The following is a 42,303-nucleotide window of genomic DNA, read 5'->3' as shown; positions in this document are numbered from 1 at the left end:
GGCGTCGCCGCGCCGGCCTGGCGCGAGCCGCTCACGCTCCAGTTCAGTTGCGGCAGGGCGCTCGCGCGCGTGGCGCGCGCCAGGTGGGCCTGGGCCTGCGCCTGCGCGCTGAGCTGGGCGATGGGGCTGGCGGCGGCGGCCCCGGACAGCAGCGGCTCCAGCGCCGGCGGGCCGGGCAGCAGCGCCTCCAGCGGCGCCGGCGGCGGCATCGAATCGCCCACGAAGCGGCGCAGCCGCGATTCCACCTGGCGCTGCTGCGACTGCGACTGCGCCAGCGCCAGCTCTGCCTGGCGCAGCGTGTTGCGCACCTGCAGCAGTTCGCTGGCGCGGCCGCGGTCGGCCGCCACGATGCGCTCCAGCGCTTCCACCAGGCAGCCCATGCGCGAGGCGTAGCGGGCGTAGACCTCGGCCTGGCGCCGGTAGCGCTGCTGCTCCAGCGCCAGCGACACGGTCTGCAGCGCCACCTGCTCGCGCGCCTCGATCTCGCCCAGGCGCGCGGCTTCCAGCAGCCGCTCGCGCCAGTTGACCAGCGCCGCGCTGCGCCCGGCGTCGAACAGCGGGGCGCTCACGTTGACGTTGAGCTGGCCCTGCAGCCCCTCCTGGCGCAACGTGGAGTAATGCTGCGACAGGCCGCTGGCGGTGGCACCCAGCGTCACGCGCGGCAGCGGCGCGGCCTGCGCCTCCTGCAGGTCGCCCTGCGCCGCCTCGGCCAGCAAGCGGGCCGCGCCCACGGACTGGCTGCGCGCCAGGGACTGTTCCAGCAGCGCCTGCAGCGCGCGGCGCGCTTCGGCGGCGGCCTGGGGGTCCACGGTGGCCGCCACGGGGACGGCCTGCGCGTCGCTGCAGATGCCGGCCGCGGCGTGCGCCGGCACGGCGGGCAGCGCCAGCGCGGCGGCCAGCAGCGCGGCCAGGGCAGGGCGCGGCGCGCGCGCCACGGCGCGTCCAGGGTTCGCCAGCCTCATTTCAGCGCTCCCGGAACGCTTCGGTGGTGCGCAGCAGCGGCCGCATCAGGAAGCTCAGCACCGAGCGATCGCCGGTGCGGATGTCCACGGCGCCGGTCATGCCCGGGATCACGGGCAGCAATTCGCCGCGCGGGGTGCGCAGCGCCGCCTCGTCCGTGCGCACCAGCACGCGATAGTAGGTGTTGTCGCCGGCGAGGCGGTCGGGGTCGCCCAGGGCATCGGGGCTGATGTGCTCCACGCGGCCCATGAGCCGGCCGTAGATGGAGGGCTCGTAGGTGTTGAGCGTGAGCTGCGCGCTCTGGCCCACCTGCAGGAAGCCGATTTCCGAGGGCTTCACGCGCGCCTCCACCAGCAGCCGCGTGCCGGTGGGCACGATGTCCATCACCGCCGCGCCCGGCGCGACCACGCCGCCCAACGTGACGGTGCGGATGTTCTTGACCACGCCGTCCACCGGCGAGGTCAGCACCGTGCGGCGCAGCACGTCGGCGCGGCCTTCCTGCTGCTCCAGCAGCTGTGCCAGGTCGGCGCGCACGCGCAGCAGATCGGTGCGTGCGTCCTGGCGGAAGCGGTTGATGCGCTCCTCGCCCTGCATCTCCTGGTCGTTGAGCTGGCGCTGCAGCCGCATGACCTCCACTTCCGACAGCAGGCCCTGGGCCGACATGTCCTGCGCCACCTGCAGCTCGCGTCTGAACAGCGCGGCGCTGCGGCGTATGGCGGCCAGCGCGCCGTCCAGCGCGCGGTGCCGGGCCTGGAACGCCTCGGTCTCCGAGCGCACCAGCGCGGCGTTGCGCGCCACCTCGGCCGGGAACTGCGGCGTGCCGCCCGAGGCCTCGGCTTCTAGCCGGGCGATGGTGGCCTGCAGCGCCAGTTGCTTGGCCAAGCCCTCGTTCTGCTGGGCCTGGAAGCGCGTGGGGTCCAGCCGCGCCAGGGGTTGCCCCGCGCGCACCGGCTGGCCCTCGCGCACCAGCAGCTCGGCCAGCAGGCCGCCTTCCAGGCTCGCGATGGACTGCTCGCGGCCATCGGGAATGACGCGTGCGTCCACGCGCGCCATGCGGTCCACGCGCGCCAGCGACGCCCAGGCCACCAGGGTCGCCAGCAGCGCCGCCATCAGCCACAAGGCCCAGCGGCCGCGCGGCGGGTCGTCCAGATGCTGCGCCGCGCGCAGCTCCGAGAGGTATTGCGCCTCGACGGAGCTCAAAGCGTTCTTGCCGGCCATGAGGGGTACGTCTCAAGAAGGAAAGTCACGGTGCGGCGCGGCGCTCAAGCCTGTGCCGCCGCCTGCAGCGGCACCGTGGCGGCCGAGGCGGGCTGCCCCGCGGCCACCTGCCGCAGCGGCTGGGGTTGCTGTGGCTGTTGGGAGGGCTGCGGCTGTGGCTGCGGCGCCAGCGACGCCATCACGGCGGCCTTCGGGCCGTCGCGCACCACCTGGCCGTTGTCGATCACGAGCACACGCTGCGCCAGCTCCAGCACGGCCGGGCGGTGCGTGACCATCACCAGCGTGCGGTCGCCCACGGCGGCGGCGAGCTGGCGCAGGAACAGGAACTCGCTTTGCGCGTCCATGGAGCTGGTGGGCTCGTCCATGAGCAGGATGCGCGGGCGCGTGACCAGGCAGCGCGCCAGGGCCACGAGCTGGCGCTGGCCGCCCGAGAGCAGCGCGCCCATCTCGCCCACTTCCATCTCCCAGCCCTGGGGATGCGCGTCCACCACGCGGTCCAGCCCGGTGAGGCGGGCCACCTCGGCCAGGGCCGCGGCATCCACGCCGGGGCGGCCCATCGCCACGTTCTCGCGCAGCGTGCCGGTGAACAGCCGCGGCTCCTGCGACACGAAGCCCACCTGGGCGCGGAAATCGGCGCGGTTGAGTTGGCGCAGGTCCAGCCCGTCCACCTCCACGCGGCCCTGCGTGGGCTCGTACAGGCCCGCCAGCACGCGCAGGATGGTGGACTTGCCGCTGCCTATGCGCCCGAGCATCACCACGCGCTCGCCCGGCTCCACGCGCAGGTTCACGCCCCTGAGCACCTGCGGCGCCGGTGCGGCGCCGGTGGGCGGGTAGGCGAACTGCACGTCGCGCAGCGCGATGCGCCCGCTCAGCGCCATGGGCGGCAGCACCGCCGCGCCGGGGGGCTGTTCGGTGGGCAGCGACATGAGCTGCTCCAGTGCCCGCAGCGCCGCGCGCGCGCCCTGGTAGCGCGTGGCCAGGCTCACCACGCTGGACAGCGGCGCGATGGCGCGGCCGGCGAACATCACCGCGCCGATGAGGCTGCCGGCGCTGATCTGCTTGTCGGCGATGAGGTACACGCCCCACACCAGCATGGCCAGCGTGATCGCCTGCTGCGAGCCCGCGGTGAGGTTGCTGCTCCAGCTTGCGACGCGGCGCGAGCGCAGCGCCGTTTCGGCGGCGGCGGCGGTGGCCTGCTCGAAACGCTGCGCGAAGCGGCCCTGCGCGCCCACGGCCTTGACGTCCTCCAGCCCCTCCAGCGCCTCCACCAGCGCGGCCTGCTGCTCGGCCTGGTGCTTGAGGTTGGAGCGCATGGCGCGGCGCAGCGCCCCCTGCATCAGCGCCGTGGCGCCCAGGATCAGCGGGACCGCCACCACCATGACCCAGCCCAGCGGCCCGGCCACGGCGAAGATGGCCACGATGAACACCAGCACGAAGGGCAGGTCCGTGACGGCGGACATGGTGGCGGAGGTGGTGAAGTCGCGCACCAGCTCGATCTGCGCCAGCTGATGGGCGCAGGCGCCCGATGAGGCGGGGCGGTGCTCCATGCGCAGATCCAGCGTGTGGCGGAACAGCGCGGTGCCCACCAGCAGGTCCACCTTCTTGCCGGCCGCGTCGATGAGGTGCGCGCGCAACTGCCGCGCCACGGAGTCGAAGGCCAGCGCCACCAGCGCCACGCCCGTGAGCGCCCACAGCGTGACGAAGGCCTGGTGCGGGATGACCTTGTCGAAGGTCACCGCGGTCACCAGCCCCATGGCCAGCGTGAGCACGTTGCTCAGCAGCGCCGCCAGCATCGCCGAGCGGTAGTGCGGCGCGAAGCGGCGCAGCACGCCCCAGAGCCAGTGCGGCCTGTCCTGTGCGGCCGGGGCCGCCGGGTTCACGGGTTGCGGCGTGGCCAGCAGCGCGAAGCCGCTGTGGCGCGCGTCCAGCGCGCTCGCTTCCTGCACCGCGGCCTGGCCGGTGCAGGGGTCCAGCACCTCGTAGCGCGCGCCTTCATCCAGGCGGCGCAGCACGACGCAGGCCCCGCGCTCGTGCAGCAGCAGCACGGCCGGGAACACCAGTGCGTTGAGCTGGGCCAGCGGGCGCTGCACCACGCCGGCCTTGAAGCCCGAGGCCTGCAGGGCGCGCAGGGCCTGCACGGTGCCGAGCCGGCCCTCAAGGGCTTCGCCGGCCAGCAGCGACGCGGCGCTGTGCTCGCGCCCGTGGTGGCGCGTGAGCCACAGCAGCGCGGCCAGCAGCGGGTCGGCCGCCGCGGCGGCATCGGGGTCCGGGGCGGTGCTCATCGGCTCTTGCGGTGCTCGAGCGCCAGGCGCTCGAACTCGGCTTCCAGCCCGCGCACGAAGCGCGGCGTGTCGAACAGCGCCGACTGCCGGCCCTGCTCGGTGAGGTAGCGCCGGTACGAGGCCACGCGCGCGGGCGTATTGCCCAGCAGCACGGCCATGCGCTCGTACTCGGCCAGCGAGCCCGTCGCCAGCTCGGGCAAGCCCAGGTGCGTGAGCAGGCTGCCGGCCATGCGCGAGATGTAGCTGCGGCCCGAGCAGGTCAGCAGCGGCAGCCCCATCCACAGCACGTCGCTGGCGGTGGTGCCGCCGTTGTAGGGGAAGGTGTCGAGGAACAGGTCCGCCAGCGGCAGCCGCGCCAGATAGTCCGGCGGCGCCACGCGCGGGGCGAAGACCAGCCGCTCGCGCGCCACGCCCTGGGCATCGGCGGCGCGCCGCATGTTCTCCTGTGCCCACTCGTTGTCGGCCAGCAGCCACAGCACGCTGCCCGGCACCGCGTGCAGCACGCGCATCCACAGCCTGAACACCTCTTCGGTGAACTTGAAGTTGTTGTTGAAGGCGCAGAAGACGAAAGCATCCTCGGGCAGGCCGTACTGCGCGCGCGTGGGCTTGGCGCCGATCTCGCGCTGGCGGTCGCTGACCTGGTAGCAGCCGGGCAGGTAGATCGGACGCTCGCTGCTGTAGGGCAGCAGCTCCGGAGGCATGACGTAGCGGTCGGCGATCACCCAGTCCACGCCAGGGATGCCGCAGGTGCCGGGGAAGCCCAGGTAGCTCACCTGCACCGGCGCCGGGCGTTGCGTCAGGATGGCCGGGCGCGCGCCGCTGGTCAGGCCTTGCAAGTCCACCAGCACGTCGATGCCTTGCTGCGCGATGAGCTGCGCGGCGGCCTCGTCGGAGAGGGACCCGATGGGCCAGACCTTGTCGAAGCCCGCCCTCAAGCGTGCGCGCAGCGGCGAGCCGTCCTCGCGGCTCCAGCAGAAGGCATGCACCTCGAAGCGCTCGCGGTCGTGCGTCTCGTACAGCTCGGCGGTGAGCAGCCCCACGGCGTGCATGTGCAGGTCGCCCGAGAGGTAGCCGATGCGGAGCTTGCCGGTGCGCGGCGGCTGCTTGGCGTGCAGCGGCGTCGGCGGCGACTTGTACCCCCGCTCCAGCACGAAGCGCTGCGCGGCGAGCATGTGCAGCGCCGGGTCGTCGGTGGCGCTGAGCATGGCCAGCGCCGAGGTGCCGGCCAGCAGGTGGTAGTGCGTGAGCGCGCCCACGGGCTGGTACACCGGCCAGGCGCACTGCTTCTGGCGCAGGTGCACGTAATGCTGGATCGGGCCGGGCTGCGCGGGGTCGAGCTCCAGGCTCAGGCGCAGCCAGGCCTCGGCCTCGTCGAAGCGGCGCAGTTGCTCGCACAACCGCGCGCTGTTGTTGAGGGCGTGCAGGCGCAGCTGCAGCGCGGCGTCATCGGCCGCGGGCTGCAGGGCGATGGAGCGCCACTGGGCCAAGGCCTCGTCGTGGCGGCCGAGCTGTTCGAGCTGGTGGCCCAGGTTGAGCCGGGCCTGCGCGAAGTCCGGCGCCGTTTCCAGCGCGCGCCGGTAGGCCTGCTTCGCGTCGGCCGCGCGGCCAAGCGTGCCCAGCACCACGCCCCAGTTGAAACAGGCCAGGTGGCGCAGCGGCGAGGCGGTGTGCGCGAGCCAATCCTCGTAGAGCCGTGCGGAGGCTTCCGACAGTCCTTGCTGCGTCAGCCGGCCGGCGCTGTCGAACAGCTCGGGCAGCGGCATCCGGCCCGAGCGGGCCTGGGCCAGCAGCTGTTCGAGCGCGGCCTCGCGGGCGGCAGGGGGCGAAACGGTCTGAGAGGGCATGGCGGGGCCGGCAGGCGGAAGACGAAAGACTTCGGCCAGGATTGTGGGGACCGAGTCCGGTGCCTGATCGGTGCATCAAGCGGGGGAAGGGGGGCTATCTCGTGCGACGTTGGGGACGGTTACGGGAGGGCCGATCGCCGAAACAGCTTCCGTACCGGTGCGGTGTTCCGCGTTTGGACGCCGCTTTGGCTGTCTAGCATGGATGGTCCGCAACTCCTGGGCCACGCTCCTTCTATGGCTTCCAGAATCCATGGCATTCCCAAAAAGAAGCCGGTTCAAATTCAGTCATCCCAGCACGTGCAGCTCAAGCTCCAACAGGCGGTCGGCCTGCACCAGTCGGGCCGGTTGACTGAGGCGCTGGCCGCTTACCAGGAAATCCTCAAGATTCAGCCCAAGCACTTCGACAGTCTTCATCTGAGCGGCGTGGTGGCGATGCAGACAGGGCAGCATGCGTTGGGCGTGAAGTTGATTGACGAAGCAATCAAGATAAATCCTGGTGTCGCGTTTGCTTATAACAACCGCGGCAAGGCGCTCAAGGATCTTGGACGACTGGAGGAAGCGCTGGCCAGTTACGACAAGGCTCTAGCGCTCAAACCCGACTATGCGGAGGCCCACGGCAACCGCGGCAATGTGTTGCAAGAACTTCGGCGACTCGATGAGGCACTGGCCAGCCATGATCAGGCGCTGGCGATCAAATCCGATTACGCCGAGGCGCATAACAACCGTGGCAATGCGCTCCTGAGCTTGCGGCGCTGGGACGAGGCCATCACCAGCTACGACCGTGCCGTGCTGCTCAAGCCCGGCTATGCCGATGCCTATTACAACCGCGGCAACGCGCTCAAAGAGCTTCGCCGGCCCGAGGAGGCGCTGGCCAGTTACGACAAGGCTCTAGCGCTCAAACCTGACTTTGCGGAGGCCCACGGCAACCGCGGCAACGCGCTGGTGGACTTGCAGCGCTTGGACGCAGCTGTGGACAGCTACCGCCGCGCACTAACGCTCAGGCCCGCGAGCGAATTTATGTTCGGAAGCTATTTGCATACCAAGATGCGGGTGTGCGAATGGAATTCTCTGGTAGACGAGTTGCACCGGTATGGTGGCGGAATTGTCGAAGGTCAAAAAATAACCGCACCTTTCCCCTTGCTGGGCTTATTGGATGTGCCGGAGTTGCAGCAGAAGGCGGCGAAGATTTTCACGGAAGCCCGGTATCCCAGAAGTCATGCTTTGGGTCCGTTCAAGGGGCGTGCGCCGGATGGGAAGATACGCGTTGCTTACTATTCGGCCGACTTTCACGACCATGCCACGGCTTATTTGATGGCAGAGCTCTTGGAGAGGCATGATCCGAGAAGTTTCGAGATTTATGGGTTCTCTTTCGGGCCGGAGCGCCAGGACGGCATGCGGCAGCGTCTGTCTTCAGCATTTTATAAGTTCATAGATGTCCGCAACAAAACTGACACGGAAGTGGCTCGGTTGTCCAGGGAGCTGGGTATGGACATCGCGGTGGACCTGAAAGGCTATACGCAGGACGCCAGGCCCGGCATGTTCGCGCTGGGATGTGCCCCGGTACAGGTCAATTATCTTGGCTATCCCGGCACCATGGGTGCTGATTATATGGATTATGTGATCGCTGATAAATTCGTGCTGCCAGTGGAGTGTCAGGGATTTTTTGAGGAAAAAGCGGTCTACCTGCCCCATAGCTACCAAGTAAATGATTCGAGGCGGCGTGTTTCGGAAAGAATCTTTACGCGACAGGAGCTTGGCTTACAGGAGGGAGGTTTTGTTTTTTGCTGCTTCAATAACAACTACAAGATTCTTCCGCAGACATTCGATAGCTGGATGAGGATCCTCAAGGCGGTCGAAGGCAGCGTGCTGTGGCTCCTGGAAGATAATGCCACGGCGGCGAAGAATCTACGCCGGGAAGCGCAAGCGAGAGGTGTTGACGGCCAGCGCCTGGTTTTTGCGCAGCGCATGCCGCTGGATGAACACTTGGCGCGCCACAGGTTGGCAGACCTGTTTCTGGACACGCTGCCCTGCAATGCCCACACGACGGCCAGTGATGCTTTGTGGGCGGGATTGCCGTTATTGACGTGCAAAGGCAATACGTTTGCTGGTCGGGTAGCGGGCAGCCTGCTCAACGCCATGGATCTGCCGGAACTGGTGACCTCTACCCCGCAGGACTACGAGTCCGTGGCCATTGAACTGGCCACAAACCCTGGCGCGCTGTGTGAACTCAGGAATCGACTCGAGAAAAACAGAGCGACCAGTCCGCTGTTTGATGCCGGTTTGTATGCCCGACATCTCGAAGCGGCGTATAGGGCTATGCATGACCGATACCAAGCAGGCTTGCCAGCTGCCGTCATCGATTTGGCATCATGAGCCGGTGATTGGGGATGTGGCTGCGCACTTTCTTGAAATCACCTTGACATGCCGACCGGCAGGCAGAGCTTGAGAATTACCCAGTACCTTCTTGTGAAGCTCGTCGCAGTTCCCATCAGGGAACAGTCAGACTGCATTCAGTCGGCGCGCTGCCGCAGTTGCCGGGCCAGGTTGCGGTAATGCAGCGCCTGGGCCTGCTCGTCGAGGCCTTCGTGGACCACGGCAAGGTTGTGCGCAGCCAGGAAGCTGCCGCGGCCGGGTACGCCGTCGAACTCGGGGCGCTCGCCGATCTCCAGGCAACGCTGCCAGGCGGCCTGCGCCATCGGCAGCCATTCGGCCAGGGCCTGCTGCGGTTGCTGGACGGCCGCGTCGAGCATCAGGTTGCCCAGTACGAAGAAGTAGTCGGGATAGCCGTCGCACTCGTCCATCATGTCCGCGGACAGGCCGATGGCCTCCTCCAGCCGGCCGGCTTTCGACAAGCAGTAGAGCAGGCGCACCGAGGCATCCCGGCGGTATGCGGCGTGGGGGTCCATCAGGGGCCTGGCGCGCAGGTAGAACTCGCAGGCTGGCGCGAATTCGCCGGCTACCTCGTGGTCCTTGCCCAACTGGTACAGCAGATAGGGGTCGTCGGGGTGGAGCTGAATCTCCTGCTGCAGCAGCTCACGGTTGCGGCCCGCCTTGCGCGCCAGCTGCGAGGCGAGGTAGCCGTCATGGCCCAGCACCAGCGGCAGGCGACGCCGGGGCACCGCGGCCACCGGCGCCTCGTGAATGCGCCCCTCGTAGCGCACGCCGCGCGGTAGCAGCCGCGGCAGCCAGGTATTGCCCTGTTCGCGCTGGCCGCCAATGTCGAAGTCGCTCCTCACCTGCACCATGCCCAGGAAAGGTGTCTCGCTGTTGCCCAGGCGCAGGCACTGCGCCCCGCGCGCGATCCACTCGTCCGCGTCCAGGATCAGGTTCCAGTCGGCATCGGCCTGCTGCAGCGCGGCGTTGCGGGCTGCGGAGAAGTTGCCGGTCCACTGCGTCTGGTGGACCTGTGCACCACAGCCCCGGGCGATGGCCACCGTGTCGTCGGTGGAGCCCGTGTCCAGCACCACCATGCGGCGCACGTGAGGCGCGGCGCTGCGCAGGCAGCGCTCGATGCAGCGAGCCTCGTCGCGCGTGATGACGACCAGCGCCAGGTCAGGCTGTCGCCCGGTGTAAAGCTTCGTGGGCATGGTGCGGGGTGATGTGCGCGTTGGTGCGCTTGTAGGGCGGCAAGGACAGGCAGGCGTGGCGCGTAGCACCGAGCGCCGGCGTACCGTGCGTCAGCCAGGGTGCCGCGTCAATGGACGGTATGCCGTCGCGGCTTCATCAACCGGTCGAGCTCGTCGAGCCAGGGCTCGGCCAGGCGCCGGATCTGCGCATCGTTGAGCACGATACGTTGCAGGATGACCATCCTGACCTTGGCTTGCTCTGGCGCCAGCGCGGTCGCGGCGGTGGCCTGCTTGAGCTCCGAGATCAGCACTCCGCAGGTGCCTTCCAGCTGGATGACGGCGGCCCAGTCGCCACGGCGCGCGGCCGACAGCATGTCGGCGCTGGTCTTCTCAATGGCCTCGTAGTAGCTCAGCAGCGAAGTGGTCATGGCGTGCGCGATGGATGCCCAGGGCGGCGGCCTTGCGGCCTCAGCGGGTGTTGCCGGCTTGCGGGCCGATGGCGGCCCAGGCTTCGCTGATCGGCTCGATGAGGCGCTTGCACTCGTCCAGCAGCGCAGGGTCGTTGCGCAGGTTGGCCTGCGTCAGGCGCAGCGAAACGTAGCCATAGAGATCGCCCAGGTCGGCGGCCAGCGGCCCGCCCTGCTCGCGGTCGAGCGCGCTGCGCAGGCCCTCGTCGAGGATGCGCACCGCGCGGCTGATCTGGTGGCACTTGGCCTCGATGTCGCCCTGCGCCATGGCGCCCTGGGCCAGCGTGAGGCTGGCGAGCAGGCCATCGAAGAGCATGGCCACGAGCTTGTGCGGCGAGGCGGTGTTCACGCCGGTCTCCACGCCGATCTGGTGATAAGTCTGGGCCAACCCGGCAGCCGCGCCACGGCTGGGAGTGAAGGGTGAGGTCATGCTGTACATGGCGGGTCAGGAAGCAATGCGGTTGCGGTGTTCTCAGTTGGAGGAGAAAAGACTGCTCAGCCTCGTGACTTGTGCCGCCAGCGAGTTGAGCGAGGACATCTTGGTGTCCAGCGCCTGGTATTGCTTCTCCAGCCGCGCCTGGGTGCGGGCCACGCGCTCCTCGATCTTCTCCTGCTCGGTCTGGTTGCGCTTGAGCTTGCTTTGCAGGCCCGCGGTGCGGGTGCTCAGCACGCCGTCGCTACGGGTGAGCCGGTCGATGAGGTCGCTGAAGCGCACCCCGAAGCCATTGTTGCCGGGCACCGTGTCGTCGGTAGTGGAGAAGAGCTTGGCCACCTCCTCGGGCTGCTGCAGCGCGGTCTTGAGCTTGGCGGTGTCGAGCTTGAGCGTGCCGTCGGTGGCCGTGCTGAAGCCGATGCTGGCCAGGCTGCCATACACCGGGGAGGCCCCGTTGGAGCCCTGCAGCAGCAAGCGCATCTGGCTGCGCAGGCCCAGCGCGGTGCTGTCTCCCTGCAGCGGGGAACCCTTCTTGGCCGCCTCGTCGTACTTGGTCTGGTCGCGCAGGTAGCTGTTGAGCGCGTTGTAGGCGGCCATGAAGTCCTCGACGGCCTTTTGCTGCGCCGCGGCGTCGGCGGCGGAGGACACCTTGACCGGGTCGCTGCTCGTCTTCAGGACCTTGAGCGTGACGCCACCGATGACGTTCTTGAACTCGTTGGTGGTGGACTCCACGGTCATGCCGTTGATCGTGATCTCCGCGTTCTGCGCCTTCTGGCCCTCCGTCATCGTCCCGCCGACATCGTTGGGGCCGGCAAAGCTGAATTCGCCCAGGCCCCCGCTGCCCACCATCTCGATCTGGTCCTTGGTGCCGGTGTTCTTGGACGTCAGGGAGAGCTGAACGGTGCCGTCGATGTTCGTGACCAGCGAGGCGACCACGCCGGCACCCGCCGCGTTGATGCGGTCGCGCACCTGGCTCAGCGTGGTGTCGGGGTCGGTGAAATCCAGCGTCACGGGGCTGGTGCCGTCCTTGTACTTGGGCGGCGGTCCATAGTCCTCCACGAGCCCGATCGTCAGCGAGCCCGTACCCAGCGGGTCCGAGGGCTGCATGGCCCTGGAGTAGAGCGACTGCGCGCGGGCCATCTTGTTGACCGTGACGTCGTACTCACCGGCGCTGACGCTGCCGCTGCTGGTGGCGGTGAGCACCGTGGTGTCGGAGGCGGTGGCCGTGCCCTGCGTCCACAGCGAGCTCTTGGCCAGCGCCGCGGCCGAGTCGCGCAGCGTGGACATCAGGCTCTGCACCTTGCCGTAGGCGGACACCTGGGTCTGGATGCTGCTGGCCGCGGTCTTGAGCTGCTCGATGGGCTTGCGCTCGAGCGCCATCAACTGCGAGACGAGGCTCTGGACATCGATGCCGCTGCCGATGCCGGCGGACGAGATGGTCATGTTCTCCGCTCCTGGTGAGGGTTGTAGATGGGAGATCGGCGGCGGTTGCAGCAACTTGAGGCCGCGCCGGCGCCGGCACGGGCCAAGCGGAGGCGCCTGCGGCGCCCGTGGCGCGGCCCGAGCCGCCGGAGCTTCATCCCTGCAGCAGCTTCATGATCTGCTGCGGCTGCTGGTTGGCCTGTGCGAGCATGGCCTGGGCCGCCTGGGTCATGATTTGCGTTCGCAACAGGTTGGCGCTCTCTGCCGCGTAGTCGGCATCCATGATGCGGCTTCTGGCGGTACTCTGGTCTTCCACGGCAACCTGCAGGGTCGAGACGATCGCCTCGAAGCGCGACTGCGCAGCGCCCATCTCCGAGCGCTGCTTGCTGATGCTTTCGATGGCGTTGTCGATGTTGGTGATCGTGTCAACGTACAACGGGTTCTCGGGCGCGAGTGTCGCGCGTGGCACGATGGGGGTAAGCGAGTTGCTGCCGGCTGCGGCCGCAACGCCCGAATCCTTGGTCATGTCAACGATGTTGACGGTGATCGAGTCGTTGTCGGTGGCATTGGCGCCGACCTGGAATGCCAGGGTCTTCCCAGGAGCTTCCTTCGCGTCGGCACCCAGAATCTTCATCTTGTTGAAGGTCGTGCCGCCCAGCACCCGCTGCACCTCCTCGGCCAGCTGCCCGAACTCCTTGTCGAGCGCGGCGCGGTCGGACGAGGTGTTGGTGTCGTTGGCGGCCTGGATGGTCAGCTCGCGCATGCGCTGCAGCATGTCGTTGGTCTTGCCCAGCCCGACATCGGCGACCTGCGCCAGCGAAATGCCGTCGTTGGTGTTGCGCAGGGCGGCGTTCATGCCGCGGATCTGCGAGGTCATGCGGCTGGCGATCGCCAGGCCGGCTGCGTCCTCCTTGGCGCTGTTGATGCGCACGCCGCTGGAAAGGCGCTGCATCGCGACGGAGGTCTGGTGCTGGCTGGTGGAAATATGGCGCTGCGCGGTGAGCGCAGCCAGATTGGAGTTGAGCGTCTGAGCCATGACGGAGGACTTTCAGGCCTGGGGCGAGAACCCGGAAAGCGGGCGTATGGTTTTTCTTGAAACGTCTGATTCTTGGTCGGCGCACCGGAAGCGAAGCCGCGAGGAGGGGGGTCTTTCCAGCGCAGTTCGCGTCCCGGAACGAAAAAGCCCCGGCGTGGTGCGCGGGGCTTCCTGATTGCTCGTGCAACCGCGCCCGGGCGCGTGCCTGGGCGGTCTCGGCGCGATCAGCGCAGCAGCGACATCACCTGCTGCGGCTGCTGGTTGGCCTGCGCCAGCATCGCCTGGCCGGCCTGCTGCAGGATCTGCGCCCGCGACAGGTTCGCGGTTTCTGACGCGTAGTCCGCGTCCATGATGCGGCTCCTGGCGGCCGATTGCGCTTCCGAGGCGGACTGCAGGTTCGAGATCGCTGCGTCGAAGTGCGACTGGTAGGCGCCCAGGGTCGCGCGCTCGTCGTTGACTTGGCCGAGTGCCGCGTCAATATCGTCAATTACCCCGCGGATGTCCGTGCTGCTTGCGGCTGCGCCAATGTTGGCCATTGTGCCGCCGTTCGTGATGTTGGTGACAGCATCGATGAGGTTATCGGTGGCGACGCCAGTACCGTTATTAACTTGAGCCTGCGTCCAGTCCGAGGTCTGGATCGTGATCGTGTCAACGTTGGCAGTCGTGTTGGCGCCGACCTGGAACGTCATGCTGCCAGTACTACCGCCGCCAGCAGTAGCCAGGACGTCCTTCTTGTTGAAGGTCGTGCCCTTGATGACACGGTTGATCTCTTCACCCAGCTTCTGGAATTCCTTGTTCAAGGATTCCCGGTCGGAGGTGTTGTTGGTGTCGTTGGCGGACTGCACGGCCAGCTCGCGCATGCGCTGCAGGTTGTCGCTGACCTTGCCCCAGGTCGATTCCATCGTCTGCACCATCGAGATGCCGTCGTTGGCGTTGCGGATGGCCTGGTTCATGCCGCGCACCTGCGAGGTCATGCGCTCGGCGATGGCGAGGCCGGCGGCGTCGTCCTTGGCGCTGTTGACGCGCAGGCCGCTGGACAGGCGCTGCATCGAGGTGGCGAGCGAGCCCTGGCTGGAGGCGATGTTGCGCTGGGCGTTCAGCGACGAGAGATTGGTATTGACGGAAATGCCCATGATGTAGCTCCGTATGTCTTGGTTGACTCAGGCAGACGCCGGTGTTGCGGCCGCTGCTGGCGGACTGCGGACCGTTTGTTCATTTGACGATCCGTTGCCTGGTGTATCGGCGGCCTTGCGCCGGAACTTGAGGTCCGCCGGCGAAAAAATTGCGACTTCTTCGAGGCTCGTCCCGTGGCCGCAGCCGCAGCCGCAGCCGTCATCGGGTATCGGCCGGGTTCGGGCTGGCTTGAGCCTTGGACAAAGCGCGCGGCCTTATACCGATGCGCTCTGCGGTTGAAGATGGCGCGAGTTCCCGCCGTTTTTCGGGCAACCGAGGCCGCGCAGGAGGTCCAGACTCCGACGATCGAATAAAGCGCGCGGTGAACCTGAACCGCACCACCGCAACAGGAGTCGCCGTGGATCATCCGATTGCCCTGGACTCGCACGCCCTGGTCTTCATGACGGGCCGCAACTGCGAGATGTACGTGGGCGATGCCCTCAAGAGCCTTGCTCGGCAGACACACGACGAAGTGCACGTTCTGTTCGTCGACGACGCCTCGGAAGACGCCACTGCGGACATCGCCCGGCACCACCTGGCTGCGCTGTTCCCCGGGCGCCATACGATGGTGGTCAACGATGTATCGTGGGGCAAGGCGCGCAGCGCCAGTACGCACTTGCGGGCCCTGGCTCCCCAGTACGGTTTCGTTGCCGTGCTGGATGCCGACGATCAGCTGATCGAGCCGACCATCCTGGCGACGATGGCGCGCGAGTACGCCGAAGGGTGTGACGTCGTTTGGACCAATTTCGTCACGGACCGGGGCGGCACCGGCCGCAACCAGGCACTGGACCCGACACTTTCTCCACGCTTGCAAGGCTGGCGCACCAGCCATTTCTTCAGCTTCCGCGCGTCACTGTTTGCGAACGTGGACCCGTCCTATTTCCAGGACGATGACGGCCGGTGGCTCACGGCCGCGTGTGACTTCGCGATCGCATTCCCGATACTGGACCAGACACGCCGCTACCGTTTCCTTCCGGTCAATGCGTATCGCTACACGGCCTCCAACCCCTATTCCCACCACAACCTCGACCCGCAGTCCGTCGGACTGAGCTCGCGGCATCAAGCTGCCAGCGCACGCATTGTGCTCGCCAAACCGGCGTTGCCCTGTACGCGGCCTGCGCGCGAAGCGGTAGACCCCGTGTCCGCCGCAGCCGCTGTCGCCCGTCCATGGGCTCCGGTCGTACGGGAGCGTACTGCCGCGCCGACTGTGGCCGCCACTGATCCATGGAGCGCTGCCGCTGCGGCCGAGCTGGTGCGCCGTTGCCCGCGAGTGCTCGCCGCGCTGCGTCATGCGCCGGCCGCAGCGGCTGATCCGGTATTCCTGAACGACCTGCACGCGGCAGTGGGCCGCGCGCGCCGCGTACTGGAGATTGGCGCTTCACCGCTGCTCGGCTGGCTCGCCGCGTTCGCCGCCGATACCGGCACAGCCACGATCACTTCACTGGCGGCCGATACCGATCGCATCAATGCGCGGCGCCGGGAACTGCGGCTAGCAGGTGCGGAAACCTCGGTGCAGATCATCGAGAGCCGTTGGGCTGAGCTGACTCTCGGCGATACCACCGGCTACCTGCCTGACCCCGGTGCACTCGACGGCCAAGCGCCGTTTGATCTGGTGATCGTTGCCCCCGACGCTTGGGGCGCCCGCGTGGCGGCCAACCTCGCATTGCCGGCGGTCGCGCCACTGTTGTCGCTGGAAGGCTTTACGGTGCACCTGCAAGGCGTTGACGCCGATGTGCAGCAGGACGCCGCGGCGCAGTGGCGTGCGCTGGCGCCTGAACTCGAGCTGCTGTGTGGCGACTTTGGCGGCAGCGTGCTCACCGTGATTTCTGGCGCCACGAACTAAGCCCACACAAGGTCTCTTGCCATGACAGCCGGCCACATCACCGAATTCACTGCCTACAACACGGCAATCCGGATGCATCTGCCCAGTGCAGCTGACCATATTCAGTCGCTGATTCGCACCCGGCAGGCCTTCTACGAGTGCGCGATGCTCGAAGACGTCGGGCCACGTCTGCCGGAGTCGGCCCTCGTGCTCGATGTGGGCGCCAATATCGGCAACCACACGGTGTTCTTCGCGAAGGTTCTGGGCTTGAAGACCGTCGCGGTGGAGCCCAACCCGGCGGCGCTGCAGCTGCTGCGCAGCAACATTGCACTGAACGGCCTTGAGGACCGTGTCGAGCTGCACCCCATCGCGCTTGGCGCCACGTCGGGCATTGGGCGCGTGCTGGATGATGATCCGCTCAACATGGGCCGCGCCCGAGTCGCGGTCAGCACCGATGCTGGACTCGCGGGCGTACCGATTCGCAGCCTCGACGAGGTGGTCGGAGAGCGACGTGTGCACCTGATCAAGATCGATGTCGAAGGCATGGAGATCGAGGTGCTGCGCGGTGCACGGCGCACGCTCGCTGCGAGCCGCCCGATGCTGCTGGCAGAGGCCGCCACCGTTGAAAATCTGCAGGCACTCGATGCTGAACTGCGTCCGTATGGCTACCGCCGCGTGCGCTGCTACAACGACACGCCCACCTACCTGTTCGTACACGGTGGGAGCGTTTTCGACAACGCGGTCGATGCGTTGCCGGCCGAGGTACGGCAAGCGCTGCCGCCCACGCGGCAGATCGTCGCCGGCATGGCCACGGTGCCCGGCAGCGAGGTAGCGCTACGCGCGGCAGTGAGCTCGCTGCTGCCGCAGGTGGACCGGCTCTACCTGTATCTCAACGGCTACCAGGCGGTGCCCGCATTCGTGCGCCACAACCCGAAGATCACTGCCCAACTTGACCCCGATGGCCGTCGCTGGGGCGACGCCGGCAAATTCTGGGGCTTAGCGCAATGCAGCGACGCGATCTACCTCAGCTGCGACGACGACATCCTCTATCCGGCCGACTATGTGCAGCGTCTGGTTGCCGAGTTGGCGCAAGACGGCGGTCGAAGCGTCGTGGGCGTGCACGGTGTGCTGATGTTGCAACCGTTCGACGGGTATTACCTCCCCGGCGCACGTAGCGTGCTGCACTTCGAACAGCGGCTGATGCGCCGGCGACGCGTGCACCTGCTGGCCACCAACTCGCTGGCGTTTCATACCGCTACCGTATCAATACGAATCGAGGACTTCGAACGCCCGAACATGGCTGACCTGTGGCTCGCACGGTACCTGCATCGCAAAGATATCGCGGCGGTAGCTGTTTCGCGACCGACGAAGTGGCTCTGCAGCCTGCCGGTGCAGCGCCAGACCATCTACGAGGCGTCGTCCAGCAGAAGCGGCACGGCCTTCGATACGTCTGCCGCGCAAAACGAGGTAGCCCGTTCGCTCGTGCCGTTCACGGTGCGCGGTGGCACCGCAGCGTCCGCGCCGCTGTACATCGTCGAGGTGCACGATGGGCGTGATCTCGACGAATTGTTGCAGGCGCTGGCGCGCGCCGCGCTCGACCCCCGCATCGTCGTGGTCGACGCGACAGCACAGGGCAGGTTGCGAACGCAGGTGCTGCGGCCGGACTTGCAGTGCGAGCTGCATTGGCTGCCCGCACGCGGCGATCCGGCGCAGCGCCTCCTGTACCGGCAGTTGGCCGCCGACCACCATACGGCCGTGCGCTGCATGTCACTCGAGCTACACGACGGCGTAAGCCGACTGCGTGACCTCGGTCCTCATGCGTGGCGTCAGCTGCTCGCAGACTGCTGAGCCGGCATCAATTTGAGAGTTTTTGGCCCGGTCCTTGGCTTTGGTCATGGTGCCGCGTGGCAAGCCACTTCGCGCAGGCGGCGGAATACGCTGCTGGGCCCTTTGAGGGGCGCCCTCCGCCGGCACTCCATGGGGCTTTCAAGCACGAAGGCGCGCACCAGCGGCTTCAGCGGCCAAGCATGCGCCAACCCCAGCACGTGCAGCTCGCCCGTGACCATGTGCACCCGGCAACCAGCGCCGCGCCCATGAGCGGCAGCCCTGTTATTGCCCGGGCGGTCGCCTTGTAGGAATTTGCCTGACACGGCCCCTGGAAGAAAAGGGACTCCAGTGACCGAGATGGGCCGATATTCGCCCGTTGTTCTGGCTTCTAGAGTCCGTACCACGCTGCAAACAGACCGTGACTCTTGTCAGAGACCGCCATGAACACCGACCAAATCCTTGCCGAGATCCGCGAAGCCAACCTGTCGTACCTGATGCTGGCGCAGAGCCTGATCCGCCTGGACCGCGAGCAGGCGCTGTACCGGCTGGGTGTCTCCGACGAGACGGCGGGCCTGATCGCGGCGCTCACGCCGGCGCAGATGCTCAAGATCGCCTCGGGCAACACGCTGCTGTGCCGCTTCCGCATGGACGACGACCTGGTGTGGAACCTGCTGACCAACCATGGCCGTGGCGCGGCCAACGACGGCGTGAACCGGCTGCATGCCTCGATCCTGATGGCCGGGCGCCACCAGGAAGCGGCCTGAGTCCGCCGCAGCCGTCCGTCCATCGCGCAACCGTTACCGCATCATCACCATGGCCCGCAACAAGAGCATCCTGTCCGAAGCCCGCCAGATCGAGCGCGCCGTCACCCTGATCAACCTGGGTGCGCGGCTGCAGGTGCTGGAGAGCGAGACCGACCTGAGCTACGAGCGGCTGCTGCGCCTATATAAAGAAGTGTCGGGCAAGAGCCCCAGCAAGGGCCAGCTGCCGTTCTCCACGGACTGGTTCATGACCTGGCAGCCCAACATCCACGCCAGTCTCTTCCTCAACATCCACGAGTACCTGAACAAGAGCGCGGCGCTGGAGGACATCGACATCGTCATCAAGGCCTACCAGCTGTACCTGGAGCAGACGCAGTGCCAGGGCCTGGAGCCGCTGCTGTCGGTCACGCGCGCCTGGCGCCTGGTGAAGTTCGTGGACAACGGCATGTTGTCGTTGACGACTTGCAGCCGTTGCGCCGGCCGCTTCGTGACGCACCCGCACGAGATCGCCAAGCACTATGTCTGCGGCCTGTGCAACCCGCCCGCGCGCGCGGGCAAGGGCAAGGCGGCGGGCAGCCTGTCGATGCATTGAACGCGGCACCGGCGGCGCCCCTGGGCTCAAGTCCGGGCCGGACGTGTCGATAAGCTCCTGGCCGCGGTCCTTGTCGTCCGTTGTTCCGCCGCGCCTCCGTGAAACTCGTTCGCCTGCCGCCGCAACTCCTCTTCGACATCACCGAGCTGCCTTTTGACGTCTTCAACGCGCAGGGCCAGCTGTTGTTGCCTGCGGGAACGCCCATCGACTACGCCGCGCGGCTGCAGCTGCTGCGCTGGGCGGTGTACGCCGAGGAGACGAACTCCCTGCCTTGGCGCCAGCAGATCGAGCAGTTGGCGGAGGAGCGCAAGGAACGCGCGCGCCGCGCCAGCGAGGACTACCTGCTGTCGTCGCGGCGCAGGAGCCTGAGCCAGGAGTGGACCATGGCCGCCATGGCGTTGGAGGCGGCGCTGCGTGAGCCGCGTGACGACGGCCGGTGGATTCGCGAGGCGCGCGAGCTGCGCGCCCGCGCGCGGCATCTGATGGATATCTCGCTGGACGCATCGGTGTGCCACCTCATCCATACCGGCGGCCTGCACACCAACCTCTACAGCTGCCACCAGTCGCTGCGCTGCATGGTCGTGGCCGGCGAGTGCGCGCGCGTACTGGGCTGGGACAGCGGGCGGATCGAATCGCTGGAGCTCTCGGCGCTGACGATGAACGTCTCCATCTGCCGGATGCAGGACATGCTGGCGCTGCGCGACACGGGCATCAGCGCCGGGCTGCGCGCGCAACTGGCGCAGCACCCGCGCGACGCGGCGCGGCTGCTGGCCGCCGCGGGCGTGACCGACGGGGTGTGGCTGGGCGCGGTCATGCTGCATCACGACAGCCAGTTCGACGCGCAGCCGCTGGCAGGGCTGTCCACGGCACAGCAGGCGGCGCGGCTGCTGCGCCGGGTTGACATCTTCTGCGCCAAGCTCAGCCGCCGCGGCCACCGCGCGCCCATGCCGGGGCTGCGGGCCGTGCGCGAGGCCTGCGTGGGCCCTGACGGCAAGCCCGACGAGATCGGCACGGCGCTGTTGCGCACGGTGGGCATGTACCCGCCGGGCAGCTTCGTGAGACTGGCCAGTGGCGAGTGCGCGCTGGTGCTGGCGCGCGGCAGCCGGGCGCATGCGCCGCGCGTGGCTGCGTTCGCCGACGCCAGCGGCGCGGCGCTGGCCCAGCCGAAGCTGCGCGACACGACGCAGGCGAGCCTTGCCGTGAAGGCGTCGCTGAGCCCGGCCGACGTGCACGAACGGCCCAATCACGAGAAGTTGTTGGCGTTGCTGCCGCGCTGACCCATTGCGCGCCGTCCCGTCGGGCTCAAGTCGTCCTGGTGGGGGCCGATACTAGGCCGACTCGCCAACTCACCCCATTTCATGTTCGTTCTCATAGGCTGGACCCTGGCGCTGAGCTGCATCTTCGGCGTGTTCGTCGTCCATGGCGGCAACATCGCCGTGGTGCTGCAGGCGCTGCCCTTCGAGCTCGTCACCATCGGCGGCGCGGCGCTGGGCGCGTTCGTGGCCAACAACCAGCCCAAGGTGCTCAAGGCCACGCTGCGCAGCCTGACGACGTGCTTCAAGGGCTCCAAGTACAGCAAGACGCGCTACCTGGAGCTCATGGCGCTGCTCTACGACATCCTGCAGAAGGCGCGCAAGGAAGGCCTCATCGCGATCGAGCATGACGTGGACGCGCCGGCGGAGTCGGCGCTGTTCCAGCGCTACCCCGTCGTCAGCGCCGACCCCCACGCCGTGGAGTTCATCACCGACTATCTGCGCATGATGGTCTCGGGCAACCTCAACGCGCACGAGATCGAAAGCCTGATGGACAGCGAGATCGAGACCCACCACGCCGAGGCGCATGCGCCCGCGGTGGCGATGACGCGCGTGGCCAACGGCTTGCCGGCCTTCGGCATCGTCGCGGCCGTGCTGGGGGTGGTCAACACCATGGGCTCCGTGGGCCAGCCCCCGGCGGTGCTGGGCGCCATGATCGGCTCGGCGCTGGTGGGCACCTTCCTGGGCATTCTGCTGTCCTATGCCATCTTCGAGCCGCTGGCCGGGCTCATGGAGCAAAAGGCCGACGAAGCCACCAAGGAGCTGCAGTGCATCAAGACCACGCTGCTGGCCTCGATGCAGGGCTACGCGCCGCAGGTGGCCATGGAGTTCGGGCGCAAGGTGCTCTATTCCACCGAGCGGCCGTCCTTTTCCGAGCTCGAAAACCACGTCAAGGGCAGGAAGTGATGCCCCAGGACGTTCAGGCCTGAGCCATGGCCGCCGACATCAAGGGCCAGCCGCCCATCATCATCAAGCGCGTGCGCAAGAGCGGGCACGTCTCGCACAGTGGCGCGTGGAAGATCGCCTATGCCGACTTCGTCACGGCGATGATGGCGTTTTTCCTGCTGATGTGGCTCATGGGTTCGCTCACCGAGGGCGACCGCAAGGGCCTGGCCGACTACTTCAACTCCCCCATGAAGTTCACGATGAGCGGCAGCGCCAGCACCGGTACGGGCGACGCCATGAGCATCATCAAGGGTGGAGGGCAGGATCTCTCGCGCAGCGCCGGCCAGGTCAAGCGCGGCGAAACGGACCCCGTGAGCGAGCACAACGCGCTGCGCCTGCTCAAGGGCGATCAGGCCCGCGCCGAGGTGCGCCAGCTCGAAGCGCTCAAGCTGCGCGTGCTGAAGAAGCTCACCGACAATCCGCGCCTGAACTCGCTGTCGCCGCAGATCAAGGTCGAGATGGTGCGCGACGGGCTGCGCATCCAGATCGTTGACGAACACAATCGGCCCATGTTCGCCAGCGGCAGCGCGGTGGTGCAGCCCTACATGCGCGAGCTGTTGCGCGAGATCGGCCAGACGCTGGCCAACATCTCCAACCACCTCACGCTCGAAGGCCACACCGACGCGCATCCGTACGCCGGCGGCGACCGCGGCTACAGCAACTGGGAGCTTTCCAGCGACCGGGCCAATGCCAGCCGGCGCGAGCTCGTTGCCGGAGGCCTGCCCGAAGATCGTGTCGTGCGTGTGCAAGGTCTCGCTTCGAGCGTGCTGTACGACCCGAAGGACCCGCTGAACCCGCAGAATCGGCGTATCAGCATCATCGTCATGAACCGCGAAGCCGAGGAGCGCTTCTTCCACAGCGCGTCGGGCCTGGCCCAGGCCCTGGACGCCAAGGACTCAAGCGTTCCCGGCGTCCCGCCGATAACCCCGGCGCCTCCCTCCATTCGCCCGCAACGCACACCATGAGCACCCCCACCGATCTGAAGTTCCTGATCGTCGACGACTTTTCCACCATGCGCCGCATCGTGCGCGGTCTGCTCAAGGAAATGGGTTGCCACAACGCCGATGAGGCCGAGGACGGCGCCATCGCGTTGAGCATGCTCAAGAACCAGAAGTTCGACTTCGTCGTCAGCGACATCAACATGCCCAACATGAACGGCTTCGATCTGCTGTCGGCGGTGAAGGCGGACCCGTCCCTCAAGCACCTGCCGGTGCTCATGGTCACGGCCGAGGCGCGCAAGGAGGACATCGTGCGCGCGGCGCAGAGCGGAGCGGCGGGCTACATCGTCAAGCCCTTCACCAAGGCCACGCTGGAAGAGAAGGTGCAGAAGATCCTGCAGAAGATGGCGGCCGGTGCCTGAAGTGATGGAGCGCGACATGAACCTTCCGGAAATACCTACGCCGAGCGCGCCGCTGATCGTTTCGCCCGAGGTGTTCCAGCAGCTCGGCGCCATCACGCGCATGCTGCACGACACGATGCAGCAGCTCGACGTGATGCCGCGGCTGCAGGCCGCCACCGACGGGCTGCCCGACGCGCGCAGCCGGCTGCAGTACATCGCCACCAAGACCGCCGACGCCGCCAACAAGGTGCTCAACTCGGTGGACCAGGCCAAGGCCGAGCAGCAGCGCATCGGCCAGGCCACGCGCGAGATGGCTGCGGCCATGGTGTCCAACCCCGTCAAGGCCGTGGCCTCCGGCGCGGTAATGAACTTCATGCATGACGTCGAGCAGGCCTCGGCGCGCATCGATGCTCACCTGACCGACATCATGATGGCGCAGGACTTCCACGACCTCACCGGCCAGGTGGTGGCCAAGGTGGTGAACCTGGCCAACGAGCTCGAGGACGGGCTGGTCAAGCTGCTGGTGCAGGTGATCCCGCCCGACCAGCGCGATAAGCTGCAAGCGCCGTCGGCGCTGGCCGCCGTGGCCCAGGAGCTCGACGGGCCGGTGGTCGATCCCACGGGACGCACCGACGTCGTCAGTGACCAGAGCGAGGTCGACGACCTGCTGGCCAGCCTGGGGTTCTGAGCAAGGGCATTTGCCCACTGAAGCGCCGCCATGGCTGACGAAGGCGCCCAGGACCGCCAGTTACCCGCATCGGAACGCAAGATCCGCAAGGCCCGCGAGGAGGGCCAGGTCGCGCGCTCGCGCGACCTGGGCCATTTCGCGGCGCTGGCCGTGGGAGGCGCGTTGCTGGTGGCCTTCGCGCCCCTGCTGGTCGAGCGGCTGCGGCAACTGCTGACGCACGGGCTGCGCTTCGATGCGCATGCACTCTCCAGCCCGCAGGTGATGCTGGAGCGGCTGTATGGGCTGGGGCTGCAGTTCCTGCTGCTGGTGCTGCCGCTGGGGCTGGTGATGGCGCTGGTGGCGGTGGCCGCGGCGCTGGGCGGCGGCGGCTGGAACTTCACCACGAAGGCGCTGCAACCCAATTTCACCCGCCTCAATCCGCTCACGGGCGTGGCGCGGCTGTTTTCCAAGGACCAGCTCGTGCAGACGCTCAAGGCCTGCCTGCTGGCACTGGTGCTGGGGCTGGTGGGTGCGCTGTACTTGCGCGCGCACCTGCAGGATTTCACGGCGCTGCTGACGCAGGCGCTGCCGCAGGCGCTGGCCGAAGGCGGTGCGCGGATCTACGGCGGCCTGGCGCTGCTGGTGGGGGTGCTGGCGCTGTTCGCGCTGGTGGACGTGCCGCTGCAGCGCTTCCTGCTGCTCAAGCGGCTGCGCATGAGCCACCAGGAGTTCAAGCAGGAGCACAAGGAGGCCGAGGGCAGCCCGGAAGTCAAGGGCCGCATCCGCCAGCGCATGCGCGAGGCGTCGCGCCGGCGCATGCTCGCGGCGGTGCCCAAGGCCGACTTGGTGGTGACCAACCCGACGCACTACGCCGTGGCGCTGCACTACGACGAGGCCACGATGGCCGCGCCGCGCGTGGTGGCCAAGGGAGCGGACCTGGTGGCGCAGCGCATCCGCGACCTGGCGCGCGAGCACAAGGTGCCGGTGCTGGAGGCGCCGCCGCTGGCGCGCGCACTGTATGCCCACGGCGAGCTCGAACGCGAGATTCCCAGCGCGCTGTTCGCCGCGGTGGCGCAGGTGCTGGCCTACGTGTGGCAGCTCAAGGCGGCCATGGCCGGGCGCGGCGCGATGCCCGGGGCGCTGCCGGCGCTGCCGGTGCCGGCGGACATGGACCCGCAGAACAAGGCCGGGCAGGGCTGATTCCAGTCCGCGCCGTCAATCAAGGGCTCCGTTCGCCCTGAGCCCGGTCGGGGGGCCCGGGGCGAACGGGTTCTGGTTGTTCAGGAATTGCTTGTGGTCCGTATCGGTTGGAAAAGCGAGTCGCTATGACGGCGGTCAACGCCCGTGCCCCTTGCACCGCTGCCGCCGCCATCCTGGCCCCGCGAACAGCGCCGTTTTCGGCCCGCTAATCCGGCTCAAGTTTTGGCGCGGGCTGGGAACAATCTCGGCCCATGAACACCTATCTCGCCCGGCTGCAGGCGGTGCTGGGCGTGGGGCCGGATCTCGTGCGCACGCTGGCGGCGCCGCTGTTCGTGGTCATGGTGCTGGCCATGATGGTGCTGCCGCTGCCGGCATTCGTGCTGGACATGCTGTTCACCTTCAACATCGCGATGGCGCTGATGGTGATGCTGACGGCCTCCAGCATGGTGCGTCCGCTGGACTTCGCCGCCTTCCCGGCGGTGCTGCTGGTGACGACGCTGCTGCGCCTGTCGCTGAACGTCGCCTCCACGCGCGTGGTGCTGCTGCAGGGCCACACCGGCACCGGCGCGGCCGGCCACGTCATCGAGGCCTTCGGCCACTTCCTCATCGGCGGCAACTTCACCGTGGGCCTGATCGTGTTCGCGGTGCTGGTGGTCATCAACTTCATCGTCGTGACCAAGGGCGCCGAGCGCATCGCCGAGGTCGGCGCGCGCTTCACGCTGGACGCCATGCCCGGCAAGCAGATGGCCATCGACGCGGACCTCAACGCCGGGCTCATCGACGAGGCCGAGGCCAAGCGCCGCCGCGCCGAGGTGGGTGACGAGGCCGAGTTCTTCGGCTCCATGGACGGCGCCAGCAAGTTCGTGCGCGGCGACGCGATCGCGGGGCTGCTGATCCTGTTCATCAACATCGTGGGCGGCTTCACCATCGGCATGGTGCAGCACGACCTGAGCGCGGCGCAGGCGGCCAACACCTACGTGCTGCTGGCCGTGGGCGACGCGCTGGTGGCGCAGATTCCGGGGCTGCTGATCTCGGTGGCCGCGGCGATGGTGGTCTCGCGCGTGGGCAAGGACGCCGACGTGGGCAGCCAGATCGGCGCGCAGCTCTTCGGCTCGCCGCGCACGCTGGGGATGGCCGCGGGCATCGTGGGCGGGCTGGGGCTCATCCCCGGCATGCCGCACCTGGTGTTCCTGCTGCTGGCCACGGCGCTGGGCGCGGGCGCGTGGCGCATGCACCAGGCCGCGCGGCGCCAGGCGGCGCAACCCGCGCCCCAGCCCGAGGCCGTGCACAGCGGCGACGCCGAGGCGAGCTGGGACGACCTCGTGCCCGTGGACGCGCTGGGGCTGGAAGTGGGCTACCGGCTCATCACGCTGGTGGACAAGTCGCGCAACGGCGACCTGCTCAGCCGCATCAAGGGCGTGCGCAAGAAGTTCGCGCAGGACGTGGGCTTCCTGCCGCCGGCGGTGCACATCCGCGACAACCTGGAGCTGCGCCCCAGCGCCTACCGCGTGACGCTGCGCGGCGCGGTGGTGGGCGAGGGCGAGGCCTTCCCCGGCATGCTGCTGGCCATCAACCCCGGCGGCGCCACGCAGAAGCTGCCCGGCACCACCACCACCGACCCGGCCTTCGGGCTGCCGGCGGTGTGGGTCGAGGAGCGGCTGCGCGAGCAGGCCCAAATGGGCGGCTTTACGGTGGTTGATTGCTCGACCGTGGTCGCCACGCACCTCTCACACTTGATGCAGGTCCACGCCGCGAAGCTGCTGGGCCGCACCGAGACCCAGCAGTTGGTGGACCACGTGGCCAAGCTCGCACCCAAGCTCATCGAGGACGTGATTCCCAAGGTCGTGGCCATCCCCGTGCTGCAGAAGGTGCTGCAGCTGCTGCTGGAGGAGGGCGTGCACATCCGCGACATGCGCTCCATCGTCGAATGCCTGGTGGAGAACGCCGCGGTAGCCGCCGACCCGGCCGAGCTGGCACGCCGGGTGCGTGTGCACCTGGCCCCGGCCATCGTGCAGCAGATCTACGGCCCGGTGCGCGAACTCGACGTGATCGCCATCGAGCCGGGGCTGGAGCGCCTGGTGACGCAGGCGCTGAACTCCCCGCACGGCGCGGCGCTGGACCCCGGCGTGGCCGAGGCCCTGACCCGCGGCGCCGCCGACACCGCGCAGCGCCAGGAGGAGCTGGGCCAGCCCGCGTGCCTGCTGGTGCCCGACGCCATCCGCACGCCCATGGCCCGCCTGCTCAGGCGCGCCGCGCCGCGCCTGAAGGTGCTGGCGCACAGCGAGATTCCTGAAACCCACACCATCCGGATCGCCTCGATCATCGGAGGCACAGCATGAACGTCAAACGCTTCACCGCGCGCAGCCCGCGCGAAGCCCTGCAACTGGTGCGGCAGGCATTCGGCGACGAGGCCGTCGTTCTGTCCACGCGTCCGTGCCCGGAGGGCGTGGAAGTGCTGGCCATGCCGCACGACGGCATGCGCCAGATCGAGAGCCTGGCCTCGGGCCTTCCGGTGCGGCAGCCGCCCCAGCCGGTGCCCACGCCAAGGCCACAGCAGGCCCGCAAGCCTCAGCAGTCCCAGCCGCTGCAGCCACAGCCCGCCGCGGGCGGCGGCATGGGCATGAGCACGCTGTCGTTCCAGGAGTACGTGCGCGAGCGCATGCTCAAGCGGCGCCAGGCCGAGCTGTCGCGCACGCAGGTGCCGGTGCTCACGCCGATGGCGGCTGCCGTCAGCGCGGTCGGCAAGATGGCCGCCACGGCCATCCCCGCGCGGCCGGTGCGGCCGGTGCAAGCGCAACCGGTGCAGGTGCAGTCGATCCAGGTGCCGCCAGTCCCGGTGCGGCCCATCCAGGCACCGCCGGCCACGATGGCGGCGATGCCCGTGTTGCCGGTGGCCGTGCAACCGGTGCCGGTACCGCCGGAGCCGGCACAGCCGTTGCCGGTACCGCCGGTCCAGGTGCCGCCGGCGTATGAGCTGCCGGTCCTGAGCGAGGCGATCCAGGGGCCGGCGCCGGATGCGGCGGCACCCGTGGCGCTGGAGGCCGTGGAGCAGGCGGTGGCGCCGGTGATGGCCGACCTGCGCCGCGAGCAGGGCGAGATGCTCAACGAGCTGCGCTCGGCGCGCGCGATGATCGAGCAGCGCCTGGACGCGCTGGCCTATGCCGACCAGCTCCAGCGCAACCCGGCGCAGGCCGCGCTGTCGCAGCGGTTGCTGGAGTGCGGCTTCTCGCCCGGGCTCATCCGCAAGCTCGGCTCGGGGTTGCCGCAGGACGCGGGCGACCCGCTGGCCTGGGCCGCGGGCGTGCTGCAGCGCAACCTCTGCGGCGCCGAGGCCGAGGTGCCGCTGGAGGCGGAGTGCGGCGTGTACGCGCTCATCGGCTCCACCGGCGTGGGCAAGACCACCACCACCGCCAAGCTGGCCGCGGCCTGCGCCACGCGCCACGGCCCGGGGCAGCTCGGCCTGATCACGCTGGACGCCTACCGGGTGGGCGCGCACGAGCAGCTGCGCGCCTACGGCCGCATCCTGGGCGTGCCCGTGCACACCGCGCACGACCGCACCTCGCTGGAGGATCTGCTGTCGCTGCTGGGCGGCAAGAAGATGGTGATCATCGACACGGCAGGCATGGCGCAGCGCGACGAGCGCACGCGCGAGCTGCTGGACATGCTGGTGCACCCGTCAATCCGGCGGCTGCTGGTGGTCAACGCCGCCTCGCAGGGCGAAACCATCGACGATGTGATGCACGCCTGGCGCGCTGCGCAATGCCGCGGCGTGATCCTGTCCAAGCTGGACGAGGCGGTGAAGCTGGCGCCGGCGCTGGATGCGGTGATCCGCCACCGGCTGCGCGTGGTGGGTGTGGCCACTGGACAGCGCGTGCCCGAGGACTGGCACCGCCTGTCGGCTCAGGCGCTGGTGGAGCGCGCGCTGCGCCCGGCCAGCGCCGCGGTGTACCGGCTGCAGTCCGACGACGTGAGCCTGGTGCTTTGCGGTGCGGGTCGCGGCGCTCCGGGTGCGGCTCCGGTGCTGGCCTGAGGAGAAGGCAAGGCATGCGCAGTCTGCTTTCCCGACGACAGCCTTCGTTGAGCGACCGGACCGACCAGGCCGCGGGCTTGCGCCGTCTCTTCAGCGGCGGCGCGCACCAGCGATTCGTGCCCGTGGCGGCCAATCCGCATGTGGGCGGCGTGGAGCTGCTGCTGGAGCGGCTGACGGCGGCGCTGGCCGCGCAGGGCGGCAACACGCTGATCATCGACGCGGCTGAAAGCGCGCCCGAGGCGGCGCCGGCGGTGCTGGAGGACCCGGCGCTGGGCATCGAGCCGCTGGGCAACGGGCTGTCCTACCTGGCCGCGCGCGGCCTGCCGGCGCGGCTGCTGGCGGCCCAGGGCAGCGCCGCGCAGTGGCTGCAGCACCTGGCGCGGTCGGCGCCGCAATGCGACGTGCTGATGGTGCATGCAGGCGCCGCCGAGCTCAGCCGCTTCTTCGAAGGCCGCGCGGTCAACCCGCTGCTGCTGGCCGGCGAGGACGCCGACAGCCTGGCGCACGCGCTGGCGAGCCTGCGGCTGCTGGGCTCGCGCCACCGCTGCACGCGGTTCGACTTGCTGCTGGGCGCACCGATGTCCTCGCCGCAGGCCGCGCGCGCCGTGCGCCACCTTGCCGGTTGGGCGCGCAACCGCCCGGGTGCGGCGCTGCGCGAGGGCGTGGCCGTGGACCCGGCGCGCGGAGGGGCCGCCGCCACGGTGCCGGCGTCGCTGGCGCGGCTGGCCGCGGCACTGCTCGAAACCGAAGAACGGCAAGCGGACCAGGGCTGGCATCCGGGCGGCGACGCCGCGCTGGACAGCACCCCGTCCGCAAGAAATTGAAAAACAAGGATGCCCCGGGAGCGTTGGAGCATGTACACCGTCAAAGGCCGCCTGAAGAACGATGCGTTACTGGCGCAGTACAGCCCGCTGGTGCGGCGCCTGGCTCACCAGATGATTGCCAAGCTGCCGGCCAACGTTGAGGTCGCCGACCTGATCCAGGTCGGGATGATGGGGCTCAACGACGCGCTGGGGCGCTTCGACGCCAACCAGGGTGTGCAGTTCGAAACCTTCGCCACCCAGCGCATCCGCGGTGCGATGCTCGACGAGCTGCGCGGGGCGGACTGGATGAGCCGCGGCAACCGGCGCCAGCAGCGTGAGATCGAGGCCGCCGTGCACCGGCTGGAGCACCGCCTCGGCCGCGCGCCGCTGGAGAGCGAGATCGCCGCCGAGATGGGGCTCGCGCTGGCCGACTACCAGGAACTGCTGGGCAAGGTGCGCGGCACGCAGCTGCTGTACCTGGAGGACATGGCCGGCAGCGGCAGCGACGGCGACGAGGACTTCCTGGACCGCCACATCAGCGAAGCCGAGGCCAACCCCATGGCGCGGCTGCAGGACCGGCGCATGCGCGAGGCGCTGGTGGCGGCCATCGAGGGCCTGCCCGAGCGCGAGCAGTACGTCATGAGCATGTACTACGAGCACGACATGAACCTCAAGGAGATCGCCGCCGTGCTCGGCGTGACCGAGTCGCGGGTGTGCCAGCTCCACAGCCAGAGCATCGCCCGGCTGCGCGCGAAGCTGCGCGACTGGTAAGCCCGTGCCGCGCTGAGCCAACGCCTTGATACGTAACCGCACGCCCTCCCGGGTGTGCGTGCGCCGGCCGCGGCATACCCTTCCCCGGAACCCATGCGTGGTGGGTGTTGGGGGATTGACATGCGTTCCCACTGGAAATGGCCGTGCCGGCTGCTCGTCGTCGTGATGCTGGGCGGCGGGGCCGCGGCGGGTGCCGCGCCGGGCCTGCCGGCCGACGGCGTGTACCGCCTGGAGAACCAGTGCGGCCACCGCGTGCTGGAAGTGCAGGGCGGTGCCGCGCAGGCCGAGGCCGCGCTGCAGCTGGGCCGTTGGCGGTCGCAACCGCACCAGCGCTGGCGCCTGGAGCGGCTGCCCGACGGGGACTGGCGGTTGACGGCGCAGCACAGCGAGCTGGTGCTCGACGGCGCCGGGGCGGCGTTCCGGCAGGGTGCGTGGACCGAGCTGGCCAGCCAGCGCGTGCTGCTGCAACCGCTGGGCGACGGCTGGGTGCGGCTGGTTTCGCGCCACAGCGGCCTGGCGCTGGGCGCCGCCACCGATGCCGACGGCGCCGAGGCGCAGTCGCAGGCGCTGAGCGCGGACTGTTCCCAGGCCTGGCGCCTGGTGTCGGTGGAGGCGGCCGGCACGCCGGCCGACCTGCGCATCGTGCGCGGCCAGGGCCAGGTCGCCCCGGTGAACACGCGGCTGCCGGTCGCGCCGATGGTGCGGGTGGTGGACAACAACGGCGTGGCGGTGGTGGGCGTGTCGGTGCGCTTCAGGGTGGTGGACGGCGGGGGCACGATCACCGGTGCCTTCGCCACGACCAACGGTGAAGGCAACGCGCGGCTGGGCAGCTGGACGCTGGGACCGGTGGCGGGGCGGCAGCGGCTGTCCGTGAGCACGCCGGGCCTGGCCGAGGCCGTGATCCAGGCCACGGCGCTGTCCGACGGTGCGCGCCTGGAGGCGCCGGAAGCCAACGATCACCAGATGGCGCCGGCCGGCGCCGCGCTGCCGCGGCCGGCGGTGGCGCTGGTGCGCGATGCCAATGGCCGGCCGGTGAGCGGCGTGGCGGTGACGTTCACGCCCAGCGACGGCGGCAGCATCGGCCAGGGCACGGTGCTCAGCGGCGCCGATGGCCGCGCCCATGCCGGCACCTGGCGGCTGGGGCCGGGGCAGGGGCCGCAGACGCTGGACGTGCGCGCCACGGGCTACGCCAGCACGCAGCTCGAAGCCACGGCGCTGCCCGCGGGCGCGCCGACGCTGGTGCGCGACGTGTACATGCGCAACGTGTTCGAGGTCTGGGACATGGCTTTCGCGCCCGGCGGCGTGATGCTCTACACCGAGCGCGGGCGGGGGCTGTGGGCGCGCCTGCCCGGCGGCGCGCAGCGGCGGCTGTTCGCGCCGGCGGACCTCGTCAGCGCCACCAACAGCGGCATGCTGGGCCTGGCGCTGGACCCGGAGTTCGGGCTCAACCGCCGCGTGTACGTGTTCATGGCCTCCAGTGCCGGCGGGGGGCGCGACAACCGCGTGGTGCGGCTGCGCGTGAAGCCGGACTGGTCGGGGGTGGATTCGCGCAAGGACATCGTCACCGGCATCCCGTTCCAGAACAAGGTCGGGCTGGTGGGCCAGCACTCGGGCGGCGCGCTGGCCTTCGTGGGCAAGGAGCTGCTCATCAGCACGGGCGACCTGCGCGACGGCCCGGTGCCGCAGAACCCGAGGTCGCTGGGCGGCAAGGTGCTGCGCGTGGACCGCGAGGGCCGGGCCTCGGCCGCGGGCCAGGCGCCGGCCGGGGCCGATGCGCGCATCTGGGTGCAGGGCCTGCGCAACGGGCAGGGCCTGGCGGTGCAGCCGGGGACGCGGCGGCCCTACCTGATCGAGCACGGCTCGGGCAACAACGACGAGGTCACGCCGCTGCGCGCGGGCAACGGTGGCTGGGACCCGCGTCCGCGCCCGCTGGGCAGCCCGGATGCGCTGTGCCCCAGCGGCCAGGCGCTGAGCTACTGCGGCTATGCCGGCACGCCCATGACCGACACCGGGCTGTACCCGGGGGCGCTGCGCCCGGCCTGGCGCTCGGGGCTGCCCGCGCGCGGCACGGGCGGCGGCGGCTTCGTCACGGGCGCGGCCTGGAAGGCCTGGGCCGGCGCGCTGGTGATCGGGCAGATGTCGGGGCGGCGGCTGCTGGTGCTGCAGCTCGCCGACGGCGGCAACGCCGTGAGCGCGGTCACGCCGCTGCTGGAGGGGCTCAACGTGCGGCTGCGCAACGTGGAGCAGGGCCCCGACGGCGCGCTCTACGTCAGCACCTCCAGCGACAACAACCAGAGCAACGTGCGTACGCAGGTGTGGCGGCTGGCGCCGGTGGGAGGGCAGTGAGCCCGGCTGCGCTTGCGTCCTCGCCATTCCCGCGAAGTGGGGTGCGAAGCGTCTTGGCTAACGGGATGCGATAGCACTTCGACTTTCCCAGGGCGGCACTGAACGAAAAAGGCCCGCTCGCGCGGGCCTGATCAAGGCTGGTTGCGGGCGCGGCTCAGGCGCGCACCATGCCGCTGCGCGTGGGCCGGTCGGCGAGGCCGGCGGCGCCGTAGACGGAGCCGCCGGCGTTGAGGCCGGGCAGCAGCACGTCGATGGCGCGGTCCAGCGCGGCGGTGGCGCGTGCCAGCGCTTCCCGCTGCGCGGCCACCTGGCTGCCCGCGCGCGCCAGGCGCATGCGCAGCGCCGGGGGCACGCTGCCGCTGCGCGCGGCCTGCGAGAAACGGTTCACGGCGGTGGCCAGTGCCTGGTGCAACTGCTCGGCTTGTCGCTCCATCGCGGCGGCATCGCGCTCGCGCAGGGAGTCGCTCAATCCCAGCAGGTTCGCCTCCAGCACAGCCAACGTGCCTTCGAGCTCAACGGCGGTGGACGTGGTGTCGGCGAGGGGGGTGTTCATGAGGTGGTCTGCAGCGGGTTGAATCTCAGTGCCGAGGGGGACGCGCCAGGAGTTCCTGGGCGTTGTCTAGGAGCTTGTCGGCGATGGCGCCGGCATTGATGCGAAAACTGCCGTCACGGATGGCCTGCGCGATGCGCTCGACCTTCGCGGCGTCGAAGCTGGCGTCCTCGCCGCCGAGCAGCGAGGCGGCGGCGGAAGACAGGGCCACCTGCGTGCTGCTGCCGGCGCTGGCCGGGCTGCTGGACGACGAGCGCGCGACGGGGCGATCGCCTGTTGCCGTGATGCGCGCGGACGGAAGGTCAAGGTGGCCGATTTTCATGAGCGTTCTCCGGGTGCGGACTGAGCAGGCCCGACCAATATGTCCGTGGTATCGGTCACGGTCTGGAGAACTTTAGGTTGGACTACCGATGGCGGGGGGACCCGCTTGCGGGCAGCCGGTGCGTATGCATGGCTTTCGCAGTGGCGCGGCCCGCGTCTCATGGCGTGATCTCCGCCTGGCGCGGCGCCACGGGCAACGCGCTGACGATGCGGCCGCTCTCGGTGCGCAGCCGCACGGCCTGGCCTTCCAGGCCGGGGCCCAGCGCCTGGGCCTCGCCGCTGACGCTGTAGCCCGCGCCCTGCGCCACCAGGCGCACGGTGTCGCCGGCGGCGAACCACTGGCGACTACGCAGGCTGGCGCGGTGGAGCGTGTCGCCGGCGTTCATGTCCCGCGCCAGGGGGCGTCCGAGCGCCTGTTCCAGTTGCATCAGCGCGGGGCTGCGGTCCGAGGCCACGTCCACGTCCTTGAGCTCCAGGTGCGCGGCTTCCAGCGCCGTGCCCGCGGGCAGCGATTGCGTGAGCACCAGTGCGGGCGCAAACACCTTCACCGTCACGGGCAGCGACACGTTCCACGCCGCGCCCTGCGCGCAGCGCAGCCCGATGCGGGCGCGGCCCCACATGCGCTGGTTCGGCGGCACGTAGGGCTGCACCTGCGCGCAGGGCGCCAGGCGCAGCCGCGCGTCGAGCGTGCCCAGCTCCAGCTGCACGCGCGCCCCCGGCAACTCGGCCACGCCGGCCTGCGCCGCCTGCTGCGCCATCTCGCGCACCCGCGCCAGCAGCGCCGGATCGAGCGGCGCCGTGGCGGCCGGCGCGCTGGACTGCGCCCACGCGGCACACGCCGCGGACGCCAGGCCCAGGGCCAGCAGGTGGTTGAGGGCAAGCCATTTCACGAGGGGCACTGTAGGACGCGCCGGCGCGGGGCATGCGCCGGAATTGCGCCCGGTTCATGCCGCTTATTTCACGGGCGGCGCGCGCGGGGCTGCCCACAATGCCAGCCATCGGAAAACCCGCGCTGCCATGCTCAACCGCCTCACCTCAACCCTGAACTTCCAGTCCGAGGCCTTGACGCTGCGCTCGGAGCGGCAGCGCGTGCTGGCCAGCAACATCGCCAACGCCGACACCCCGGGCTACCAGGCGCGCGACATCAGCTTCGCGCAGGCGCTGCGCGAGGCCACCGGCCAGGGCGGCGACCTCACGGTCACGTCCATGGGCGGCGTCGCACGGCTGGCCACCACGGCCGCGGGCCACCTCAGCGCCGCACCCGCCAGCCTGGACCGCACGGTGGGCACCGCGCAGCTGGCCTACGCGCAGCCCGCGCAGACCAACCTGGACGGCAACTCCGTGGACATGGACCGCGAGCGCGCGGCCTTTGCCGACAACAGCGTCAAGTACGAGGCGACGCTGCGCTTCATCAACGGCAGCGTGCGCACCATGCTCGATGCCATCAAGGGCCAGTGAATGAAGTTGCGCCCTCAGCCGGTCTGCGTTCGGGCGGAGCCCGTCGAAGCCCTGGCGCCTGCAAGCCCTTCGACAAGCTCAGGGCGAACCGAAGAGAAATACGCAAGGAACGCCGCATGAGCCTTCTGAACATCTTGAACGTGGCCGCCAGCGCCGTGAGCGCGCAGAGCCAGCGGCTGAACGTGGTGTCTTCCAACCTGGCCAACGCCGACACCGTGGCCGGCCCCGACGGGCAGGCCTACAAGGCGCGCCAGGTGGTGTTCCAGACCGAGCTCATGGGCGCCCAGGGCCACGCCGGCGTGCGCGTGAGCGCCATCAACGAGAACGACACGCCCGGGCGCCGCGCCTTCGACCCCAAGCACCCGGCGGCCGACGCCGAGGGCTACGTGACCTTCAGCAACGTCAATCCGGTGGAGGAGATGGTCAACATGATCTCGGCCTCGCGCTCCTACCAGAACAACGTCGAGGTCATGAACACCGCCAAGAGCCTGCTGCTCAAGACGCTGCAGATGGGCCAGTCCTGACCAACCCCCCCGTCCCATCGCATGAGCACCATCGACTCCACCAATCCCTTCGCGGCGCTGTCCAGCAGCACCGCCAGCAGTTCATCCAAGAAGAGCGGCGAGGCCGGCAGCCAGGACCGCTTCCTCACGCTGCTGGTGGCGCAGATGCAGAACCAGGACCCGCTCAACCCGATGGACAACGCGCAGATCACCAGCCAGATGGCGCAGATCAACACCGTCTCGGGCCTGGAGAAGGTCAATGCGTCCATCGCCGCGCTGAGCACGCAGTTCATGCAGATGCAGACGCTGCAGGGCGCGAGCCTGGTGGGGCGCGGCGTGGTGGTGGAGGGCAACCGCCTCACCGCCGCCGACGCCGAGGGCACCCGGCTGCAAGGCGGCTTCGAGCTTGCCAACGCGGCCGACCAGGTGCAGGTGGAGATCCTCGACGGCGCCGGGCACGTGGTGGACACGGTGCAGCTGGGCGCGCAGACCACGGGCCGCCACGCCTTCGAATGGACGCAGCCGGCGGACAAGGCCGCGGGCAGCACTTTCCGCATCGCCGCCACCAGCGGTGCGACCAAGCTCACCACCACCGCGCTGATGAGTGACCTCGTCGAGGCGGTCAGCACCAGTGGACAGTCGCTGCAGCTGCAACTCAGCCGCAGCGGCACCGTGAACTACGACGCCGTCAAGGCCTTCAACTGAAGAACAAGGACTCGCCATGAGCAGCTTCCCGCAAGGCCTCTCCGGCCTCAACGCCTCCAGCAAGAACCTGGAAGTCATCGGCAACAACATCGCCAACGCCAACACCTTCGGCGCCAAGACCTCGCGCGCCGAGTTCTCGCACGTGTACACGGCGGCCCTGGGCCAGGGCGGGGCGGTGCAGGCGGGCGCGGGCGTGCGCGTCGACACCGTGTCGCAGCAGTTCACGCAGGGCAACATCACCGACACCGGGCGATCGACCGACCTGGCCATCAGCGGCGAGGGCTTCTTCCAGGTCAGCGACGGCATCAACCCGACGATGTACACCCGCAACGGCCAGTTCAAGGTCAACAACGCGGGTGAGATCGTCAACAACGACGGGCTGCGCCTGATGGGCTACGGCGTCAACGCCACCGGCCAGATCATGTCCGGCACCCTGCAGGGGCTGCGCGTGCCTACCGCCAGCGTTGCGCCCCGCGCCACCAGCGAGATCAAGCTGGAAATGAACCTGGACTCGCGTTCCACGCTGAAGAGCACGGCGCTGGCGGACGCGCAGAAAGCCGCGGATGCAGCCTACCAGGACAAGGTAAAAGTCGAGGCTCCGAAGACAGCGGCTGTCGCGGCCAAGAAGGCCGTGGATGACGCGAAGGAAAAAATCGACCTCGCTAAGCAGGCGGACCCTGACCTGGTTCAAGCCAAGCAAGATGCGTTTGATGCTCTTGACGGATTGGATCCGACTTCGGCCGCCTACAAATCGGCCAAGCTTGCTGACGACAAGGCTACCGCCGCCCTGGCCGCCAAAGGCTTTGCCGACGCCGCCAAGGCCATCAGCAACATGAAGAGCCTTGAAGATGCCCAAGAGAAGGCGGAGGAAACCATGAACGCGATCCCGGATCTGGCGGCGAATATCGCGAAGGCAACCGATACGCTGCAGGACGCGACGGATATTCTCAAGTTGACCCACTCGGCCATGGCCTTTGATCCAGCCGACACCGCCACCTACAACTACGCCACCTCGCAGACAGCCTACGATGCGCTGGGCCAGGAAGTGACGCTCAACTATTACTTCCAGAAGGGTGCCACCGACCCGGAGACTAACCAAACGAGTTGGAATGTCTTCGTCAGCGCCAACGGCCAACTGCTGCAGGACGCGGACAACAAGAATCTGCGACTGGAGCTGGCCTTCGAGGGGAACGGCGCCAAGCCCATCAGCGATTCGCCCTCGGTTTTCCAACTCGCGATCCCTGGCACGGACGATGGCAAGGGCCTCAAGACCCTGCCGCTCGCGGTCCAGTTCGACCTGTCCAAGGCCACTCAGCGCAGCCTGACCACCGCGGTGAGCAAGCCCTACCAGGACGGCTACGCCCCGGGCAACGTCAGCAGCATCAACGTCCAGGAGGATGGCACGGTGCTGGCGCTGTACAGCAACGGCAAGACCTTCACGGCCGGGCAGGTGGAGCTGGCCAAGTTCGTCAACCCGCAGGGGCTGCAGCCGCTGTCGGGCAACCTGTGGGCGGGCACGCCGACCTCGGGCGAGCCCGTGCGCGGCACGCCGGGCAGCGGCGTGGTGGGCAAGATCCAGTCCGAGGCGCTGGAGGAGTCCAACGTGGACATCGCCAGCGAGCTGGTCAACATGATCACGGCGCAGCGCTCCTACCAGGCCAACGCGCAGACGATCAAGACGCAGGACCAGGTCATGCAGACCCTGATCAACCTGCGCTGACGCCCAGCGCGACTGACACGCCACCAGAGAAGGAAGCGCCGCCGTGGACCGCATGATCTATCTCTCGATGACCGGGGCCAAGGCGGCGCTGCAGCGCCAGGAGGTGCTCTCCAACAACCTGGCCAACGTCTCCACCGGCGGCTTCCGCGCCGAGATGGCGGCGTTCCGCGCCGTGCCGGTGCGCGGCGACGGCGCCAGCACCCGCGTGCCGGCGCTGGAGACCACCGTGGGCTACAACCCCGACCCCGGCCCGATCCAGACCACCGGGCGCAACCTGGACGTGGCGATGGAAGGCGGCGCCTGGCTGGCGGTGCAGGCGCTGGACGGCACCGAGGCCTACACGCGCGCGGGCTCGCTGGAGGTGGACGCGCAGGGCCAGCTCGTCACGCGCTCGGGCCTGCCCGTGCTGGGTGACGGCGGCCCCATCGACGTGCCGCCCAACAGCAGCGTGAGCATCGCCGCCGACGGCACGCTCAGCGCCACCGGGCCCGAGGGCCGCCCCACGCAGCTCGGCCGCCTCAAGCTGGTCACGCCCGACGCGCCGCTGCAACGCGGCAGCGACGGGCTGTTCCGCGGCGCCGAGGGCGAGCTGCCGGCCGACCCCGGCGCGCGGCTGCGCGACGGCGCGCTCGAAGGCAGCAACGTCAGCCCCATCGAGACGATGGTGGCGATGATCTCCGCGGCGCGGCAGTTCGAGCAGCAGATGAAGCTCATCCAGACCGCCGAGCGCCAGGAGCAGGGCGCGCAGAAGCTGCTGTCCAACAGCGCGGGCTGACAAAGGTTTCCAAGGTTCCCGAACCCGGTATTGCGTTCGTCCTGATGCTTCGATACCTCAGCACAGGGCGCGCCTTTGGCGCGTCGAAGGATGAACGGCCCCTGCCGGGAGGCCGCCGTCGCAGCCTGTCGGATTCGTACTTCGATACCTCAGTACGAACGGATCACTTCATTGACAAGTGACACCGAATAAGGCCGTGCGCCCCTGCGGCTCAAGCTCCGCCAGGCGCGGCCGATAACTGGGCGACAAACACCTTGTTATTCGCACGCTGCCCCGGGCCGGAGGCGCGCGAAGATCGCCCGCAGCATCGAGGAGAAGCGCCCCATGATCCGTTCGCTGTGGATCGCCAAGACCGGCATGGAAGCCCAGCAGACCAGGCTGGACACCATCACCCACAACCTGGCCAACGTCTCGACCAACGGCTACAAGCGCACGCACGCCGTGTTCGAGGACCTGATGTACCAGAACCTGCGCCAGAGCGGCGCCGCCAGCTCCGAGCAGACGCAACTGCCCACGGGGCTGCAGCTCGGCCTGGGCGTGCGCCCGGTGGCCACCTCGCGCAACTTCACGCAGGGCAACCTGCAGCAGACGGGCAACCACCTGGACCTGGCCGTCAAGGGGCAGGGCTTCTTCCAGATCCAGATGCCCGACGGCACCACCGCCTACACCCGCGACGGCGCCTTCCAGCTCGACGCCAACGGCCAGCTCGTCACCAACGCGGGCTACGCCGTGCAGCCCGGCATCACCGTGCCGGCCACCGCGTTGAGCGTGACGGTGGGTGGCGACGGCGTGGTCTCGGTGCAGATGCCCGGCCAGGCCACGCCCACGCGCGTGGGCCAGCTGCAGCTGGCGCAGTTCATCAATCCCGCCGGGCTGGAGCCGCGCGGGCAGAACCTGTTCGTCGAGACGGCCTCCTCGGGCACGCCCACCACCGGCAACCCGGAAGCCGATGGGCTTGGCGCCCTGGCGCAGGGCTTCGTCGAGACCTCCAACGTCAGCGTGGTGGAGGAGCTGGTGTCGATGATCCAGACCCAGCGTGCCTACGAGCTCAACTCCAAGGCCGTCAGCACCTCCGACCAGATGCTGCAGAAGCTCTCGCAGCTCTGAGGCAACGCAGCAACGCATCCGTGCCATGAGGACCCCGCGCACCATGCCCCTGGCCGCCGCCGCGCTGGCCGCGCTGCTGGCGCTGGGCGGCTGCGCCTCGGTGAACGAGTACCGCGCCCCGCGCGTGGAGATGCCCGACACCACCCCCGTGCTGCCCGCGGCCCCGCCGGCGCCGGCCGCCGCCAACGGCGCGATCTTCCAGGGCGCGACCTACCGGCCGCTGTTCGAGGACCACCGCGCGCGGCTGCCCGGCGACACGCTCACGGTGCAGATCGTCGAGGCCGTGAGCGCCAGCCAGAAGTCCACCAGCTCCGTGGACAAGAGCGGCGAGGTCGATGCCAGCGTGAGCCGGCTGCCGCTGCTCAACAGCTCCTCCTCGCTGCTGGGCCGGCTGGGTGCGGGCGCAAGCTCCAGCAACACCTTCTCCGGCGCCGGCGCCACGGCCAGCAGCAACGACTTCTCCGGGACCATCACGGCCATGGTCACGGGCGTGCTGCCCAACGGCCACCTGCTCGTTGCCGGCGAGAAGCAGATCGGCGTCAACGCCAACGTGGACGTGCTGCGCTTTTCGGGCCAGGTCGATCCGCGCGCCATCCAGCCGGGCAACGTGGTGCCCAGCGCCAGGATCGCCAACGTGCGCGTGGAGCATCGCGGCCGCGGGCAGCAGGCCGACGCGCAGCTCATGGGCTGGCTCGGCCGTTTCTTCCTCAACGTGCTGCCCTTCTGATTTCCGAGCAAGACATGAACGAGATGGCGCTGTCCCCCTTCGAGCCGCGGCGGCTGTTGCCGCGGCTGCTGTCGCTGGGGGCCCTGCTGGGCGCGCTGGTGCTGGCGCTGCCCGCGCCGGCGCACGCGGTGCGCATCAAGGAAGTCGCCGCCGTGCAGGGCGTGCGCAACAACCAGCTCACGGGCTACGGCCTGGTGGTGGGCCTGGACGGCACCGGCGACCAGACCACGCAGGCGCCCTTCACCACGCAGAGCCTCAACGCGATGCTGCAGCAGATGGGCGTGACGGTGCCCCCGGGCACCACCATGCAGCTGCGCAACGTGGCGGCGGTGATGGTCACGGCGGTGCTGCCGCCCTTCGCGGTGCCGGGGCAGGCCATCGACGTCAACGTCTCCTCGATGGGCAACGCCAAGAGCCTGCGCGGCGGCACGCTGGTGGCCACGCCGCTCAAGGGCGCCGATGGCCAGATCTACGCCCTGGCGCAGGGCAACCTGGTGGTGGGCGGCGCCGGCGCCTCGGCCAACGGCTCCAAGGTGCAGATCAACCACCTCAGCGCCGGGCGCATTCCCGAGGGCGCCACGGTCGAACGCGAGGTGGCCACGCCGCTGCAGCAGGGCGAGGTGCTGAGCCTGGGCCTCAACGCCGCGGACTTCGACACCGCGCGCCAGGTGGCCCAGACCATCAACCGCGCCAAGGGCGCGGGCACGGCGATGGCGCTGGACGGCCGCGTGGTGCGCGTGCGCATGCCCGTGGGGGCCGACGAGCGCGTGGCCTTCCTGGCCGACATCGAGAACCTGCCGCTGGAGCTGGCGCGCCCGGCGGCCAAGGTGGTGCTCAACGCGCGCACCGGCTCGGTGGTGATGAACGAGGCGGTGACGCTGGGGGCCTGCGCGGTGGCGCACGGCAGCCTGTCGGTGACCATCAACACCACGCCGCAGGTCAGCCAGCCCAATCCGTTCAGCCAGGGCCAGACGGTGGTGACGCCGAAGTCCGACATCGCCATCACGCAGCAGGGCGGCAACCTGGTGCAGATGCCCGCGGGCACCCAGCTCGCCGACGTGGTCAAGGCGCTGAACCTGCTCGGCGCCACCCCGCAGGACCTGCTGGCGATCCTGCAGGCGATGAAGAGCGCCGGCGCGCTCAATGCCGAGCTGGAGGTGATCTGATGCGAACCCCGCAAGCACGCCGCGCCGGCCGCCCCCGCTCCCCGCAGCCCGGGAGGACGGCATGACGGCCCTGCCGCGCTCCTACGAGGCCGCTCCGGCCGGCCTGGCCGCCGATGCGAGCTCGCTGGACTCGCTGCGCAACCGCGCCGCAAGCGACCCCCGGGGCGCCGCCAGGGAGGTGGCGCGGCAGTTCGAGGCCCTGTTCATGCAGGAGATGCTCAAGAGCATGCGCCAGGCCACGCAGGCCAGCGGGCTGCTCGACAACGAGGGCACCAAGCTCGGCACCGAGCTGCTGGACCAGCAACTCGCGACCCAGATGAGCGGCCTGCCCGGCGGCCTCAGCGGCGCGTTGCTGAGGCAACTCGAACGCGGCCTGGGCGTGGGCCTGGGCACGGGCGCGGGCGCCTTGCCCGGCGCCGCCGCGGGTGGCCGCGGCGCCGTGGCCGCGCCGCTG

At 69.2% G+C, this 42,303-nt stretch carries 38 protein-coding genes; 25 read left to right on the top strand and 13 right to left on the bottom strand.

The genetic code is table 11. From position 1 onward, the window contains the following. The 4 genes from Q0741_RS16050 to Q0741_RS16035 all read right to left on the bottom strand — a co-directional run. The coding region (locus Q0741_RS16050; RefSeq protein WP_298234206.1) for a TolC family protein at window positions 1–962 on the bottom strand (962 nt) is incomplete at its 3' end. 1 nt (window position 963) lies between these two features. Continuing rightward, window positions 964–2,178 (bottom strand): HlyD family efflux transporter periplasmic adaptor subunit, encoded by a 1,215-nt coding sequence (locus Q0741_RS16045; protein ID WP_298234205.1) that lies wholly within the window; start codon window positions 2,176–2,178, stop codon window positions 964–966. 44 nt (window positions 2,179–2,222) lie between these two features. Then, window positions 2,223–4,460, bottom strand: coding sequence for a type I secretion system permease/ATPase (locus tag Q0741_RS16040; protein WP_298234204.1), 2,238 nt, complete (start codon window positions 4,458–4,460; stop codon window positions 2,223–2,225). Continuing rightward, a complete protein-coding gene (locus tag Q0741_RS16035; protein WP_298234203.1) occupies window positions 4,457–6,304 on the bottom strand; it encodes a tetratricopeptide repeat protein in 1,848 nt (615 codons plus the stop codon). The genes Q0741_RS16040 and Q0741_RS16035 overlap by 4 nt, the downstream gene beginning before the upstream one ends. 198 nt (window positions 6,305–6,502) lie before the next feature. Here Q0741_RS16035 and Q0741_RS16030 point away from each other — a divergent pair, with 198 nt between their 5' ends. After that, on the top strand, window positions 6,503–8,677 hold the full coding sequence (locus tag Q0741_RS16030) for a tetratricopeptide repeat protein (protein WP_298234202.1): 2,175 nt from the start codon (window positions 6,503–6,505) through the stop codon (window positions 8,675–8,677). Window positions 8,678–8,814: 137 nt separating this feature from the next. Here the strand turns inward: Q0741_RS16030 and Q0741_RS16025 are convergent, their stop codons facing one another. The 6 genes from Q0741_RS16025 to Q0741_RS16000 form a co-directional block, all read right to left on the bottom strand. Continuing rightward, window positions 8,815–9,891 (bottom strand): glycosyltransferase family 2 protein, encoded by a 1,077-nt coding sequence (locus tag Q0741_RS16025; protein ID WP_298234201.1) that lies wholly within the window; start codon window positions 9,889–9,891, stop codon window positions 8,815–8,817. 107 nt (window positions 9,892–9,998) lie between these two features. Beyond that, complete coding sequence (locus Q0741_RS16020; RefSeq protein ID WP_298234200.1) at window positions 9,999–10,298, bottom strand: flagellar protein FliT; 300 nt, start codon at window positions 10,296–10,298, stop codon at window positions 9,999–10,001. A gap of 40 nt (window positions 10,299–10,338) precedes the next feature. Beyond that, the gene (gene fliS / locus Q0741_RS16015) at window positions 10,339–10,776 is read right to left on the bottom strand and encodes a flagellar export chaperone FliS (protein ID WP_298234199.1); all 438 of its coding nucleotides are present in this window, start codon (window positions 10,774–10,776) and stop codon (window positions 10,339–10,341) included. 33 nt (window positions 10,777–10,809) lie between these two features. Then, window positions 10,810–12,213 (bottom strand): flagellar filament capping protein FliD, encoded by a 1,404-nt coding sequence (gene fliD, locus Q0741_RS16010; protein ID WP_298234198.1) that lies wholly within the window; start codon window positions 12,211–12,213, stop codon window positions 10,810–10,812. 133 nt (window positions 12,214–12,346) lie between these two features. Then, window positions 12,347–13,228 (bottom strand): flagellin, encoded by an 882-nt coding sequence (locus Q0741_RS16005; protein ID WP_298234197.1) that lies wholly within the window; start codon window positions 13,226–13,228, stop codon window positions 12,347–12,349. A 224-nt stretch (window positions 13,229–13,452) separates the two neighbouring features. Continuing rightward, window positions 13,453–14,361, bottom strand: a complete 909-nt coding sequence (locus Q0741_RS16000) for a flagellin (protein ID WP_298234196.1) — start codon at window positions 14,359–14,361, stop codon at window positions 13,453–13,455. A gap of 398 nt (window positions 14,362–14,759) precedes the next feature. Between Q0741_RS16000 and Q0741_RS15995 the strand changes: the two genes are divergently transcribed. From Q0741_RS15995 to Q0741_RS15925, 15 genes are all read left to right on the top strand, one after another. Then, window positions 14,760–16,244, top strand: coding sequence for a glycosyltransferase (locus Q0741_RS15995; RefSeq protein ID WP_298234195.1), 1,485 nt, complete (start codon window positions 14,760–14,762; stop codon window positions 16,242–16,244). A 21-nt stretch (window positions 16,245–16,265) separates the two neighbouring features. Then, a complete protein-coding gene (locus Q0741_RS15990) occupies window positions 16,266–18,071 on the top strand; it encodes an FkbM family methyltransferase (protein ID WP_298234194.1) in 1,806 nt (601 codons plus the stop codon). 419 nt (window positions 18,072–18,490) lie between these two features. Next, window positions 18,491–18,814 (top strand): flagellar transcriptional regulator FlhD, encoded by a 324-nt coding sequence (flhD, locus tag Q0741_RS15985; protein WP_298234193.1) that lies wholly within the window; start codon window positions 18,491–18,493, stop codon window positions 18,812–18,814. Window positions 18,815–18,863: 49 nt separating this feature from the next. Further along, window positions 18,864–19,403 (top strand): flagellar transcriptional regulator FlhC, encoded by a 540-nt coding sequence (flhC, locus tag Q0741_RS15980; RefSeq protein ID WP_298234192.1) that lies wholly within the window; start codon window positions 18,864–18,866, stop codon window positions 19,401–19,403. 98 nt (window positions 19,404–19,501) lie between these two features. After that, window positions 19,502–20,680, top strand: a complete 1,179-nt coding sequence (locus Q0741_RS15975) for a hypothetical protein (RefSeq protein ID WP_298234191.1) — start codon at window positions 19,502–19,504, stop codon at window positions 20,678–20,680. Window positions 20,681–20,761: 81 nt separating this feature from the next. Further along, window positions 20,762–21,622 carry a flagellar motor stator protein MotA gene (gene motA / locus Q0741_RS15970; RefSeq protein WP_298234190.1) on the top strand — a complete coding sequence of 287 codons (861 nt, stop codon included), beginning with the start codon at window positions 20,762–20,764 and terminating at the stop codon, window positions 21,620–21,622. 26 nt (window positions 21,623–21,648) lie between these two features. Continuing rightward, the gene (gene motB / locus Q0741_RS15965) at window positions 21,649–22,626 is read left to right on the top strand and encodes a flagellar motor protein MotB (protein WP_298234189.1); all 978 of its coding nucleotides are present in this window, start codon (window positions 21,649–21,651) and stop codon (window positions 22,624–22,626) included. After that, a complete protein-coding gene (locus Q0741_RS15960; protein WP_298234188.1) occupies window positions 22,623–23,021 on the top strand; it encodes a response regulator in 399 nt (132 codons plus the stop codon). The genes motB and Q0741_RS15960 overlap by 4 nt, the downstream gene beginning before the upstream one ends. A gap of 16 nt (window positions 23,022–23,037) precedes the next feature. After that, on the top strand, window positions 23,038–23,688 hold the full coding sequence (locus Q0741_RS15955) for a protein phosphatase CheZ (protein WP_298234187.1): 651 nt from the start codon (window positions 23,038–23,040) through the stop codon (window positions 23,686–23,688). Between the two features lie 30 nt (window positions 23,689–23,718). Continuing rightward, window positions 23,719–24,867: a flagellar biosynthesis protein FlhB gene (gene flhB / locus Q0741_RS15950; RefSeq protein WP_298234186.1), complete on the top strand. Its 1,149-nt coding sequence runs from the start codon at window positions 23,719–23,721 to the stop codon at window positions 24,865–24,867. A 251-nt stretch (window positions 24,868–25,118) separates the two neighbouring features. Next, entirely contained in the window at window positions 25,119–27,206 is a 2,088-nt protein-coding gene (gene flhA, locus Q0741_RS15945) for a flagellar biosynthesis protein FlhA (RefSeq protein WP_298234185.1), read from the top strand. Then, window positions 27,203–28,897 carry a flagellar biosynthesis protein FlhF gene (gene flhF, locus Q0741_RS15940; RefSeq protein WP_298234184.1) on the top strand — a complete coding sequence of 565 codons (1,695 nt, stop codon included), beginning with the start codon at window positions 27,203–27,205 and terminating at the stop codon, window positions 28,895–28,897. The genes flhA and flhF overlap by 4 nt, the downstream gene beginning before the upstream one ends. Before the next feature lie 14 nt (window positions 28,898–28,911). After that, window positions 28,912–29,721 (top strand): flagellar biosynthesis protein, encoded by an 810-nt coding sequence (locus tag Q0741_RS15935; RefSeq protein WP_298234183.1) that lies wholly within the window; start codon window positions 28,912–28,914, stop codon window positions 29,719–29,721. A 30-nt stretch (window positions 29,722–29,751) separates the two neighbouring features. Next, the gene (locus Q0741_RS15930) at window positions 29,752–30,471 is read left to right on the top strand and encodes an RNA polymerase sigma factor FliA (protein ID WP_298234182.1); all 720 of its coding nucleotides are present in this window, start codon (window positions 29,752–29,754) and stop codon (window positions 30,469–30,471) included. Window positions 30,472–30,591: 120 nt separating this feature from the next. Continuing rightward, the gene (locus Q0741_RS15925; protein WP_298234181.1) at window positions 30,592–32,817 is read left to right on the top strand and encodes a PQQ-dependent sugar dehydrogenase; all 2,226 of its coding nucleotides are present in this window, start codon (window positions 30,592–30,594) and stop codon (window positions 32,815–32,817) included. Window positions 32,818–32,971: 154 nt separating this feature from the next. On the opposite strand, the gene Q0741_RS15920 is transcribed toward Q0741_RS15925, so the two are convergent. The 3 genes from Q0741_RS15920 to flgA form a co-directional block, all read right to left on the bottom strand. Continuing rightward, a complete protein-coding gene (locus Q0741_RS15920; protein WP_298234180.1) occupies window positions 32,972–33,370 on the bottom strand; it encodes a hypothetical protein in 399 nt (132 codons plus the stop codon). A gap of 25 nt (window positions 33,371–33,395) precedes the next feature. Continuing rightward, window positions 33,396–33,689, bottom strand: a complete 294-nt coding sequence (gene flgM, locus Q0741_RS15915; protein ID WP_298234179.1) for a flagellar biosynthesis anti-sigma factor FlgM — start codon at window positions 33,687–33,689, stop codon at window positions 33,396–33,398. A 157-nt stretch (window positions 33,690–33,846) separates the two neighbouring features. Continuing rightward, complete coding sequence (gene flgA, locus Q0741_RS15910; RefSeq protein ID WP_298234178.1) at window positions 33,847–34,578, bottom strand: flagellar basal body P-ring formation chaperone FlgA; 732 nt, start codon at window positions 34,576–34,578, stop codon at window positions 33,847–33,849. Window positions 34,579–34,705: 127 nt separating this feature from the next. On the opposite strand from flgA, the gene flgB reads away from it, so the two are divergent. The 9 genes from flgB to Q0741_RS15865 form a co-directional block, all read left to right on the top strand. After that, window positions 34,706–35,146, top strand: a complete 441-nt coding sequence (flgB, locus tag Q0741_RS15905; protein WP_298234177.1) for a flagellar basal body rod protein FlgB — start codon at window positions 34,706–34,708, stop codon at window positions 35,144–35,146. Window positions 35,147–35,262: 116 nt separating this feature from the next. Beyond that, window positions 35,263–35,670 (top strand): flagellar basal body rod protein FlgC, encoded by a 408-nt coding sequence (gene flgC / locus Q0741_RS15900; RefSeq protein WP_028998245.1) that lies wholly within the window; start codon window positions 35,263–35,265, stop codon window positions 35,668–35,670. 21 nt (window positions 35,671–35,691) lie between these two features. Beyond that, window positions 35,692–36,354, top strand: coding sequence for a flagellar hook capping FlgD N-terminal domain-containing protein (locus tag Q0741_RS15895; protein ID WP_298234176.1), 663 nt, complete (start codon window positions 35,692–35,694; stop codon window positions 36,352–36,354). 16 nt (window positions 36,355–36,370) lie between these two features. Further along, on the top strand, window positions 36,371–38,074 hold the full coding sequence (locus Q0741_RS15890) for a flagellar hook protein FlgE (RefSeq protein WP_298234175.1): 1,704 nt from the start codon (window positions 36,371–36,373) through the stop codon (window positions 38,072–38,074). Window positions 38,075–38,117: 43 nt separating this feature from the next. Further along, window positions 38,118–38,849 (top strand): flagellar basal-body rod protein FlgF, encoded by a 732-nt coding sequence (gene flgF, locus Q0741_RS15885; protein ID WP_298234174.1) that lies wholly within the window; start codon window positions 38,118–38,120, stop codon window positions 38,847–38,849. Window positions 38,850–39,173: 324 nt separating this feature from the next. Next, a complete protein-coding gene (gene flgG, locus Q0741_RS15880; RefSeq protein WP_298234173.1) occupies window positions 39,174–39,956 on the top strand; it encodes a flagellar basal-body rod protein FlgG in 783 nt (260 codons plus the stop codon). 25 nt (window positions 39,957–39,981) lie between these two features. Beyond that, complete coding sequence (locus tag Q0741_RS15875) at window positions 39,982–40,683, top strand: flagellar basal body L-ring protein FlgH (RefSeq protein ID WP_298234172.1); 702 nt, start codon at window positions 39,982–39,984, stop codon at window positions 40,681–40,683. 14 nt (window positions 40,684–40,697) lie between these two features. Further along, window positions 40,698–41,849, top strand: a complete 1,152-nt coding sequence (locus Q0741_RS15870) for a flagellar basal body P-ring protein FlgI (RefSeq protein ID WP_298234171.1) — start codon at window positions 40,698–40,700, stop codon at window positions 41,847–41,849. Between the two features lie 61 nt (window positions 41,850–41,910). Then, the coding region (locus tag Q0741_RS15865) for a rod-binding protein (RefSeq protein ID WP_298234170.1) at window positions 41,911–42,303 on the top strand (393 nt) is incomplete at its 3' end.

Origin of the sequence: uncultured Azohydromonas sp., assembly GCF_937926365.1 — a bacterium.
Taxonomy (GTDB): domain Bacteria; phylum Pseudomonadota; class Gammaproteobacteria; order Burkholderiales; family Burkholderiaceae_C; genus Azohydromonas.
This window is presented reverse-complemented; position numbering and strand designations above follow the sequence as displayed.

Coding starts and splice junctions, on each gene's coding strand:
- fliS (WP_298234199.1), bottom strand. CDS start 10,776: ATGTACAGCATGACCTCACCCTTCACTCCCAGCCGTGGCGCGGCTGCC.
- Q0741_RS15925 (WP_298234181.1), top strand. CDS start 30,592: ATGCGTTCCCACTGGAAATGGCCGTGCCGGCTGCTCGTCGTCGTGATG.
- Q0741_RS15960 (WP_298234188.1), top strand. CDS start 22,623: ATGAGCACCCCCACCGATCTGAAGTTCCTGATCGTCGACGACTTTTCC.
- flhC (WP_298234192.1), top strand. CDS start 18,864: ATGGCCCGCAACAAGAGCATCCTGTCCGAAGCCCGCCAGATCGAGCGC.
- Q0741_RS15870 (WP_298234171.1), top strand. CDS start 40,698: ATGAACGAGATGGCGCTGTCCCCCTTCGAGCCGCGGCGGCTGTTGCCG.
- flhD (WP_298234193.1), top strand. CDS start 18,491: ATGAACACCGACCAAATCCTTGCCGAGATCCGCGAAGCCAACCTGTCG.
- Q0741_RS15895 (WP_298234176.1), top strand. CDS start 35,692: ATGAGCACCATCGACTCCACCAATCCCTTCGCGGCGCTGTCCAGCAGC.
- Q0741_RS16020 (WP_298234200.1), bottom strand. CDS start 10,298: ATGACCACTTCGCTGCTGAGCTACTACGAGGCCATTGAGAAGACCAGC.
- Q0741_RS16025 (WP_298234201.1), bottom strand. CDS start 9,891: ATGCCCACGAAGCTTTACACCGGGCGACAGCCTGACCTGGCGCTGGTC.
- Q0741_RS15875 (WP_298234172.1), top strand. CDS start 39,982: ATGAGGACCCCGCGCACCATGCCCCTGGCCGCCGCCGCGCTGGCCGCG.
- Q0741_RS16000 (WP_298234196.1), bottom strand. CDS start 14,361: ATGGGCATTTCCGTCAATACCAATCTCTCGTCGCTGAACGCCCAGCGC.
- Q0741_RS16035 (WP_298234203.1), bottom strand. CDS start 6,304: ATGCCCTCTCAGACCGTTTCGCCCCCTGCCGCCCGCGAGGCCGCGCTC.
- Q0741_RS15935 (WP_298234183.1), top strand. CDS start 28,912: ATGCGCAGTCTGCTTTCCCGACGACAGCCTTCGTTGAGCGACCGGACC.
- fliD (WP_298234198.1), bottom strand. CDS start 12,213: ATGACCATCTCGTCCGCCGGCATCGGCAGCGGCATCGATGTCCAGAGC.
- Q0741_RS15930 (WP_298234182.1), top strand. CDS start 29,752: ATGTACACCGTCAAAGGCCGCCTGAAGAACGATGCGTTACTGGCGCAG.
- flgM (WP_298234179.1), bottom strand. CDS start 33,689: ATGAAAATCGGCCACCTTGACCTTCCGTCCGCGCGCATCACGGCAACA.
- Q0741_RS15955 (WP_298234187.1), top strand. CDS start 23,038: ATGAACCTTCCGGAAATACCTACGCCGAGCGCGCCGCTGATCGTTTCG.
- flhF (WP_298234184.1), top strand. CDS start 27,203: ATGAACGTCAAACGCTTCACCGCGCGCAGCCCGCGCGAAGCCCTGCAA.
- motB (WP_298234189.1), top strand. CDS start 21,649: ATGGCCGCCGACATCAAGGGCCAGCCGCCCATCATCATCAAGCGCGTG.
- Q0741_RS16040 (WP_298234204.1), bottom strand. CDS start 4,460: ATGAGCACCGCCCCGGACCCCGATGCCGCCGCGGCGGCCGACCCGCTG.
- flgC (WP_028998245.1), top strand. CDS start 35,263: ATGAGCCTTCTGAACATCTTGAACGTGGCCGCCAGCGCCGTGAGCGCG.
- flgB (WP_298234177.1), top strand. CDS start 34,706: ATGCTCAACCGCCTCACCTCAACCCTGAACTTCCAGTCCGAGGCCTTG.
- Q0741_RS15890 (WP_298234175.1), top strand. CDS start 36,371: ATGAGCAGCTTCCCGCAAGGCCTCTCCGGCCTCAACGCCTCCAGCAAG.
- Q0741_RS16045 (WP_298234205.1), bottom strand. CDS start 2,178: ATGGCCGGCAAGAACGCTTTGAGCTCCGTCGAGGCGCAATACCTCTCG.
- Q0741_RS15990 (WP_298234194.1), top strand. CDS start 16,266: ATGACAGCCGGCCACATCACCGAATTCACTGCCTACAACACGGCAATC.
- motA (WP_298234190.1), top strand. CDS start 20,762: ATGTTCGTTCTCATAGGCTGGACCCTGGCGCTGAGCTGCATCTTCGGC.
- Q0741_RS16005 (WP_298234197.1), bottom strand. CDS start 13,228: ATGGCTCAGACGCTCAACTCCAATCTGGCTGCGCTCACCGCGCAGCGC.
- Q0741_RS16030 (WP_298234202.1), top strand. CDS start 6,503: ATGGATGGTCCGCAACTCCTGGGCCACGCTCCTTCTATGGCTTCCAGA.
- flhB (WP_298234186.1), top strand. CDS start 23,719: ATGGCTGACGAAGGCGCCCAGGACCGCCAGTTACCCGCATCGGAACGC.
- flgG (WP_298234173.1), top strand. CDS start 39,174: ATGATCCGTTCGCTGTGGATCGCCAAGACCGGCATGGAAGCCCAGCAG.
- flhA (WP_298234185.1), top strand. CDS start 25,119: ATGAACACCTATCTCGCCCGGCTGCAGGCGGTGCTGGGCGTGGGGCCG.
- Q0741_RS15920 (WP_298234180.1), bottom strand. CDS start 33,370: ATGAACACCCCCCTCGCCGACACCACGTCCACCGCCGTTGAGCTCGAA.